The following is a 57671-nucleotide window of genomic DNA, read 5'->3' on the forward strand; positions in this document are numbered from 1 at the left end:
AGGTTGCTCTTCTTTTTTTGTGAATAGCTATCGTTTGGTACAAATGTGGTTGATTTATTTTGAAAAATTACGATCTTTTGTAACGGATTGTAGCCATTGCTTTATTTTCAAAAACGGAGCAAACCAATGAGTGCCTTGTTTGATCATATCCAATGCTGATTGATATTCAGACTCTCCTTCTACTGGTAACAGTTCCCCTACTTCTAATTTATCGTACCAGGACATGTCACAAAACCAGTCTATTCCCCCGGCATCCTTATGGCGAACGGGTAACCATACTTGTTGTAAACAAGGACTGTAGGCTGGGGAGGGCTCATCAGTGGCAAAGGCAGATGTACGTATCTTTTCTTTCGTAGAAGTAAATCGATGGGGCCAATAATCAGCCCTTGAGCCTGTATGCTTAACCTCTTCGCAAAAACGACAGATAGCTTTCAAACGTTTGGGATTAGCAAATAGATAATGATATAAGGTTTTGCCGATCAGAATACGGCTGGATAGCTTCTCAAAATGTGCCAGATTAAGCACCAGCATTTTATCGTAGGCATTGCTATGCGAGATTTGGTAAGGGAATAGGACTTGTTGCAAGGAAAGCATTTCGGGTAAGGTAAAATCTAATCGTTTTAATACATGTGTGACAAAGTGGGGATGAGTAATGACTCGCTGATGAATATAATTTTGCTCATTAATAATGAGGGCCCAGGTAAGTCGTCTACGTTCATCTTTTAGAGATGGAGCAAAAGGATTCCATGCTTTTCCTTTGAATTGAGACATTCTATGCCAAAATTGAGACCAGATCGGAATCATAAATGCAGAAACCCCAAGCTCAGGGAGCCATGCTGAAAAATCCTGCGAATGGTTCTGCATGGCTGCATATAGCAATAGCTGGGGATAGGCATCTTGGAATATAAGCCAGTTACATCGTTCCAAAAAGATAAAAAAATCCTCTATTTCTTGCTTAGGCAATATTTTGGGCAACCATTCCCCGCGTAAATCGGTCATTTGCCAACCGCCGTTACGTGAGACCAAATGAGCTAACAGGGCCCAATCTATCTCAGGATAAGCCTTATAAAAGGAGTGATAAGCATTCGTGCGGGTAATATTTGTGGCATTGGCTTCCTTTACCTGATGACGAATGCTTGCTAGGATTTCTATTTTCGAAAAAGCTGACATGGCAGTGTGAAAAATCCTTTCTTTTACAGATACCTATTAGCCTATCCTGTTTGCAGGAGAACATGCAGCATATGCAGTAACTAGAAAAACAGCCTCTCACCCGTATGGATGGAGGCTGTTTTTTATGCTTATTTTGTTAAAACCTGAAATAACATCGAAACGATACCAGCAGCGATTAATGGTCCCACAGGAACCCCTTTAAATAGTGATACCCCAATAATTGTTCCTACTAATAACCCTGTAACAATGACAGGATTCGCTGACATGAGGCCTGCACCTCGTCCTCCTAAGTAAGCAACAAAAATTCCTACCACTACAGCTAATAACGATTGCCAGTGGGTAAATGTACTCCAAATCATTTGCGGTGTAATTTTTCCACTAGCAAGCGGAGTCATGACGCCAATTGTTAAAATAATGATTCCGATATGCAAACCGTTTTGTTCTAAAAACGGAAAAACACGCTCTAATTGTAATAAACGCACAAACAGTAAAAAAGAAACAGCAATCGATACGGCATTATTACTACCTACAATTGCCAATCCTAGCAATAACAATAGAAGTAAACTGGTGATGTCCATGATGATAATCTCACTTTCCCCGTAAATTATTCTTCTAGCATGCCGACTGGAAAACCCACGGCTTCTGCCTCTCTGTCATGTTGAAAGGTTCCCCATGCAAAGACACCATTAAAATACTCGATGATAAAAGGCTCTTGTTGTCCGTGTACCTTATAGCATTTCCCAATACGGAATTCTTTGGTACCTAGATAATAAGATTTTGCCATGAAAAATTTTTGTTCAAGAATGCCAACGCTTACCTGATCGTTTTGTCTTTTTTTCTCATCAATTTGTTTACGAAGTGTTTCCATTTCCTCTTGTAGTTCTGCTAAGGTAAACTGGCTGTATAAACGCATATTCTGCCTCCCCTATACTTGACTCCTGCTTCCATTTATCTTTCTAATTCTTTATTGTAACAAGAAAAAAGAAAAAGCGTGAGCAAAATGGTAAAAAAAAAGCACTCATCCGTCATGGAATGTGTGCAGAGAATATGGGGGTTTTGAGAAGGAATACTTATAAATCGATTGAATTCGCTCTCACCCGAATAACCGTTGTGATAAGTACTCTGAAGAATAGTCTTCAGTATCCAACTCAAATTTGAAACGACTGATTAGGCCTTACTATATCAAACAAAAATAAATTGGAAATAAAGGTAAAATAAAAGAAAAATAAAATCATTTGAAATCACAAGTTGCTCCTATTTTCCTAAACAGCAAACACATGATTATCAATCACGACAGTTGTTGTCCGGCTAAAAATCCACCTAGAAGTAGAGATGTCTGGATTGTAAAAATACAGGGCTCCACGAGAAGGGTCATCTCCAAATAAAGCATCTCGAACAGCTAATTGAGTTTCTTTATTTTTAGCAGAGGACAATCGTCCATTTTGAATAACGCTAAACGCATTACGAGCAAAAATGACGCCTTTTATCGTATCAGGGAACTGCTCTGATTTCACTCGATTTAATACAACGGCTGCCACGGCAACCTTTCCTTCATAGGGCTCACCACGGCTTTCCGCATAAACTAGACGTTCTAGCATGTCAATTTCCGCGGAAATAGAATTACTTTTGTGTAACCGGGCGAAGGTTTCTTCATTAAGTAGTCCTGTTACCGGGAGACCTTTTAAGCGTTGAAAAGCGGCTACTGCTTGTCCTAATTGCTTACTTGACCGACCGTCAATCGGCCCCTGATATAGCCCTGCTTTTTGGAGCTTAGCTTGCGTTTTCTGAATGTTTTTCTGATTACTGTCTGTTTGCACCTCTTCTACAACTTCCATGTTTGCTGGACTTTGTTGAGGAGCAAAAGCCAAGGCAGCGGCTTGCTTTTCTGTCTTGTTTGCAGACACGGGTTGGATGGCCGGAGCAGCTACACCGGCTGGTGTAAAGAAAAATGCGATAGCACTAACGCTTGCTAAAAGGCTAATGTGTAAAGCCATACGTATTAAAGGTAATGTCCTTATTGATTGCAAGAGAATGCCTCCTTTAAAGTTCGAATGGGAGCTAGACTAGTTCACCACACGTCAAATTTGGCAATTTTTTCATGTAATAGAAAAGGACGTAGAGGTAAACGCCCTTTTTGTTTTTTGTCCTCAGTTTATGCCGATGAGTCTTTTGGTCTTCAATCATTCTAGTCGTAGGCAAAAGACTAGGACAATAGTAGGATATTGGAAACCAATTTGGGAGGAAACGCATGAAAAAACGCATAGGGATATAGAAATGGAAGAAGTTTTCTCTTGTGGGAGGAGCAGTAGGCAGTGAGAAAGGGAGTGCTTTTTAGTAGATACAGTCGAATAAAAGCCCAATGAGACAAGGAATGAAGGGAACAAAGGCTAGCGGGGAAGTATGAGTTAGCCATTTAGAAAACAGAATTGAACATGCTCAAAAAAAGCGGAAATAGACAGGGGCGGGAGGAAAACAACTGGTTCACTTTGCTAAGAATGAACCCGAAGATTGGCTATCATACCTCTAATTCCCATGGGAAACCTATGAAAAAAAGTGGAAGAATGGGGATGAATAGGACGCTGTATATGTAGGCAGCAAAAATAGATGAAAAAGGAAAAAGCCCTTGAGTCATGCCTAGAGGCATTCCAAGGGCTTGCCGTTTCCTTATGTTTATTTTTCTGTAACGGTGATCTTTTGAATGGTAATGGTTTCAGTTGGCGTACTATTCTCACCAAATGAATTTGCTTTGACAGGTGTAGCGGCAATTTTGTCGATGGTGTCCATACCTGCTGTTATTTTTCCGAATATTGTATAGTCTGGTCGAGCCTCCAAGTTCTTTACATCATCTCCAGAACCAATGAAAAACTGGCTTCCATTGGTATTTGGCCCCGCATTCGCCATTGCTACAACACCTTTATCATAAGAGTGCCCATTCTTTAATTCATCTTCAAAGGAATAACCAGGACCGCCTGTTCCATCTCCCTTTGGATCACCAGTTTGAATCATAAAGCTCTGGATGATGCGGTGAAATGTTACACCATCGTAAAAATGATCGTTTGCGAGGAAAACAAAGTTATTGACGGTTTTAGGAGCGTCTTTTGCAAACAATTGGATGGTAAATGACCCTTTGTTAGTCTCTACAACGGCTTCATAATTTTTACTTGGATCAATCTTCATCTCAGGAGCCTTATCATATTGTTTGCTAGGCTTTTTAACGGTTTCCTCCTTTTTGTCTGAAGGAGCGGGTTGCCCGGAAGCAGCGTTATTTTGTTGTTGATCAGGAGCAGGAGCTGTTTTTGTCCCACAGCCTGTTACGAGAAGAGCGAAGCCTAATAATAGTGCGATCGGTAGACGTTTCATACTGATCCTCCTTATTTTTTTCTTCATTGTACCAGACAACCGATGGAGAGGTGAAATGACATGGCTACATCTCAATATACACAGAGCGAGGTTAATCTTTGGTTTGAAAGCTATCGATGCAAGCTATTAAGTCCTTATGTAAATCAAAAAAATGAATTAGTATACTTATGCAAGTGTGGACAAGAAATGCATAATTCATTTGTACGTCTAAAAAAATTTTGTAAAGACCCATACGGCATCAATTGTCGCAGAGAGGAGAAACGGAAAAAGATTTACGAAGAAATCATTGAGGTTATTATGAAGTATAATCTACAAGGTAGTGGATTCCATATATACAAAAAAATCCCCTTCCAGCATATAGCCAGAAAGGGATAACTATTTTACTTCATTTGCTTCAGGATTATTTACAAACCCTCTATGACAATTCTTCCAGACAACAACTTCCTTATGTAACCACAGATCATTTTCAGTTAAGTTATAACGTTTCAATAACTGCACACAAAATTCTAAGAGAGAATGATATGTTTTAGAAGTCATCTTCCCACTCATATCTATATGGATGCATTCAATCCGAGTAATACACAGAGGATTAAACCAATCAGCATAATCAACTTATTAGTGGTTTCTTGATACCATTTCTTTTCATCATTCCCTTGAGAGATTTTTGTCTCAGAAGACTTAGATTCTCGAATTAACCTAAATTTCTCGCGTTGTTGACGCATCTCTTCACGTTGTTGGTCAGCAATTGTAGTTAGCTTGGTAATGTTTTCAGTCATGATCACAATAGCAACATTAAAGAGCTTATCGCTTTGTTTAATGCTTAAGTTAATTTCTCGGATATCTTACTTTGTTTCTTCTTTGAAAGAATTGAGTTCTCTGTGCAGATTCTCAACTTTTACTTCTAAAACTTGGTTACTGGACATAGTAATAGTCCCTTTCAACGTAGAGTTATATGTAGCAAGTGCATATTAATTAACTCCCTTTCCAGCGAATAGGAGTAGATTTATAAGGTTTTAAATTTAAAAATTAAAAAACCACCTTTCTTGTTGTAAAAAATATAAAAATTATTTAATCCAATAATTTTTATTGTTATTTACAAAAATATACAATATAGTTAGAGTCAAGTTAAGATTGATAAAGGAATCAATGTAATTATTTATAAATTATGGAAGGGGATTGACATGGTTGACAGTCTAACTTTCACAACATTGGGGGAACTGATAAGAGAAAAAAGAGCAAATATGGGCTTGAGTTTGTCGGAATTAGGGAGAATGACAGGAATTAGCAAAGGGGTCTTATCGAAGATTGAAAATGATGAAACAAAGCGTCCAGAATTAAGAACTTTAAAGCCAATCGCAGATGTTTTAGATATCCCATACGAACAAATCATTGAATGGTATATCAAAGTAGAACATCGGGCTGAAGTTTTTGATGATTTTTTATTATTATGCATTGAACTTTCGAATCCTACTTTGATGGCTAAGGTTGCTATAAAATTCCTTGAAAATTCAAAGGAGGATACATACGCATTATTAGAACATATATATAAACTTGCTAATAAAGCTGTAAACAATGAAGTTAGATTGTCGCTGTACAATACAATTATTAAATATGCAAGAGCACACGGCATTCCCATGTACATAGCTAAGCCGTCATTTCAAAAATACTTGATCGAAAGACAAGATTTTAAAAGTATGGAGGAGTCATTTAAAGTTGGTGAAGAAGCTATTCACTATCTAGATTTCTTATCTAAAGAAGAAAAGATAGTTTTATTTTTTAGAATGGCTCTTCAAGCATATGCAATGAAAAAATATGAGAAGTGTATTGAATTAGGGGAAAAGGGGATTACAGAAGACATTGGGAACAATGAGCTAAAGGAACGAGTAGCGTTAGCAATATGTAACTCTTATGTCTGTTTGAACGATTGTGAGTCGGCAGAAAATTATGTTAACCATTTTTGCAAGTTAGGATATAAGTTTGTTTTAGAATGTCATAAGACAATTAAAGCAAACATACACTTAAAAAAGGGGGAGTATGATTTAGCAGTCCCTCTATTGCAAGAGTGTTTACTTGAGTCTGTTGATGACAATTATATTCATAGATTAAATGACTTACTAGAAACATTGCTAATATTAAAAGATGATAATTCTATTGTAAGTGTTCTTGAATCTATTGAAGAAAGTAAAATGAACATTGATGTTAAAACTCCATATAAGTATCGAGAGTTAGGTAGATTCTACAAAATAAGAGGGGAGTTTTATTTAAAACAAGGGAATATTGAAATGGGCATTTCTAAGCTAATTGAAAGTGTCTTGAATTATGAAAAAGTGAGCGCTTATATAGAGATTAATCATTGCATGGGTATGATACTAAATTGTGTAAATAAAAATTACAAAAAACTTGAGAAGAGAATATTAAGAAAACTAGTGTATATTTATGATGAAATAAACCAAAAAAAACAGATAAGGGGTTGAGAATGGTGAAAAAAACAATATTGTTTTTGAGCCTACTTTCATTACTATTTTCTGCTTCATTATCACTTGAAGATACGTACGAGACAAAAAATCAACAAGCAATCTCTGCGTTTCTAGATGATCCGGGATATTAATGTTTTTGAAACTATTGAACGCTATTAATTTAGCGTTCTTTTTTCTGAAAATATATAATTTTTGTCGTAATTTGTAAAACGTTTCAAGCTAATGGTTTTTTAAGGAAAAATTAGAACGGAGCGGAAAATGATATTCAGGAGGAAGAAAGGAGGTGTCACTTTCAATCTAGGTGACTTAATAATTAAAAGGAGCGTTCCCGTTAGTTTCTAGACAATCGGAACGACCCCACCTTGAGCAACAATAAATGTTACTCAGGTTCATTTTACCACTCACTTACAGAATATGAAAACAGAAAATTCTCAACTAGAACATGGTTTACAAAAACGTATTGAACTCCTCCGTAAAGAGTTAGAGATGTTGTATTACCAAGAAGGCTCATTTTTACATCCAGAAGTATTGCAGATGAGTCAGCAGCTAGATGAGTACATTATTGAAATTCAAAAGCTTCGCTTAAAAAATCAAAGAAGTGGAAGTCAGATGAATATAGGTTGCACGAAAGCCCTTTAGAACAAACTACAAGAATCTTCTTCAACGTATAAAAACAAAAATATCAGGAGGAATTTATATGAAAAAATTAGCAGGTTTGGCTCTATCTACTATGTTAGCTATGAGTGCTTTTTCCATGGTTCCTGAAGCATATGCAAAAGAACTTAATAAGAAAGAAACAATTTCAGTTGTTAAAAACTACATGGATAAACACGTTCCTGAACTTATACATGATTTGGAAAATTTGAAATCGAAAGAGATAGAAAGCTCAGAAGAAATTGAAAAAGTTATTGAGGAACACTACAAAAAATTCCCAGCACCACTAGAGATGAATGATTCTTCTCTAAGTGTTGAAGATATTTTCCCAGAAAAGTCAAAAGCAATAAAGCTATATAACGCCAAGAATAAAAATAAATTTTCAGTAGGAAATTTTATGGAAAAACACAATAGTCCATCTGGTTATGGTCATTTTATTGATTATAACAAGAAAGATGGTGAATTAGTTGTATATGTAGGAGATGCAGGTGAGGTAATTGTTCAATCTCTTAGTACAATCGCTGAAACAGCGTTAGATACTAAAGAAGTCAGAGCAAGCGCTAAAGCTAAAAAAACAGAAAAGAAAGAGTCTAGATACGAATTTTATAATGGCTGGGGGTTAAAATCTTTAGAAGTGTGGGCAAAGGGTCAATTTGAATATGACGGGAAAAAAGTAAAAGCAACTTATAGTGATGGAGATTGGAAAAAGTATATTGGCGGTACGGTACTAACTGTTGATGAAAGAGCTTTAGGGAAAGTAAGAAACTTCTCTGAAGGAAACAATGACTACTGCGAAGTATACACAAGACTAAGAGCAGAGGGTATCATAGGGTGGAAGTACTTTGGGATTACCCTAAATACCGAAACGTTTGAGGTTTATGTAGGGTCTACAGTTAAGGGAAGTACTTACGGTGGGATAAATGAACTGTAGCATCAAAAAAAGGCTAGGTTATATTATCTAGCCTTTTTTCTCTTATGATAAAATAAATATGCTATTAGCATAAATAAAATTACAGTCATAATAATTTGAGTGATTATAGCCCCCTTTGGAAGTAACAAGCCGACAAGTATTATTACTGCAAAAAAGACTATAATGAAAATGGTTAGCTTTTGCATCAGTCGCAAATACACGTAAACCCCTCCCTTAACCATTTTACAACATAATAACATATTTTCCTTATTTTTTAAATAACAACCACACAGTTTGATTCTGAATGTGCCGAATATGCATATAAAGTCTGGAAAAAATGTGATTAAAAAATTGCTCCCTGACGTTTTGGTGGGGAGCTTTGAGAGGGTGAAACAATGAGGAGTAAATCTTTGCTAATAACCTTTATCTTAGTGGCATTAGCAGAATTGATTTGGTTATTTTATATCAAGCAAAATACAAGCATTACTTGGACTGTGAGTATTCATGTTCTAATTATTGTATTATCACTTGATTTCCTTTTTAACAGAAAAAAAAGCCACTATAGAAATTATAGGTATCGTTCAATTTTACAAGGTATTATCAAGGTTGCTCTAATTGCCATCCCTCTACTTTACTTAAGCTACATGTAACACCTATAACAATTTCTATAGTAAAGAACCAAAAAACGCTCTCTATAGATGTTGCTGATGTGGGAGACAGTGGTTCCCCAGTGTTTACGTTTGGGGCAAAGAAAAATGTAGCTATCTATGGCATTATCTCTGCAACTGATGGCAAGGTGACAGTTATGTCACATGTAAAAAACATTAATTCTGAATTAGAAATTACGCCAATACTCGGAAAAGAACAATAAGGTAATCGGATCTTACATTGAAAATGATGTAAGACCCGATTAATTAAGGAGCAGATTGGGATGAAATATCTATTAACTTTTATATATATCTTAATAGGAAAAGTCATCCTGTTTGCATACTACGATCCCAAATTTTTTGGTTATACAATTCAATACTATCTCAGCACTAGTATTTTCTATTTCATTCTATTGGGATTGATAGTCATTTCAATAAGAGGTATTTTGAATAGAAAAATAGATGATGATCGTAAAAATATTTTATTATCCCTAGCTATCTTTATTGGTTTTTGTATCTTAGCTTTTTATTTAGGCGAATATATTATTGAAAGTCATATGGCTCATCTACTGTGAATAACATTATTAGCGTTTGTACTTTGGTGGACAAATGAATTGAAAACAACTGTGAAACCTACACCAATTAATTTAGTTATTTGTTCTCAAAATTCAGTCTTATATTCTTTCCAGAGACCATGTCAATTTCCCCAGTGTTTGCTAATTGATCATTCACTTTCTTTTCTTCAGTCGCAATAGGGAGGACTCTTATTCAGCTCTATCCCAATCAATCACCTCTTTCTAGAATGAATATTGCCACACTTCAATATATATAAAATGAAGTACGTCTCTTATTAGTTACATATATTGAAGAATTTACTGTTGAATATCTTGAAGCTACAATTATTAAAGCCATTGTAAAACAGGAGAAAGCTGAAGGGATTTCAATACAACAAACAGAAGAATTAGACTATGAAAAATTAATGAATACTATTACTCAAATTGGGTTTGAATTCCAGCAACAAGGAAAACTTGAATATTTTATTGTGACGAAAAGCATTTGTGAATGATCACAGATCGTGAAGAGAAGGGATAATGCATGAGTAATTACTTTAATATTTAGTGAATAAAAAAATATTTGATAAAACTATAAAGTTTTTTGTGATATAACCGATATTAATAATAGTCACCTAAATCATGGATATTTTCTGGGCAAAATGATGCTAAGAAAGTGTGGTTATCCAAGATTTGGTTGACTAGCATCTTGAAACGATCCTATTTCAGAATAGTGCAACATTACATAATCTTGAGCAAATGGATGGTTCAAGAAGTAAAAACACGGAGGTAGGAATCATGAGAATCAATCACAACGTATCAGCACTAAACACGCACCGTCAGCTAGGTGTAAACACTGGAGCATCTGGTAAAAACCTGGAGAAATTGTCTTCTGGTCTTCGCATCAACCGTGCAGGTGATGACGCAGCAGGTCTAGCGATCTCTGAAAAAATGCGTGGTCAAATCCGCGGTCTAGAAATGGCTTCTAAAAATGCGCAAGACGGTATCTCCTTAATCCAAACAGCAGAGGGTGCCTTGACTGAAACACACAGCATTCTACAACGTATGCGTGAACTAGCCGTTCAAGCATCTTCTGACACCAACGAAGGCGTTGACCGTCAAAAGCTTCAAGCAGAGGTTGATGAGCTGTCCAAAGAAATTAAACGTATTTCAACAGACACTGAGTTCAACAACCAAAAAGTATTGGATGGTTCTTTCGAAGACAAAACGTTCCATATCGGTGCTAACCAAGGACAAAACATCAAATTGAGTATCAACAACATGAGTAACAAAGAGCTTGGCGTAAATGGTCTAGCTAAAGAAACAACGGCGGGTGACATCACGTTTACGAACAGAAGCGGTGATGAAGCTTTCAAAGTTGAATTTGCAATTGGAGCGAAAGGATCTGGTACATCTGCTAAAGTAGATAAGGATGGTAAAGTCACCGTAACCTTAGCATCTGCAGACGGTACCAATACAACAGCAAAATTTGATGATGTATTAGGAGCTCTGAAGGCCGTAGGAGTTGAATCGAAGCTTGGCGCTGGTAAAAAAGGAAGCGATACTGCCGCTAAATTAGCAGAAACAACTATTGCTAAAGCTGCTGCTACAGATGTTGATGACACAAGAGGTGTTAACATCTCCACACAAAAAGCTGCAGATAAAGCAATCACAACGATCAACAACGCTCTTAACAAAGTATCGGAAGAGCGCTCTAAACTAGGTGCAAACCAAAACCGTCTAGAGCACACTATCAATAACCTGGGAACAACTGCTGAGAACCTAACAGCCGCAGAATCCCGTATCCGTGATGTTGATATGGCGAAAGAAATGATGGACTTCACGAAAAACAACATCCTGACTCAAGCAGCTCAAGCTATGCTTGCCCAGGCTAACCAACAGCCTCAAAGCGTGCTTCAATTACTTCGTTAATTTATTTTATCGAAAAGACCTAGCGAATCAGTTAGGTCTTTTCTTTTTTCATTTAAAATGGAGAGCTTAATAGGTAATGTGTAGGCTATTAATAAAAGAGTGAAATTCTCGATCAAAAGGTAAAACTATACAAAAAATTTTGATTTAAAAAATATTATACATAACAATAAAGTTTTAAATCATATATCCGATATTAATAATAGTCGCTCAAATCATGGATTTTTTCTTTAGCATGGATGGATGTTGAGGATAGCGCTACTATTTGGGACGACGGAAGCAGTTGCCATTTTGAACAATTTGATTTCAAAATAAAGCAACACAACATCATCTTGAACAACATGGATGGTTCAAGAAGTAAAAAACACGGAGGTAAGAATCATGAGAATCAATCATAACGTATCAGCACTAAACACACATCGCCAACTAGGCGTAAACACTGGCGCATCTGGTAAAAACCTAGAGAAATTGTCTTCTGGTCTTCGCATCAACCGTGCTGGTGATGACGCAGCAGGTCTAGCAATCTCTGAAAAAATGCGTGGCCAAATCCGCGGTCTAGAAATGGCTTCTAAAAATGCGCAAGATGGTATCTCTTTGATCCAAACAGCTGAGGGTGCATTAACTGAAACACACAGCATCCTGCAACGTATGCGCGAACTAGCCGTTCAAGCATCTTCTGACACCAACGAAGGCGTAGACCGTCAAAAGCTTCAAGCAGAGGTTGATGAATTGTCCAAAGAAATCAACCGTATTTCTACAGACACAGAATTCAACAACCAAAAAGTATTGGATGGATCTTTTGAAAACAAAACATTCCATATCGGTGCTAACCAAGGACAAAATATTAAGCTGAGCATTAATGATATGAGCAATGAGAAGCTTGGTGTAAACGCTACTTACAAAGAAACTGATCTTAAAAGTATGGAGTTAACTGTAAAAAATAGAGAGGGCGCAGAAATTACAATTAAATTTAGTGATCCTACTACAACTGCTGCAACAGAAACTTCTGCTAAATTAACGAAAGCAAATGAATATACGGTTACATTAAAAAGCGATGGTAAAAAGGGTACAGGCACGAAACAAGACGTAATGGATGCTCTTAAAAAAGTAGGTCTTGATGTAGTTGCTAAAGACGAGTCTAAAATGAAAGATGCAGTAGCAGGCAAAATTGCTGCTGATGAGAAAGTAGCTGCTGGGGTGGAAGATAATACAAGAGGTGTTAACATCTCCACTCAAAAAGCAGCAGACAAAGCAATCACAACTATCAACAACGCTCTAAACAAAGTATCTGAAGAGCGCTCTAAACTAGGTGCAAACCAAAACCGTCTAGAACACACTATCAACAACTTGGGAGCAACTGCAGAGAACTTGACAGCTGCTGAATCCCGTATCCGTGACGTTGATATGGCAAAAGAAATGATGGACTTCACAAAAAATAATATTCTTACTCAAGCAGCTCAAGCCATGCTTGCACAAGCTAACCAACAGCCTCAAGGCGTACTTCAATTACTTCGTTAATCTAACGATGATAATGAAAAGACCTAACGAATCAGTTAGGTCTTTCCTTTTTGTATAAAAAAGCAGTTCTTAATTAAAGAGGGAAATAAGATATTAAATTATCTAATGGTATTTTTGGAAGAAGAGACAATACGAACTGAACTAGTTAGATGTGCTTTTTCTCCGGGAGATATCATAGCATTATCAAACATTTTGGATGCTGTATATTGTAGTGATTAATAAGTCCTGTAATTGATATTTCTATTTTTTGTTACGTTTTTGAATCAAGTATTAGTTGATGTTAAACCTGAATGAATTGCTGAGATTTCATCATAAAAGCTAACCTGCTTTCTACTAAAATAAAACCTCTCAACGTAACGTTGGAAAAATTTGAATAAAAAAACTTTTAATGAACTGTAAAATTTTATGATGAATATCCGATACTAATAATAGTCACCTAAATCTTGGTTTTTTATCTGAGCCATGCATGCCAAGGGTAGCGCTACTATTAGCCGATTAGGGGACTAAACAGTTGCCATTTTGAAACAATTCTATTTCAAAATAAAGCAACACAATATTATCTTGAACAATTGGATGGTTCAAGAAATGAAAAACACGGAGGTAACAAATCATGAGAATCAATCACAACGTATCAGCACTAAACACACATCGTCAACTAGGCGTAAACACTGGCGCATCTGGTAAAAACCTGGAGAAATTGTCCTCTGGTCTTCGCATCAACCGTGCAGGTGATGACGCAGCAGGTCTAGCGATCTCTGAAAAAATGCGTGGACAAATCCGCGGTCTAGAAATGGCTTCTAAAAATGCGCAAGATGGTATCTCCTTGATCCAAACAGCAGAGGGTGCATTAACTGAAACACACAGCATCCTGCAACGTATGCGCGAACTAGCCGTTCAAGCATCTTCTGACACCAACGAAGGCGTAGACCGTCAAAAGCTTCAGGCAGAGGTTAATGAATTGTCCAAAGAAATCAAACGTATTTCTACAGACACAGAATTCAACAACCAAAAAGTATTGGATGGATCTTTTGAAGACAAAACATTCCATATCGGTGCTAACCAAGGACAAAGTATCAAATTGAGCATTAACGACATGAGCAACACAGAGCTTGGTGTAAATGGTCTTCAGTCCAAAGAAACTGCGCTTGATGCAGATATTAAAGTAGGTAATATTTCTGAAGATACCTTTAAAGTAGAATTGAAAGCATCAAAAACAAACGGTAATGCTGAAGTAAAAGAAACAACAGCAAAAATTGATAAAGATGGTAATGTTGTCGTAACATTGAAACAAGAACAAGCTAAAGATGATAAGTCTGTAGGTGCTATTACTGCAACAAAACAAGAAGTAGTAGATGCTCTTAAAAAGATTGGCATCGAAGCTACTACTACTAATGGAACAACTAAAGCTGCCGCTGTTGCCGCAAAAGATATCGCTGCAGCTACAGACAAAGATGACCAAACAGGTGTTAACATCTCCACACAAAAAGCAGCAGATAAAGCAATCACAACAATCAACAACGCTCTTAACAAAGTATCCGAAGAGCGCTCTAAACTAGGTGCGAACCAAAACCGTCTAGAGCACACAATCAACAACTTGGGAGCAACTGCTGAGAACTTGACAGCTGCTGAATCTCGTATCCGTGACGTTGATATGGCGAAAGAAATGATGGACTTCACGAAAAACAACATTCTTACTCAAGCAGCTCAAGCCATGCTTGCACAAGCTAACCAACAGCCTCAAGGCGTACTTCAATTACTTCGTTAATCTAACGATGATAATGATAAGAGGAGACCTAACAATTCAGTTAGGTCTTTTCTTGTTGTAAAAATAGCTACCTTAAATGACTCCAAGTATAAACGATTCATTTGCTTAGCAAAGTAATTTCGACCGTGAATAAGATAATCTTGTAAGCAGTGCTTATTACCATCTAAAAGAGTATGGCGATGTTGTAACAGAGAATGACTATATAAAAAGAACAAAAGAACTAGGGAGCTGGAAGATTGCCATTGCTTTTCCTCACCTGTGCATTGCCGTGGGTAAAGACACAACTCCTGCTCTTTCCTTATGAAGAGCAAGCTATTGCTAAGGGCTGAAGAGATACTAGCACTGTGCGATTTGGAAATGGATTTAAGACCATTGTATGGGCTAATGTATGGACTAAAAGAAGAGGAGATTCCTATCCAAAAACTGTTTGTAACCGAAGCTGATAAGGCTTCCACTTAGTAAAATTTGATTGTGTAGTAATGCAGATATAACCAGATTCAGCAGCCACATTGTTGTTTTTCATATATTTTTAGTTTACTAGTTGACAACACACAAAAAATAGGATATGCTTCATATATCTCAAATTTAAGATATTAAAAAGTGAGACATGTTGAATTATTTTTTGTAAAAGGTAAGATAAAATAATCAAGGAAAGGAGAGAACAAAATGCAGGACAAACAGGGAAAGCAAACGGACATGATTACGGATGTTAATAAAGCTCAAGAGCAATCTCTCCATTTGTTCGTTGTCTTATCTCGCGCCTTTAATTGGACGTCTGCTCATGTTCAGAAGGATATTCGACAATATGGATTGAATCCGACTGAATTTGGCGTCCTAGAATTGTTATTTCACAAAGGCAGGCAGCCTCTACAGCAAATTGGAGATAAGATTTTAATCTCTAGCGGAAATATTACTTATGTGGTTGATAAGCTAGAAAAAAAAGGCTATTTGCTTCGTAAGCCCTGTCCGAATGATCGACGCGTGATCTATGCGGAATTAACACAAGCAGGAGAGCAATTTCTCCAAGAGATTTTTCCGAAGCATCGAGAAAAGCTAGCAGAAGCAATGAATGGACTGTCTCCTGAAGAAAAAGAGATTACCATCACCTTGTTAAAAAAGCTAGGGAAGTCAGCCCAAATGAATTTTGTAGATAAGTAGCTGAAAAAACAGATGCGATAATAAAAAGAAGCATATTATCCATCTATCTCATATATCTTTAATTGAAGATACTTAAAATAAAACATATTCCTGAGGAGGAAAAAGAAAATGAATGCAGGACTTTTACTTATTCGATTAGTTGTGGGACTTTTATTTATTGGTCATGGTACACAGAAATTATTTGGATGGTTCGGCGGGCATGGCTTAAAGGGAACAGCAGGTTGGTTAGAATCAATCGGTGTGAAGCCCGGCTTGTTAATGGCTTTCATGGCAGGAGCCAGTGAAATTGTTGGAGGATTGCTTTTTGCCTCTGGTGTGTTTACTTGGGTAGGAGGAGCACTAATCGCTGTTACTATGCTGATCGCTATTTTTACTGTACATGGAAAAAATGGATTATGGATTACTCAGAACGGTATGGAATACAATCTGGTATTGCTAGCGGTAGCTATCGGCGTTGCGTTGATTGGTCCAGGTGCATATGTTTTATTTGCATAAGTTTTGCCTAAGGACGGACCTGAAAAGAAAGGTATCCAGATTCACGTACTCTATTGTATGATAATAAGGTATAACGTGAACAATGCCGCGATATATAGGTCTAAAGAAGTAACATTTAGACAAGAATCAACAAAGTAAAAAGTAGAATTATATTCGATACAAAAAGCAGGGGGAGCGAGTAAGTGTAGAGAAAACGCGTCTTCCCCCCTGTAACAATTTCGATACATACATGAGATGAGGGAGTTTACATGAGTGAATTTACAAGCCTAGTGAAAAGTCGACGTTCCGCAAATAATTTCATTGAAGGGGTAGAAATTACCCGATCCGAGCTTGAAGAGATCTTTACCTTGGCTAAATATGCTCCTTCTGCTTTTAATCTTCAGCATACACATTATCTTGTCGTAACGGATCCAGTCTTGAAAGAAAAAATTTATGAATCCTGCAAGCAGTATAAGGTGCATTCAGCTTCAGCAGTCATTTTGGTGTTGGGCAATCGTTACGCTTATCAAGCGGTGGAAAAAATAAACGAGGGCATGCATCATCTCGGAATTTTGAGTAAACAAGAGCTGGATCGTACCGTTGAGACTGTTACAGGGATATATGAGGGTAAGGGTGAATCCTTTATGAAGGAAGAAGCCATTCGTAATGCAAGCCTTTCTGCGATGCTGTTCATGCTATCTGCGAAAGATAAAGGCTGGGATACGTGCCCGATGATTGGATTTGATCCAGGTGCTATAAAGGAAATATTAGAAATTCCTGATGGATATGAAACTGTCATGATGATTACTATCGGAAAAGAAAAGCTCTCAAGCCAACGTCCACGCGGCTATCGTAAGCCGAACGGAGAGTTTGTAAGCTACAACGGTATGTGATTTCTATGAAAACATTGCTAAAGCTGTTAATGGGACATGCTGTTGCAATGTTTTCTTACTGTAGAGGAATTGGAGCTTTTTATAGATGAACCTGATCCTAGCATCTTCTTAAACCTCTTTGGGCAAAAATGTTCGATCTCCTGAGCGGAATTATAGAAGGGCTTTAATTTCATATAGCGTAAACTTGGAATAACGAATATAATTTGTTCTAGGTAAACTTTTTGTCCTACTTTCAAAAAAAGGATATAAAGTGAATATTTCCATAAGGAAAAACTACATATGGTAGTGGAATAGGTGTATTTGTTTCATAAACGGATACTTAAAAGGGAAGCCGGTGTAAATCCGGCACGGTCCCGCCGCTGTAAGGGGGAGTCTTATGCAAACATGTCACTGGATCATATCTGGGAAGACGCATGGAGATGATGAACCCAAGTCAGAAGACCTGCCTATTCTAGAAATGCTGTTAGACCTACGGGGAGATAGGGAGGTGTTTTGAATGCTAAAAGACCGATGTGATGTGTTCATAAACGATAGGCATTTCTGACCTTTTTAATCTGGTTGGCAATGTTTTTTTGTGTTTTAACATTTTTAGAATAATTAAATTATATAAAAGGTGATAAAAATGTTTTTGAAACGGTCTAGATTTATTACTTCTTTTGTTGGACTAGTAGCGATGCTGACAATTATTGTCGCTGGCTGTGGTAACACAACAAAAGAAGGAGAAAATAGAGCAAATCAAGATAGTTCAAAAGTTCTTACGTTTTCCTGGTCCGGAGATATTGGGGACGTAAATCCTCATACCTATTTTCCGAATCAATGGTTCTCACAAGCTATGGTATATGAATCTCTCGTTTACTACGGTGAAGGCGGGGAGCTTAAACCGTGGCTGGCCCAAAGCTGGGATGTATCGAAGGATGGAAAAGAATACGTGTTTCATCTAAGAAAAGATGTTACATTTTCGGATGGATCGCCGTTTAATGCTACAATCGTGAAGAAAAACTTCGATACGGTTTTAGCTAATGCTCCCCAACATGAATGGATGGAATTAATAAATCAAATTAAAAGTACGGAGGTAGTGGACGATTTTACGTTTAAATTGATTTTGAACAAGCCATATTACCCAACTCTTCAGGAGCTTACGTACATCAGACCTTTACGATTTGTAGGAGAAGCCGCCTTTCCTGATAGCCAAAACACATTTAAAGACGGGCTCAAGTCACCGATTGGGACAGGTCCATGGGTACTAAGCGAATATAAGAAAAATGAAAGGGCTGTCTTTACAAGAAACGAGAAGTATTGGGGCGAGAAACCGAAAGTCGATAAGGTAATTGTTAAAGTCATACCTGACGGTGAATCGAGAGTGCTAGCTTTTGAGAAAAAGGACATCGATCTGATTTTTGGAAACGGAGTCATAAGTCAGGATTCGTTCCGGTTTCTGAAGGAATCGGGAAAATATGAAACCAAATTATCAGAACCTACGGCTACAAGGGCGTTACTCTTTAATACGAACAGAGAAGCTCTCAAAGAGCGTAAATTACGTCTAGCCATCCAGCATGCCTTTGATAAGCAGGCTGTCATCGATCATATCTTTTACGGCACAGAAAGAAAAGCTGATACGTTATTTGCACCTACCATTCCATATACGAAGATTGATGTAAAACCGTATGAACACGATGAAGAAAAAGCGAAACAGTTATTGGATGAAGCGGGCTGGAAACAAGTAAATGGCAAACCATTTCGAGAGAAGGCTGGAAAAACGCTACAATTGGAGCTGATGTTTATTAGCTCAGACAACATCCAGAAGGCGATCGCAGAATATACCCAAGGTGAGTTTAGAAAATTAGGGATAGATATTAAGCTGACTAGTAAGGAAGAAGAGGATTTTTGGGCTACAGCCAATGAAGGCAGCTTTGATTTATTATTTACGGCAAGCTGGGGTGTTCCATTTGATCCACATTCCTATTTATCTGCTATCACAACACCTTCGGAAGGCGGCAGTCCAGATTACAAAGCTCTATCAGGGCTACCAGGCAAGAAAGAATTAGATGGAAAAATCAAGGAAGTATTAGTAAGTACAGACGAAGCACACAGAAAGATGCTTTATACAGATATTTTAACTACATTGCACGAACAGGCTGCTTACTTACCAATATCTTATCAATCTAATATAGCGGTCTATCATAAAAATCTGAGCGGGGTTCATTTCTTGCCTCAAGAATACGAAGTGCCTTTCACTACCATTGATATGAAGTGAAGTGGGGTTATGTAAAAACGGCGAAGGAGTAGTAAATGGGTTGGTTTATTGTTAAACGTCTCACAAGTTTACTGCCAATATTATTGGGAATTTCTCTGATCACTTTTATTCTGCTCCACTTAACCCCCGGGGATCCGGCCGTAGCTTACTTGAGGGCGTCACATATTCCTCCAACAGATGAGGCAGTGGCTTCCCTTCGAGCAGAGCTAGGGCTGGACAAGCCCCTGTATATCCAGTATGTAAATTGGTTAGGAAAAGTGGTTCAATTGGATTTAGGGATTTCTTATGTGTCGAAGAAATCTATATGGGATGAAATTATTCTCCATTTCTTCCCGACAATGCAACTCGCATGTGCTTCATTGCTCCTGATTATTTTTATTAGTTTACCTTTAGGAATGATTTCTGCCCTTTACAAGGGGAAATTAATTGATCAGGTTAGCAGGATGCTGGCCTTTGTAAGCGTCTCGATGCCTGCTTTTTGGCTCGGATTTCTGTTCATCTATTTTTTATCGGTAAAGTTAGATTTATTTCCCGTATTGGGAAGAGGAACTTTTGCCCATCTAGTGCTTCCGGCCCTGACATTGGCTTTTCCTTATATAGGTACGTACATGCGCTTGCTTCGCACCAGTATGCTAGAAAACTTGAATGAGCCATTTGTCGTATATGCGAGAGCGAGAGGGCTGCGAGAAAGTCTAATCATCGGTAGACATGTGTTTAAAAAATCCTTATTACCTGTGTTAACTGGACTTGGCATGAGCATTGGAAACATGCTAAGCGGAGCCGTTATTGTTGAGACCGTCTTTGCATGGCCTGGTATGGGCTCCTTGTTTGTCACTTCTATTTTACACCGTGATTATCCGATGATTCAGAGCTGTTTATTGTTTATGGGTGTGATCTTTGTCGTCTGCAATCTCCTTGTGGATATTGCATATGCTTTCCTAGATCCCCGGATAAAATGGGAAGGAGAGCAATAAGCGTGTTGAAAAAAATGAAGCAAAAGCTACTGTCACAAAAGCTCATGATCATTTGCGGCATGATTATCATCCTCATGATACTATTGGCTCTGTTTGCTCCTTTTTTGTCTCCAAATGATCCGAATCTAGTTGATATCACGCAAAAGCTACAAGGCCCTTCCTCGAAGTTTCCGTTAGGGACAGATCATTTGGGCAGATGTATATGGTCTCGGCTGATCTATGGAACACAAACCTCACTGGGGACAGCCTTTTTTGTCATGGGATTTACCATGCTAATTAGTCTTCCGGTCGGTATTTTTGCAGGCTATCGAAGTGGTTGGGTTGATTATCTGTTCATGCGAATTTGTGATATATTCATGGCTTTTCCAAGCTTGCTTCTGTCATTAGCTTTGATTGGAATCCTCGGGCCCGGTCTGGGCAATATGATTTTTGCTATGGTCCTTGTCCAATGGGTGTTTTATGCCCGAATCATTCGAGGAATGGTTCTTAGTGTGAAGGAGCAACCCTTTATCTTAGCAGCAAAAGTGTGCGGAACACCAAAGCTGGTCATTGTTCTAAAGCATATCTTACCCACCATTATATCGCAGGTGGTCGTTTTAGCTTTTATGGACATCGGAGGAATTGTTTTAGCTATTTCTGGTCTCTCATTTCTAGGACTTGGCATACAGCCGCCAGGAGCGGAGTGGGGAATGATGATCAATGACAGTAAACCGTTTTTTAGAAATAACCCTTCCTTGATGCTGTATCCAGGGATGATGATCTTACTTGTCGTGATCGCTTTCAACCTGTTCGGAGAAGCATTGAGGGATGCCTTAGACCTAAAAAGAAAATAGAAGGGAGGATCAGAAGATGGCACAGCACCCCATTCTAACTGTTAACAATTTACATATAGTTGTATCAACACCGCATGGGGTGACTCAGACTGTCAATGAGGTAAGCTTTGAAATAGAGGCTGGAAAAGTGCTTGGGCTTGTTGGAGAAAGCGGATCAGGTAAAACGATGACATGCATGTCTTTATTACATCTTTTGCCTGAACAGGCAAAGGTGGTAGAAGGGAGCATCACGTTTCGCAATAAAGATTTGCTGACCTGTTCAGAAGAAGAGGTAAGAAAAATACGCGGTAGCGAGATCGCTTTTATCATGCAAAATCCGATGACTGCCTTTAATCCTGTGCGTACAATTGGCAGACATTTTATTGAAACACTTAGAACTCATCTGCCTATTACCAAGCGACAAGCACAGAAAATAGCTTTGGAGCATCTGGAAAAAATGGACTTGCCAAATCCAGCAAATGTATTGAAGCAATATCCATTTCAGTTAAGCGGCGGTATGCTCCAGCGTGTGATGATTGCAATCACGATGTCCATACAGCCCTCGATTCTTATCGCGGACGAGCCAACGACTGCACTCGATGCGACGAATCAACTTCAGATTTTGAGGCAGTTGGATCATATTAGAAAAGAATATAATACCGGTATTTTATTAGTTTCACACGATTTGGGAGTCATTGCTCAGATAGCTGATGAAGTAGCTGTCATGTATGCTGGCTATATTGTTGAAAAGGCACCGGCATCTACATTATTTAATCGCCCGATGCACCCCTATACCCGTGTCCTGTTACAAGCCAGACTTGGATTAACGAGCAGGAGGAAGGGGATTAACCGTGTTAGCATGTCACTCCCTAAACCGCTAAATAGAGAGGGTATCTGCCCGTTCTTAGACCGATGCGAGAATGCAGACCACATCTGTGCAACGAAAAAGCTTGAATGGAAAGAATATGAACAAGATCATCTGGTACGATGTGTAAAATTACGATAAAGGTGGCTGAATGAAGAGTGAGTCTGCTTACGCTTACAAACATAAAGAAAACATATTCACTAGGAAATTCTGTTTGGAGGAAGGGGAAAACGGTAGAAGCTGTTAAAGATGTCTCTTTCACTCTGGAGGAAGGGATATGTTTAGGACTTGTGGGAGAAAGCGGAGCAGGAAAGAGCACTCTTGGCAAAATTATTTTGGGACTTGAAAAACCTGATCAGGGAGAGGTCTGGTTTCAGGGAAAGAACCTTTATCGTCTAAAAGAAAAAGAATTAAGAGAGGTACGGCGAGATTTACAGGTTGTCTTTCAGGATTGTTATAGCGCTGTAAATCCACGACTAACGATCAGAGAGATTATCGCTGAACCCTTACGAAATTACGAACAACGTACAGCTACTCAAGAAAGACAGAAAGTACAGGAGCTTTTGGAGATCGTAGGCTTAGATCCGGAAGATATGCATAAATACCCACACCAGTTCAGCGGAGGGCAATTACAGAGAATCAATATCGCTAGAGCGATAGCACTAAGACCGAAGCTGATTATACTTGATGAGGCTGTAAGCGCTTTAGATGCTCTTACTCAAGTACAAATTTTACACCTTTTAGCAGAATTAAAAGAAGAGTTTCAGCTTTCCTATCTGTTCATCTCACATGACTTACAGGCGATCAATTACATCGCGGATTGTATAGGGGTCATGTATAAAGGTGAGATTGTTGAATGGTTAGATGATATGGAGCAGCTTGAACGATTAAAACATCCTGTTTCCCAAAAAATCATGTCTTCTGTGTTATATCCATATCCAGGATTCTTTAAGCTTAAAGCTTAGGTGTTTGAGAAGAAAGGAACAGAAGCTGTTGAACGATCCAGAAATCTAAGAGAGTTTCAGGGGAGGTAAAAGTCAAATGTATCCTCTTATTTTTCGAACGTACACTCTCTTTCATTCACCTACGGCACACCTGCTATCAGTGGGTTTTTGGGCCGTACTGCTTGCTGTTCCTTCAAATGCTTCTGTTCTTTTTATCCATAGATTTTTTAATTCTCCCGCTTTGTCGTAGTACGTGTTGTTTTTTGTAGAAGATGCTATAAAGAGAAAAATTCTATATTATATGTTTTAAATGTTTGAATATTACAACTCTTGGCTATTTCAGATTGTACAAGGCAAAGGAGCAAGGTCTTTCTAGCTAGAAGCATTGTAATCCCGCCATTTTGTAATCATTTACTAGTTTTTTACTAGTTTTGTGACACAAAAGTGTATGGGGCGAAAAGCTTTTCAAGAACGGAATGTTTCGATATACTGTCTTAGAGTTTGTAAGAAGGACGTGAACAAGATGAGTCAAGCAGATATACAATACCTTGCATTAGTGGAAGATATTTTAGAAAACGGATACTATGACAACAATCGCACAGGAATCCCTACAAAAAAGCTATTTGGCAAGCTGTTAAGCTATGATTTGCAAAAGGAATTTCCGATTTTAACAACTAAATTTGTTGCCTTTAAAACAGCAGTTAAGGAATTGCTATGGATTTATAAGCATCAAAGCAACGATGTGAGACTCTTACAAGAGATGGGCGTCCGTGTTTGGGATGAATGGGCCAAAGAGGACGGAACGATCGGGAAAGCATACGGTTATCAAGTTGCTAAACACAAACAGATAGACAAGCTGATTGATGGCCTAAAAAACGATCCTCAAGGGCGCCGACATATTATTAGTTTATGGGATATGAATGATTTAGAAGAAATGGCCTTGCAGCCATGCGCTTTTCAAACCATGTGGGATGTTGCGGACGGTTATTTAAACTGTACTCTTGTACAGCGTAGCGGTGATATGGGGTTAGGCATTCCGTTTAATACTACCCAGTATGCCGTGCTTATTCATATGATTGCGCAGGTCACAGGGCTGAAACCAGGGAAATTCCAGCATTATATTAACAATGCACATATCTACGAAAATCATTTTGAAGGCTTGCGTACCCAATTAACTAGAGAGGCTTATCCTGCTCCTACCTTCTGGATTAACCCGGAGATCACTGATTTTTATGATTTTACGCCGGATGATGTGAAATTAATCGATTATAAGCATCAGCCGAAAATTGCCATGGAGGTGGCTGTTTAGTGCTATCAAGCATTTTTGCGATGGGGCAGAATCGTGTTATTGGGAGAGATAACCAGCTCCCATGGCGATTGCCAGAGGATCTCAAGTATTTTCGACGCATTACCACTGGTCATGCTATCATCATGGGGCGTAAAACCTACGAATCAATTGGAAAGCCTTTGCCTAATCGGCGCAATATCGTGCTGACGACACAAGCAAACTATAAGGCGGATGGCTGTGAAATCGCTCATTCGATTGAAGAAGTTCTGTCCCTGATTGATAATAAAGAAGAAGCCTTTATTATTGGTGGGGCGGAAATTTATAAGCTGTTATTGCCCTACACTAGCAAAATGTACATTACGAAGATTGGGCAGGAATTCGAGGGAGATGCCTTTTTTCCACCCTTCGATGAATCTGAATGGACATTAGTTGAAGTGACACCCGGTGTACAAAACGAAGAGAATCCATATCAGTATGAGTTCCAAATATATGTTCGGAGTGTAACGAATTGTAAATAGTTTGAGGACTATCCCAAGCAATGTCAACTGCCAAAACATCTTTGCTCCCAGTATTTGATCGGGAACAAAGATGTTTTTTTCTGTGTGTTTGTTTTTTTTTGCTTATGTATAAGAAAAAATGCATATTTTACACTTTTTTTATTTATGCCTGTGACCTTTTTCAGATATGATGCGTCAATTGGAGTAGAAACAAACAGTGTGGAGGAAGAGGGATGGTAATGGCCGTAAAGCAGGACGGTAAGGAAAATCCGTCTGTTGCGATAGAGACTGATTACTATGAGGCGAGAGATTTCCCAGAATTATATGATGAATATTTTGATCGGGTCAATCGCTATTTACGATGTCGAGTACATAGTTCGTGGGATGCAGACGACTTGACAACCAGCGTATTTTTAAAGGCTCTGGAAAAATTTGATCAATATAGCCGTCGAAGCCCATTTGCATCTTGGATTTTTCGTATCGCTCATAATACGTTTATTGATTTTGTTCGCAAGGTGCGTGAATACCCGACTGAAGCAGAAGAATTATTGTTTATTGAGGCAGATGATGAGTATCAACCTGAATTGCGTGTTTTATCTAAAGAAGAAATGACTTTATTACGGACTAGGTTAAATATGTTATCGCAGGATCAGCGTGATGTTTTGACGCTACGTTTCTTTGCTGATCTAAAGATTTCCCAGGTTGCTGAAGTGCTAGGTAAAAGTGAATCGTCCGTTAAGATGATCTCTCACCGCGGAATAAAAGTCTTGCAGAGTTTGTATGAGGAAGGTGATCGCCATGAAGGATGATCTACGCAATGCATCAGATCAGACAAATGATCATGAACAGACCGTGGTTGAACTCTTGTCACATTTAAGTGATATGCGTAAGGCGGTTCCTGTTAACTATCGATTAAAAGAAGATTTGAAACGTAAATTAATGGAGCAAATGCAAGGGCAAAAACAACCGCAACTGACGGTCGTTCGCCAGGAAGAAATAAAGCACAATGATCAAAAGAGGATCAATCGAAAAAGAGGCTTGTATATGCTAGGCGGGATCGGAACAATTGCTTTGGCTGCTTTTTTATACGTAAATGTTGCTCAGGCAGATGTTGATCTTGCTATTTCAAAGTCATCCATCAATATTCCTAAGCTATCCACTGATTCGGCAGTGCTATCCTCAGATTTACAAGTTGCCTATTTGCAAGCCGATAATAAGCTGCACATCATAAGCGGATTTGACAGTGACATAGATACCCCTATTGAGCTTCCACAACAAATTGGAACATATGACTCCATAGCATGGAATTCTACAGGTACAAAGCTGGCGCTGACGGAAAACAGCCAGGAGAAAGGGAAATTGTGGATTTTACAGCTTAATAAGAGTAAACAAGAAAGCTATGCTCCGAGACTATTATTGGAGCAGGAGAATCGTCCAGTGATTGACCCTGCATTTGATCCTAAAGATGAATTTTTAGCTTATACAGCATATAAGCAAGATAAACCTGAGATTTGGGTAACCAATCTGCGTACCTTTGGTAAAGAGAAGGTAGCAGACGGTTCAAAGGCGTCTTGGTCTCACAATGGACGTTATCTCTCTTTTGAACAAAATGGAGAGGTTTGTATTTATGATCGCCAGACGGGAGAAATCAAGGAAAAAGTAAAAGGCAGCTCTCCCTCGTGGTTTTCAGCTAAGCAGCTTACGATTCTTTCTCCAGATGGCGTCATGCTAATGGGTACAATGGATGAATCTGTTAAAAGATGGAAAAAAGTAAAGCTTCCAGCAGGTATCGAGAAGCAATCGGTAAAAAGGGCTGAATGGACTAGTGATGGAAAGCATCTATTAATTGTCAACTCTGATCAACAAGGGTTTATGTTTACGCCGCTTGATTTACAATAATAGGAGGAAAACATATGTGGAAATGGCTGGTAGCGATTGCGCTCGCTTTCATGGGATTTCAACTTCCTGTTTCGTATGCGGCGGACAGAATTGAAATGAAAACGAAGATTCCGTTTGCTGATATAACAAGCCAGGATAATTTAATTCGCGTCCATGCAGATATTACGAATAACGGTGATGCAGTTTCGGGTGAACTGCGGTTTGCAATTGAAAAGCCTCATTCAAAGGAGGCTCTTCCTTATGTAAAAGAGATTACTGTTCAAAAAGGGGAAACGAAGCATGTTTTCTTCGACTTACCAAGTGAAGAGATCATAAATAATAGCGAGGCATTGCGACTGGAATTTTATCAAGGCAATCACTTGCTTGCAAAGGTAAAACCAAATTATCAGATTAGAGAAAAGCAATCGGATCAAGTAACGGTTGTTGTCCTCGATCAACACGAAAATAGTATGCAATTCTTAAACCAAGTAAGACAAGAGGGTGCTGAAGACAGTAATCAAGAAGCTGCTCCGAGAAATGAGGCTACCTGGAGCAGTATGCTGGTCAGCAATGTGAGACCAGAAGAGCTACCCACTGAAGCTCATGTACTAAGTAATATCAATATGCTAGTAATTGGAGATATTTCAGCAGGTAGCTTACCTTCAGAACAGATAAAAAAAATAAAAGAATGGGTATATGCTGGAGGGAACATTTTGCTGTCTGCTTCCACTCCTCCAGAAATACTGGATGCTTTTAAAGAGTGGATGCCAGCTTTAACCAAGCAGCCGGGAATCACTAAGGATTTGTCTACCTTTACCGAGATCAGTAAAAAATCAGCTTTGCCGATTCAACAGATAACGGTGTATAACAAGTCATTGCCACTGTTTTCGACTCAAAAGGTGGGCTTAGGAAAGTTGTTTTTTGCTAACTATGATGTCAATGCACAGCCATTGGCCTCATGGGAATTCAACCGTCAGCTTTGGAGTAAGCTAGTATCCCAATATGCACTAAATAGCCAAGTTCGTTTTCCTTATCTGAATCGAAATCCTAACTATTATAATATGGCACAGCACATTCCTGATGTTCATCTGCCGTCTGCTTCCGTGCTATTTTTCATTTGGATCGGTTATGTACTATTGATTGGACCTATTCTGTATGTGCTGTTAAAACGTAGAGACCGTAGAGACTGGGCGTGGGGAATTATCCCTGTTTCAGCCCTCGTGGTTAGTGTTGGAGCCCTTTCTTTTGGGAAGAGTTTAATAGCTCCAAATGATAAGCTTTATACAGTAAACCAAATTATCTCGATTCGACCAGATTTAGCGATTTTAAAATCGGATGCAACTGTGCTGAAACGTTCTGGTGGGGAAATTATCTTAGACACAAAAGATGGGATTATCGTTCCAGGAAATCTTTTGCAACACACAGAACGAAATAAAAACAAATCAGCCTATACCATTCGACAAAACGATCGTGGTCAATTTCAAACAACCATAACTCATATCCCGTATATGACGCAAAAGCCGATTAATGGGGGAGGTTTAGTTAAAGATGTTGGCCAATTACAAGCTGATTTGGTGTTCGAGCAGGAGCATATCAAAGGAACAATAACAAACAAGAGTGTTTTTGATTATCAAAAGCTGTATCTGACAATGGGAAATCGAAGAATGGAGCTAGGCTCTCTTGCTAAAGGGGAAACCAAGCAAATAAATGAAGAAGTGAAGCCGTTTTATACACAAGATTTCTCAATTGAAGACGCAACATATCCTACTCAAAACGAGCGGGAAAAGGCTATTTTGTACGAAAATTCACTGCAAGGGCTAAGTAATGCTAACGGATTGACTTTGATAGGTGTAAGCACTAGCCCATATCAGGTCTTTACTACATCTGAACAAGGAATCATGCAAGACTATCTAAGCTTTGTTCAACAACCAATTTTGTTAAAAGATGCACAAACCAGTCACATCACGTATCCATATGGAACACTAGAGGTTCAGGTTCTTAGTATGGAAGGCAAAGTAAACAGAGATGATCACGATGCGGTTACTATGTTTAATGGAAAAGTAACGTACGGATTGCAAGTACCAGCCAATGTGGAAATCACAAGAGTGACGGCCCCTCTAGACAATTTGGCTTATCGCTTTGTGAAGAAAGCAGTGTATCATGCAGCTTCTCGTGAGTGGAAAATCCTTGACAGTAATAGCGCATTCGAGTTAAAAGACAATCCGAAAGACTATATCAATTCGGAAGGTTTTGTTTTGATCAGATTTATTTATGAAGGAGATTCACCTGTCTCCATTCCACAGCCTGTCTTCCAGTTGGAAGGAAAGGAGAAACAATAATGATACAGACGCAGAATCTCTCCAAACGATATGGGAAGTTTGAAGCCCTAAAGAATGTGAACCTGTCCATTCAAAAGGGAAGCGTTTATGGGTTTATTGGGCCAAATGGTGCGGGCAAGAGTACAACGATGATGATTCTAGCTACCCTCCTACCAGCTACCAGTGGAAAAGCTTATGTTGGCGGATATGATGTAGAGAAGGAGCCTAGGGAGGTTAAACAGCTCCTAGGCTACATGCCTGACTTTTTTGGTGTTTATGATAATTTAAAAGCAACCGAGTACCTTGACTTTTATGCAAGGGCATATAATATTCCAGCCCGAAACCGTTCTAATTTGATTGCTGACCTGCTGGATTTAGTTAATCTCAGTAATAAAGCTGATGCTTATGTGGATCATTTGTCACGAGGAATGAAACAGCGTCTCGGATTAGCCCGTTGCTTGGTTCATAGTCCAGAAATTCTTATTTTGGATGAGCCAGCTTCAGGGTTGGACCCACGAGCACGTATCGAAATGCGAGAAATCTTAAAGAAATTACAAGGAATGGGCAAAACAATCCTGATTAGCTCACATATCCTGCCTGAGCTAGCAGAGCTTTGCGACGAGATCGGCGTCATTGAAAAAGGCCAGCTTATTGCAAATGGAGCGGTTAACGAGGTAAGCACGGAGACACGCGGCATCTCTATTATGCAGGTAAAGACATTGGGGAACGTGGAGCTTGCAGAACAAATCCTTCAAGCCTCTCCTTTTGTGAGACGCTTAGATAACAAAAACAGTCATTTTCGGTTTCATTTTACAGGTACACAAGAAGAGAAGGTTATTTTACTACAGCAGTTAATACAGGCAAACATCCCTGTAACACACTTCGCAGACTCACAGGAAAACCTAGAAGATGTGTTCTTAGCTATTACGGAAGGGGTGGGCAACTGATGGGTCATTTTTTTGGCAATCCGCTTATTTCGAAAGAATTGCGTGAGAGATTTCGTTCGAAAAGATCGATCTGGATTCTGTTTAGCTATCTAATGGTCTTTGGTGCTGTTCTGCTGGGATATTTAACTATAATGGAGAAAACGTCCACGTTTTTTTTAGGAGAGGGAGATGATCTATTTTTTGCTATGTCAGCTCTGCATTATGCCCTGATTTGTTTTATTGCGCCGGCATTAGCAGCAGGGACAATCAGCGGTGAAAGGGAAAGGCAAACGCTTAATATCCTATTAACCACTCAATTATCGCCACGACGGATTATTTTGAGCAAGCTGGTTACATCATTGTCCTTTATGTTTCTCTTAATTATGGCTTCTCTGCCTCTATACAGTTTTGTATTCTTATACGGTGGAGTATCACCATCCCAAATTTTTAGTATCATTCTCTTCTTTGCCATCAATATCCTGTTTTTTGGTTCGTTAGGAATCTTTTGTTCAACTTGGGTTAAACGAACTGGGGTTAGTACGATTATTGCATATGGTATTGCCTTTTTCTTTGTGGTAGGTACAGGATTTCTCTTGTACTTCTTGGCAGCGATTATGCATTACTGGTATCCCGACATGAATGGGATAGAAAACTTTTTCCTAATAAAGTGGCTTACCTATATTAATCCATGTATTGTCGGTTCACGTATTCTTGGCATGACCAAGTTTTCTTCCGTGTTAGGCAACGATGATTTTTATTGGGGATATTTCGCTATCTTTTATCTAGTGCTCAGCATAGGTTTATTATGCTGGTCTGCTTACTTGTTAAAGCCAGTGCGCCGTCCTTGGTCTCGAAAGCAAGAGGACATGAGTGAGGGCACTGGTGAATAGCCTAGCTTGGTGGATTCATGCTATACTACCCAAAGAATGGCTGAGAGAATGCAGGGGGTTATAACCATGGGACAGCAAAATAATCAACAAGATGTACAAGTGTTAGACTATGAAGAGATGCTGCAATTCGTAGAAAGAAAACTTGCTGAAGGCGGCATGAAAGTAGGACGTCAAGAAATTATTACCATTTTGGAAGCTGAGGAAGCCTTTTTGATTGAAAAGGGAGTCATTGAAGAGATCCCTTACGAGGCTGATTAGTTTATCTCGAAATCTCGAAACAGTAGATAAATGAAGGAGACCGTCTTCTTAGAAGGAGACGGTCTTTATGTTTTAGAACTTCTCATAGACTTTTCCTAAAAAGCAGGGTATGCTAAGAAAGGTGCAGGGGAATACTGGATATGGATGGGACTAGCTAATTAAGCTAATCTACCCTGTTATGTAATCCCATACCAAGCACATGAGTTGCTGTCTGAATGGACGACGATACATAACCTAAGCGAACAAAAGCAGGAGGCATATACACATGGAAAATGAAAAAGATTTGGCTTTAGGTGATATCATCACACTAGATGATGAAAATGGCGAAGAAATGGGCGATTTTGAAGTAATCGCGATGTTTGAATTAAATAACAAACAATTTGTTGCACTTACAGAAGCAACCGAGGAAGACGAGATTGATGAAGAAGGCGAAATCGATATTTATGTATTTGGTATTGAAGATGGAGAACTAGTACCATTGCTAGAAGAAGAGGAAGAGGCTGCTCATGCGAAATTGCATGAAACAATGGAAGGCATCGAGCTGATTGACCGTACGCACGAGTAAAAAAGATATGTAAAAAATGTGATAAATCAAACCCGGAGCTGCCTTTACTCCGGGTTTCTTGTTGCTTGTCAGCACCCTATTGATTATATTGAGTATTCATTTCAATAATATTATCTTTTAAATCATGCACAGCCAAAATGCAGGTTTTATCTGTCTCTTCCAGTTCTCTGACTAGGGCAGAGGCTTCGTCTTTGGTTAGTCCAATATGTTCGAGCTTTGAACGCAATTCCTTCCCACCGTTATCAAAAAAGTTAGCTTTGCTGTCGATATGGCCCTTTGCTTTTTCAAAATGTGTACTGTATTTGTAAAAATTGTCGCGTTGATTCGAATGATTCTTATCAGGATTCCATTTCAACACATAAATGTCATCTTTAGCATATCCAGATGAATTAAGTGCCTCAATGTCAGCAACCAGATGCTCGTCATACTTATGCAGCTTTATAAACGGTTTCGTTGCACTTAGCACAGGCTCATCCTCCTCGCAAATAGGTATGGGTTCACTATCTAGCTTACCCCGTAATTATGTCTTTACCCTTGCCATCTTTGTGGCAATCAGACGAGCCAGCCTTGTATGAATCGCTACTTTTTGCTACAATAAATTATTATTTCATACCCAAGCAGACATTTCTGGTGAGGAGAGTTTCAGATGCCAAAGTTTAAGTTATTTGCAGGAAAAAAAGGTGCAGCCGATCAAAAGAAAAACAATCAATATGTTAAGTTAGCTCGTCAAATTTATGTAGAAGCTAAAAACGGCGGACCTGACCCCACTGCAAACCTGAAACTAAAAGCAATTATTGCCAATGCAAGAGCGATTAATATGCCCAATGACAATATTGAGCGTGCGATTAAAAAAGCTACGGACAGTGGTCAAGGTGATAATTACGAAGAAATCCGTTATGAAGGCTATGCTCCAGGCGGAGTAGCTGTGATCGTAGAATGCTTGTCTGATAATCGTAATCGTACAGCCGCTGATGTACGTGCTATTTTTGGCAAACGCGGTGGAAATATGGGGGAAACAGGATCTGTAAGCTTCATGTTTGACCGTAAAGGTGTAATTGTTATTGACCGCGAAGAATTTGAGGTTGATGAAGATACAATGCTGATGCAAGCCCTAGAAGCGGGTGCAGAGGATTTAATCGTGACAGAGGAAGAATTCGAAGTCATTACGCATCCTCACGAGTTAGAGCAAGTAAAACATGCATTGGAAACAGAGGGATATAAATTTACCAATGCTGAGATACAGTGGATCCCGCAAAACACTGTGAAAATCTCAGGTGAAGATGCTGAAAAAATCCTGAAGATGATGGAAGCATTTGAAGAAAATGACGACGTACAAAATGTGTATGCGAATTACGACATTGATAAAGAAGAGCTGGAACGTATTCAAGGCTAAATCTTTCAGCCATCTTGTCCAAACGGCAGGGTGGCTGAATTTATCTACAAGAAACGAACGAATGTTCCTGTTGTTTTTAGGAAGTAGCCTGTTAAGTAAAAGTCTTACCTTTTATAAGAGTTAGGTTGCAAAAAAATACATATAAAAAAGCAGGAAGAACGTTACCTTTGTTAGAAAGGGATAAAGATGGTTATTTTTTTAGAAGAATAGGGAAAAGCAATAGGAAAGGTGAACTTTTCTTTGTATGTACGTTTGTTGCGGTGGAACAACAAGTAAAATACATGTATAGTAGCAACTATGTAAGAGCTTTCATGTAAAAGAGTTTTTTCTTTTTATGAAATGAGATAAAATAGCGATTAGGTGTTCGCTTGAAGGAACGTTGATTGCAAGTGTGTAAGAGGGGAGAACAGAATGGCTGATAATCGAGCACTATCATATACCGAAGACGATATTCAGGTCCTGGAAGGCTTGATCGCCGTACGTAAAAGGCCTGGTATGTACATAGGCTCCACTGGATCACGCGGTTTGCACCACCTAGTGTGGGAGATCGTGGATAATGCTAAGGATGAAGCTTTGGCTGGCGTGAACGATCGTATTATTGTCACTCTTTATCCAGATGGTAGCGTTAGCGTGGAGGATCACGGTCGCGGTATTCCAACAGGTATGCATAAATCTGGGCGACCAGTGCCAGAGGTTATTTTTACCACACTTCACGCAGGTGGTAAATTTGGCGGAGGCGGGTATAAAAAAAGCGGTGGCTTGCATGGAGTTGGCTCCAGTGTCGTCGTTGCCTTGTCTCGCTGGCTGGAAGTAGAAATTCACCGAGAAGGAAACATTTATAAGCAACGCTTTGAATATGTAGTAGATAAGAATGGACAGGAGTTTGTGGGTAAAGCTGTCACGGGTCTTGAGATTGTAGGAAAATCCAAACGTACGGGGACAACCGTAACGTTCCAACCAGACCCTGAGGTATTTACTGCTACTAAATTTGATTACGAGACCTTGCGTGATCGCTTCCGTGAAACGGCTTTTCTGTTGAAAGGCTTGCGCATGGTGTTAATTGATAAACGTACGCCAGAGGTACGTAAAGAAGAATTCTATTATGAAGATGGCATTAAATCGTATGTAGAGTATTTAAACGAGGGTAAAAATGGTCTCCATTCTGTAGTTTATTTCGATGGAGAGAAGGATAATGTGTATGTAGAGCTGGCCTTCCAATACAATGATGGATATACGGAGACATTAGCTTCTTATGTGAATTCAATCCCGACAAATGATGGTGGTACACATGTCACAGGCTTTAAAAATGCCACCACCAGGATTTTTAATGATTTTGCCCGCAAGAAAGGGTATATCAAGGAAAAAGATCCTAATTTGACCGGGAACGATTTGCGTGAAGGCTTTTTAGGCGTGTTATCTCTGCAAATGTCTGATGTTCAGTTTGAATCGCAAACAAAGGACAAATTGGGCAATGAAGAAGCGCGCACCATTGTTGAACAGATTATCTCGGAAAAATTGGGCTTTTTCTTAGAAGAGAATCCTGAGATCGCTAAGCTATTAATTGATAAAGCATTAAAATCGATGCAAATTCGTGAAGAGCTTCGAAAACAGCGAGAAGCATTGCGCGGGGACAAAAAAGGGAAGGGTGCGAAGAAACGTAAATCCATTTCGGAAAAATTTGCACCCCCTCAATATAAAAATCCGAAGATTAACGAGTTATTCCTAGTCGAGGGTGATTCAGCAGGAGGATCGGCTAAGCAAGCTCGCAACTCGGAATATCAAGCGATCTTCGGTCTGAAAGGAAAGCCGTTGAATACGGAGAAGGCTAAGCTTTCCGAGGTTTTATCAAATGAAGAGTTCAGAACGATCTTAGAAGTGCTTGAAACAGATATCGGCGAAGAATTTTCTATTGAGAATTGTGCGTTCGATAAGATTATCATCATGTCTGACGCAGACGTGGATGGTTCGCATATCCAGGCGCTCCTGTTAACCTTCTTCTTCCGTTATATGCAGCCGCTTATTGCTGCTAATAAGCTTTATATTGCTCAGCCGCCGCTTTATCAGGTATCTAAAGATGGTGGAAAGGGTAAGAAGGGTGCAGAATCCTATTACTGCTGGGATGATGAAGAATTGGAAATCGCTCTGAAAAAGTTAGGCAAAGGGGCAAAAATTACACGGTACAAGGGCTTAGGTGAGATGAATCCTGATCAATTATGGGAGACGACAATGGACCCTGAGAACCGGAAGCTGATTCAAGTGTCTCTTGCAGACAGGGCTCACTGTGAAAAATTAATTACGGTTTTAATGGGCGATAAAGTCCCTCCTCGCCGTGAATGGATCGAGACCCATGTCACTTTTGAAGTAGGAGAGGATGAGTAGCATGTTTTCTAATCGTTTAATTGAACAAAGCTTTGCAGAGATCATGGGAAAACGTTTTGGGGATTATGCTAATCTAGTTATCCTCTCACGTGCTATTCCAGATGCTCGCGATGGCTTAAAACCGGTACAACGCCGGATTTTATATTCGATGTACGAAGAGAATAACACCTTTGACAAGCCTTATCGGAAATCAGCAAAAACAGTTGGTTCCGTAATGGGTACGTACCATCCGCATGGGGATGCTTCCATTTATGAGACGATGGTACGGATGGCACAATGGTGGAAGATGCGCCATGTGTTAATTCAGGGTCAAGGTAACTTCGGCAGCCTCGATGCCGATCCTCCAGCTGCTATGCGATATACAGAGGCTCGCTTATCTGCGTTGGCTAATGAGTTATTGCGAGATATTGAAAAGGATACCGTACCTTTTATCCCGAACTATGATAATTCCACAGTTCAACCTGCTGTTTTACCAGCACGGTTCCCGAATTTGCTGGTAAATGGAGCGTCTGGTATCGCTGTAGGCTTTGCTACCGACATCCCTACACATAATCTCGGGGAAGTCATTGACGCTACAATTGCCATGATGCGTAAACCGTCTATTACGACTGATGAGCTCATGGAGTTTGTGAAGGGTCCAGATTTCTCTAACAGAGGGATTGTTCAAGGGGTATCTGGCATTAAAAAGGCATTTGAAACAGGTAGAGGCCAGTTTATCATTCGTGGACGAGCTGATATCGAAGAGGCAAAAGGGAACAAGCATAAGCGCATTGTGATTAGTGAAATCCCATATGATGTGGTGAAATCAAAGCTAGTCGCTCAAATCGATGAGTTGGTTATGGAGCGTAAGATTGAAGGTGCATTAGCTGTTCGAGACGAGACCGGGCGTAAGGAAGCGGAGCTCAAAAAAGTCCGTGTTGTAATCGATCTGAAAAAAGAAGCTGATGCCCAAGCGATACTCCATTATTTATATAAAAATACGGATTTACAGATTTTCTACAACTACAATATGAATGCCATCCATGAGGGCACTATCAAGCAGATGGGACTCAAGCAGTTACTGGATGCCTACATTTCACATCAAAAAGAGATGGTGACTCGTCGCTCTCAATTTGATCTGGACCGCAAAGAAAATCGAAAGCATATTGTTGAGGGCTTGATTCATGCTAAGTCCATTCTCAGACAGATCGTGGATACGATTATGGATTCTGAGGACCGTGCGGATGCCAAAGGGAATATAATTGCTAAGTTTGGTTTTACTGAGCTGCAAGCAGACGCTATTTTAAGTATTCAGCTTGCTTCTTTAACACGAATTGATATTGTGAAGCTTGAGAAAGAGCTACAGGTGCTTGCCAAGGAAATAGAGGAGCTTAAGGCTATTCTAGGTAGTGAGAAAAAGCTAATTTCGGTTCTGGTTGCTGAGCTAAGTGAAATCAAGAAAAAATATAGTGAGCCGCGTATGACTGAAATTCAGGGCGAAATTGAGGAAATTAAACTCGATTTATCCATGCAAATTCAGGTAGAGGACTGTATTGTGACGTTAACACATGAAGGCTATGTGAAGCGAGTTAGCCCACGTTCCTTTAAATCAATGGGTGGTTCGATTGAAACCTGCGGGGTAAAGGAAGGGGATAAGGTAAGGACCTTCTGTGAAACAAATACATCCCATACAGCACTATTCTTTACACAGGATGGCAAATATTTTGCTATGCTGGTAAATGATATTCCGGACGCGAAATGGAAGGATATCGGGACAGCAGTTGTAAATGTGCTTTCTCTTGAAAAGGGCCAAAGAATCGTTGCTGTACATATTGTCGATAGCTTTGACAAGCCATTATATGTCTGTCATTCAACCAAGAGCGGCTTACTTAAAAAGACAGCGCTAAAAGAGTATGAAACCAATCGATCAGGTGCGGTCGTTGCTATTAAATTAAAGAACAGTGAAGATGAAGTGAATCATGTTCATTTGATTGATGACGAGGGAGCATTTGTTGGTGTAACACAGGATGGAATGGTAATCCGCTTTTTGCAAACGGAGGTATCTCCGACAGGCCGAGCTTCCAGTGGTGTCAAAGCAATTAATTTGGCAAAAGACGACCAATTAATTGACCTGCTGGTTACGGATATAGAAGATAATCGAGTATTGCGAGCGTTAACTACAGAAGGAGTAGTGAAACGTACGTCCATTGCTCATATTCCTCTACAGGGTCGAGCTGGGAAAGGCTTACTTCTGATCCGTAAAAGAAAAACGAATCCGCATCAGATCAAAGCGATTTTGCTGGAGGAGCCTCATTCTCCTAAATGGATTGTGGTGACAAAGCGTGGAGAGTTGATAACGGTAGAAGCCGATCAAGTGCCAATAACGGAGCAAGGTGGAATTGGACGAGTAGTAGTTGATGAGACTTTTAACCAGGTTTTGTTAGAAGCCACGATTCCATCCCATGATGATAAAGAATCGGAAACCGATTTATAACTTCGAATCAACAATAACAACGAGAATTTTTCATCCAACTAAGAGTAAGCACCAAGAGAAATCCTTATACAGGGACATCATTGAAGGGATGACGGAGAAATGTTAAAACCATTTGAGCGGTTTACAAGTGAATTGAACTGGCAACAGTTATCATTGTTGCTTGATACAGTCATGTATTTTGAAGATGCTTTAAAATATCTATCCATTCCGAGTCAGTCAGGGGAATCCATTTCTGTACCTTTGCATCCTGAAACATTGCGGTTAATCCTGGAGGAATTTGAGGAAGAGCAGGCGTTTGAGAAAAAAAGTGTAACGTTTGATTTTACCTGGACGAATGAAGAAGAGAGTCAAGGTCTTCTGTACGTTGCTTTGCCATCAGGAAAAGAATTAACGCAACGAACCAATATAAAGGATTTTTCCATGGTATAAAACAGAGAGAGATAGGAAGCCAAGAAAGAGCCGTTGTCCAAACACGTGGACAGCGGCTTTTATCTTTTCCATGAGTGAAATGGCTTATTTCCGGGGGAATGAAGAATGGAACTCATTTCTTTAGATACCAGAGCAAAGATAAGGACAGACTCGTAATGCTTTTTTTAAAGCTGGACAAACTAAGGATGAGGTGATTATCGTGGAAAAAAATTTGAATGTAAACGGAAAAGAGTATCGATTTGCTACGACCTACGATGGAGATTCTCAATATAACGTACAGGTGTGTAGCGGAGAAAAAATCGTCAGCTCATTTAAGATATACGCTGAATCTGAACAGGACGTATTCCCGGCAGCGCTCGCCCATATGGAGTCTGATATCGAAATGGGTAATTTGCAACTATAATACGTAATGCGACATTTCGAGTAGGGACAGACAAGCAGGAGCTAAATAGCGATTGCTTGTTGCTTGCAGAGCAAGTTATGTCTTGTATAGCAACAAGACCCGGAATGAAGGATGAGCCGGGTTTTTTTGCTGTGAGGAAGGAAGCCATTTTTAAAATAGATGGAAGTAAAATCCATAGATATAATGAGCCGATCGGGTTATCCCCTTTCTTTTTAGTTAAAAAAGTGATACAACAAGGAAAGGGAGCAGATAACGGAGGACAAAATAACAATGAATAGAAGAGAAGAGCAAACATTACTAGATAAAATCAAAGAATGGCAAAAGCCAAATGAAAATTCGTTGCATGTAACAGAAGTAGAGGCTATTGTGGCCTTGCAATATATAGAAGAAAAACGCGAGCAACTCCTACATATTCTTACCCAGGATTCTGACGAACAGATAGAGCAAAAACAGATGGTCGGAGTAGAACAGGCCGAGCTTGATCAAGCTGAAGCAACAGTCCTTACTATCCTTGCACAGATACGTTGGAGGAAGACCCAGCAAATTTCGCTGGTGGAGGAATGGTTAAAAAAAGCGAGAAAATTGGACCCAGATAATCAGCAAGCCGCTTCTTTGCAAGCAGAAATGTATCTGCATTCTTTATTGCAATCCTTAAAAGAAACAGCTCAATTTCCTGCTATGCGTGAAACTGACAATGCAGCTACGCGCAAGAAAGTAACAGCTCAATTCGTTTCACAGATTCAAGAGCGTCTTGACGATTTGGTTAATTGGGAGGATATGCTACAGGCAGGTACACAAGCCGCTCAGCTTTCGGCTAATGCCCTCCTTCAGCAAAAATATAAGTCTCTGCGTGAGGGTACCTTGGAGCTAGAGGAAGGATTAATCTTGTTACATAAGGAGGCACAGAAGTATGCCGACTCGGTACAAGGATTATTTTACTCTTCCGAATTGTTGGCTCGACTTCAGCAAGCTAATAAAAATTTGCAGGAGATTGAGCAATCTATTCGCGAACAACTAACTCCTGGACAAGCAGAAGCAGACGTACAGGATCAAATTCCGGCAATAGAACAAATTGATCAATTAGTTGGTTTGGCCGACATGAAAAAAAGGGTAAAGCAACTCGCACAATTTTTACAGTACCAGCGTATTCGTACGGAAAAGGGCTGGGAGTTGGCCGATCCATTAGAATTGCACGCTGTATTAATGGGGAATCCCGGTACGGGGAAAACGACATTAGCTCGCCTGTTAGCCACACTATATCATGAATTAGGCTTATTAGAACGAGCGGAAGTGATAGAAGTCGATCGCTCTCAGCTAGTGGGAGCCTATGTAGGTCAATCAGAGCAAAGAACGATGGAAGTGATTAAGAAAGCGGTGGGCGGTGTTTTATTTATTGATGAAGCCTACAGCTTGAAACGGGCGGAGTCCAGCGATAGTGATTATGGGCAGGTTGTGATTGATACCCTTGTTTCTGCAATGACAAGCGGTGAATATAGCGGCAAGTTCGTATTAATATTAGCAGGCTATCCAGAAGAGATGCGAAACTTTCTGCGGGCAAACCCAGGTTTACGCAGTCGTTTCCCGGAAAGCAATCACTTTACACTGCCTGACTTTACGACAGATGAGTTATTACATGTAGCTGAGCAAGTGGCGGAGCGTAATGATTTCATTCTTCTTCCTGATACAAAGATCTCGATTCAGCAGCGCTTAGAGCGAGAGAGGGTTGATGAAACCTTTGGGAATGCTCGAACGGCCAAAAATATTATTTTAGATGCTATCTTTGCTAAAGGAAGCCATGTAGGCGATACAGAAGCAATGAAGATACCAGATTTTACAATCCTTACACCAGCAGATGTAGAAGCCAATTTATCTGGTAAAGAGGTACAAATCAACACTCTTTCGGCAAAGAAACGTTTGGAGCAAATGATAGGGCTTGCAGAAATGAAAGCTGAATTAACCAAGGTCGCTGCGTTTGTGTCCATTCAGCGTTCACGTCAAAAAAATGGGTTGCCGGCTGTTCCTGTTGAATTGCATGCAGTGTTTACGGGTAACCCAGGAACAGGAAAAACGACGGTAGCACAATTATATGCACAAATATTACAAGAAGTAGGCTATCTCAAGCGAGGGCATCTCGTAACAGTTGGTCGAGCCGATCTTGTGGCAAACTACGTAGGGCAGACAGCAAGTAAGACGAAGCGAAAAATTAAAGAGGCCTTAGGCGGTGTCTTATTTATTGATGAAGCCTATGCGTTGATGTCTACTAGTGAAAATGACTATGGACATGAGGCTATCAATACGTTGGTTGAAGAGATAAGCAAGCATGGGGAAAATTTAGTAGTTGTCCTAGCAGGTTATCCCTACGATATGCAAAAGTTTATTGATAGCAATCCAGGTCTTTCCTCACGTTTTAAAAAATATTTCCGATTCCCGGATTATACAGCCTCCGAGCTTTTATCAATTATTACGCAATTTATTCAGGACAATAGCTATGAGGTAACGGATAATACACAAGAGCGTTTAGCAGAGCAGCTAGGGACGTGGAGTGAACAGGGAAGAATTAAAGGGAACGGGCGATTTGCTAAAAATTTGGTTCAAGAAGCAATGCAGGAGCAGGCCCTACGGTTAGCAGCAGAAGAAAAATCAGATTGGACGAAAGAGGATTTAAGCTTACTCACATGGGAAGATTTTAGTAAGGCTATTGAGCGTGTCATGCCGGCAAAATAATAGAAAAAGACAGGGGGCTGTGAGCCTATCCCTGTCTTTTTTTACTTAGTATATGAGAAGCGAAGACGGATTGGTTCCATCACGATCGCGACAATACGAATTGGAAGAAACAAATTAGATTAATCGGTTTGAGTGGAGGGATTCACGCGATCTTGAGATTTCAATGAACCTACTACAAAACCGATAATCGCACCAATGATGGCGGGAATAACCCAGCCGATACCAACTGAATATAAAGGAAGAATTTGTAGCCATGCGGTAATCTTACCTAAAGCAAAGCCAAAGGCATGCAAACAATCCACTAGACTAATGATTCCAGCAAACACGACACTATATATATATACTTCTTTAAAGCCTTTTATTTGTTTATGAATCAAAGATAAAAGGATCAGTACGATTGCAATTGGATATAGTCCGGCCAATACAGGTACAGAGAAGGAAATGATTTGATTTAAACCCAAGTTAGCAACAATTAAGCTAAATACACACAAAATGCTGATTGAAACCTTATAACTTAGGGCAGGAATAAGGTTGGAGAAGAATTGACCGCACGCTGTAATAAGTCCAATTGAAGTTGTTAAGCAGGCTAAGGTAATAGCTGTACCGAGTAATATAACGCCTCCTTGACCAAACAAATAGGATACAACCGCAGTTAAAATTTGGCCGCCATTTGTTGAGGTGCCTACTATAGAAGAGCTGCCAGCTCCCAAATAGGCTAAAGACATATATACAAGGGCTAGAGCAACTCCAGCAATGGAACCTGCTTTCACTGTAGCCATGGTAATGCTCTTTTTATCCGTAATTCCTCGACTTTGTATAGAAGAAATCACGACAATTCCGAAAACTAAAGCACCCAACGTATCCATAGTTAGATATCCCTCGAGGAATCCTTTAAAAAATGCATTGTTCATGTAAGCTTCTGAAGGTACTGTAAAATCCCCTAATGGCTTAAAAATGCTCCGAACAAACAATATTGCGATAATTAGCAATAATGTGGGTGTTAAGACTTTTCCGATGCGATCGACCAACTTTGTAGGATTCAGACATAACCAGAACGTAATCGACATATAGACAATCGAATAGACAAGCAAAGGTAGATTGCTTCCTTTTATAGAGTCTGACAACAAAGGACTAAGACCAATCTCATAGGCAACGCTAGCTGTTCGTGGAATCCCGAAAAATGGACCAATAGCTAGATAAATGAGAGTGGGGAAAATAATGCCGAATAGCGGATGTACTCGACCTGCAATAACCTTTAAATCACCTGATGTTGTTGCAGTGGCAGCAACTGCTAGGATCGGAAGACCTACTCCGGTTAAAACAAATCCTAAAATGGCTATCCATACGCTTGTCCCAGCGGTTTGTCCTAATAAAGGAGGAAATATCATATTGCCTGCTCCAAAAAATAGAGCAAACAGCATTAATCCAATTGTGACTGTTTCTTTCATTGATAATTGCTTTTGTTTCATAAGGTAGGTAGACTCCTTGCGATAGATTTTCTTATTCAATTAATTTATCACACATTGAAAAAAGCATACGTGTTAAATTTTTTAATAATGTTACCGTTTTGTGAATAAAATCTGTTTTTATTGATAATTCTAACTTTTTTGTTCGAAGGTTTAAACTATTATGAATTGTTTAGACCCGTTTTTCCTGATGTTACCACTTTATTTACATAAGGGAAAGTCTTTGGGAAAGAATAAAAGGAAAACAACGGAAAGTAGGAGAAATGATGCCGCGAATTGTCTCAATCGGCACAGCAAATCCACATTATACTATTACGAAGCAAGAAAGCAAAGAATTCTCGCGCCGGTTCTTTCAAGAGCATTTTTCTGATATCGAACGTCTGTTACAAGTATTTGAATCAGCAGAAATTGAAAATAGAAGCTTCTCAACTCCGCTAGAATGGTTCGAAAAGCCACATGACTGGGCAGAAAAAAATCAATTATACGTGCAGCAGGCACTAGAATTAAGCGTACGTGCAATTGAGCAGTGTTTGGAAAGGGCAGGTGTTACAGCAGATGCGATTGATCATGTGATTATGGTCAGCTCCACTGGGATCGCTGCCCCGAGCTTAGATGCTCTTCTATTCAATCGCTTACCGTTTCGCTCAAATTTGAAAAGAACCCCAGTATGGGGACTGGGATGTGCAGGAGGAGCAGCCGGATTAGCCAGAGGTTTTGCGTTTGCGAAGGCCCATCCATCGGAACGTGTACTTGTCTGTTGCGTTGAGCTGTGCGGCTTAACCTTTGTACATGGAGATCGAAGTAAAAGTAATCTAATCGCTACCAGCTTGTTTGCTGATGGGGCTGCTGCTGTATTGCTGTATGGAGATGAACAAGCAGTATCTGATCATGTACCTGCTATTTTGTCAACACATTCAACTATCTGGCGTGATACGGTTGATGTTATGGGATGGGATGTAAGGGAAGAAGGCTTGCGGGTAGTCTTCTCTAAAGACATTCCGACACTCATAAAAGATAAAATGAAGCCAGAGATGGAGAGCTTCCTGAGAAGAGAAGGAAAGGATTATTGTCGCGTTGATCGAATAATCGCTCATCCAGGGGGAAGTAAGGTTCTGCAAGCCTACGAGCAGGCTTTGCAAGTGCCATCAGATAGATTGCGCCATGCCAAAGAGGTACTACGAGATCATGGGAACATGTCTTCTTGTACCGTCCTCTTTGTGCTAGAAAGAGAGCTGAGAGAAGAACATCAGCCAGGGGAAATAGGATTGCTTTTAGCCCTTGGGCCGGGGTTTTCTTGTGAGCAGGTGTTGCTGGAATGGTAGCAATTTTTTTGCTGGTGATTATGATCGTGATTTACCAACGCTGTATTGAGCTGGTAATAGCAAGAAGAAATGCGCGGTATATAAAGGAAGCAGGGGGTTATGAGGTAGCTGCCGGGCATTACAAGTGGATCGTGAGCTTACATGTTGTTTTTTTTGTCAGTTTGATTGGCGAGGTACTGCTTCATGTATCCGCTGTTTCAATCCCGTTTTATTTTTGGCCGTTTTGCGTATTTTGTCTCGCACAGCTACTAAGAATCTGGAGCATGCGAAGCTTGGGTTATTTTTGGAATACGAGGATCTTTGTATTAGAAGGTAAAAAGCCAGTGGTACATGGCCCGTATCGCTACATCCGGCATCCAAACTATCTGGTCGTATTAATCGAGGGAGGAATGCTTCCCCTTACATTTGGTGCTTGGAAAACAGCAGTAATCTTTACAGTTGCTCAGGCCATCGTATTAAGCGTGCGGATTACAGCAGAGGAGGAAGCATTGCAAAAGGCATATAAATATGAAGCGTGGATGAAGGAAAAAGGAAGATTCATTCCGGTGAGAAAACAAAAAGACTAATGAGGCCTGTCAAAAAATAAAACTCGGCTTATCGCAAATGTGCGTTCATATAGCCGAGTTTTGTTTTGACGCTAATTATGTCTATGAATGACGTAACATCGATAAGATTTGTTCCTTCACAAGGAGAAATTCTGAAGATAGCAGCATTTTTTCCTGACGGGGTCGTTCAAATGGTACAGAAATTATGGCAGCAATTTGAGCTGGTTTTGCTGTGAGCACATAGATTCTATCGGATAAAAAGATAGCTTCATCAATGCTATGTGTTATTAAAAGAACGGAGCGTTTATGCTTTTCCCAAATGGATAACAACCAATTCTGCATGTCAGTACGGCTGAGTGCATCCAAGGCCCCAAAGGGCTCATCCAAGCAGATGAGCTCTTGCCTGCTTAACAAGGCGCGTAAGAAAGCGACTCTTTGCTGCATTCCACCTGAGAGCATGTGGGGATGCGCTTTTTCATATCCGCCTAATCCAACCCGCGGGAGCCATTCACGAGCCAGCTTTAGCGTTTCTTTACGAGGTACACCCTCTATTTCTAAGGCTAATCCCACATTTTCCTCTATTGTGCGCCAGGGAAGTAAGCTAGAGGATTGCGGCATATAGCTAATATGGCCTGTTTTGCCCGTGACCTGCTTGCTCTCAATCGTAATGCTACCGTGTATTGGTGATATAAGACCGCCAATGATATGAAATAGGGTGCTTTTTCCGCTTCCAGACGGCCCGATTAAGGAAACAAACTCTCCTTTTTTTACTTCTAAAGATATCTGCTGAAGTACATCTATAGTGACCCCCGACTCTGTAAAGGAGTGGGAGACTTGTTCAACGACAAGTGCAGAGGGGGGAGAAGACGCAGATGTTGTTGCTGATGTAGACGCTAGATTACGTTCTGTAGTCAAATTCATACGATTAGATGTGTGAATGCCATTACTCACTCTTGCTCACTCCCTTTTTTATTGACCTTATATTGTAGCTACTTGCTAGTCTCGCTCATTCGATTGCCATCGGAGCGCCCAGCGTTCTAAAAAACGAATCAAGCCAAATAGCAAGCAACTGACAATTACAATGAGAAACATGGTGACAAAAACCCGATCAGCACGAAAGGAAGCCTTTGCCATAAGCATATAGACGCCTATCCCTTTTTGCGACCCTAACCATTCAGAAATGACGGCTCCCATAACACTGTAGGTTGCCGAGATTTTTAGTCCAGAAAACATGGAGGCAAGCGAATGAGGCAACTCTAGCTTCCAGAAAATTTGTTGGCGAGTTGCTCCAATCATTAGCATATATCGTTTGATTTGAGGATCGGTTTGCGCCAGTCCTGTCATTGTAGATAAAGTGACGGGAAAAAAGCAGACCAGCGTAATCAAAATCATTTTTGGCAATAACCCAAAGCCAAACCAGATCATCAAGAGAGGAGCTAAAATAATGGTCGGTATGTTTTGGCTTAGGATGAGTAATGGGTACAAGGCAGCCTTCATAGGCGGAGTCACATGCAATAAAAAAGCAAGAATAAGACCAGTTGTACTCCCAATTGCAAAGCCTAATAGGGTGATTTGTAAAGTAGCCCATAGGTGTTGTGTAAGCTGAGGCGCTTGATTCCAGCCTTCTTGGAAAATAACAAGGGGACTTGGTAAAAACCATGCTTCGGGTTTCCAGATAAAAGTCGCAAGCTGCCATATAAAGAGAAACAGGAAGACCGCGAGAACGGGCGGCCATCCTGTTTTATATAGACGACGATTGTTATTCATGGACGGTATTTCTCCGTCAATGCATCCATAGAAGCTAACCCATCAGCGCGGTGATAAATTTTGATTTGGGAGATTACGGACGGGCAACCAGCCTCAACCATGACATCATTCATCTTTTTTACGATAGCAAGCAGTTCTTCCAACTCGCCTTCCATCGTGGTCTCTAACGGGCTAACGAAATATTTTACTCCTGATTGCGAAATGACTTCAATTGCTTTGTCTACAAAGGGAATGACTCCCTCACCTTGAGGGGTGGTAGGGATAATTTGAATGCTAACTAAGGCGTTTGCCATCTGTAATCGCTCCTCTATGTGATATGCCGCGTTTATGATTTTGGTAAAAAGTCATTGGTAAATGCTTTATCTACATCCAGTGGTTTTTCTAATAAGTGATGTTCCACCATCCAGTCGGAGTAGCCTTGCCATACATCGCGTTTCTGTTCTCCCCAACGCGGCGCATCATCCTGATAACGTGGACTTAACCATTTTTGGCTCGCTTTTACCAATTTTTCATCCAAATCGGGAACATGCTTAAGGAGGATGCTAGCCGCTTCTTCCGGATGCTTGCCAGCATATTGATATCCCTTGGAGGTTGCTGCCATGAAGGATTTAACTATCTCTGGCTTTTCTTGAATCATTTTTTCATTCGTAATGAGAACAGGGGTATAATAATCTAGTTTATCCGAATATTTATTAACGTATATCATGTTAATTGGCTCGTTTCGCAGCTCTGCCTCAATGCCCGTCCACGCGTAAAAAATCCAAGCGAAGTCAATATCGCGTTTTACAGCAGTAAAGTAATCTGCTTCGCCTACATTAATCATGTTTAGCTTATTGATATCAGCTTTTTCTAAGCTCATCAGAGATTGTAAAACCGCTTTTTCACTTGGAGCCCCATAGCCTCCGTAGGTTTTACCTTCAAAATCTTTGGGAGACAAAATTTTCTTGCTTACTGGTGAAGCAAAACCAGAAGTATTATGCTGAATGACAGCGGCAAGCGATACGATAGGGACGTTTTGAGTTCGTGCTTGCGTGACGCCCTCCTGATAGCTTACTCCAAATGGAATTTCACCGGTGGCCACCATGGTATCAGCTCCGTTCATGCCAGGCTGAACGATCTCTACATCCAACCCTTGCTCGGCGTAGTAGCCCTTTTCAAGAGCGACATACAATCCGGTGTGATTGGTATTGGGTGTCCAGTCAAGGACGACCTTGCTTTGGGTTTTGGCAGGGGCTGATTCAGGTGTCTTTTTGTCGCTTGGTGTATCCGGTGTAGCAGATTGTCCGCAAGCTGTTAAAGCGAACACGAGCAATCCAGAAAGTAAAGTAGCAGGTAATCGTTTACTAGTTCTCATAAATCCCGAAACCTCCATGTTGTTTGGTAGACAACAAAAAAACGCAACCTGTCTTGGAAGCGTTCATGTAAGAAGATATCAGAAGCTTACTTCCCTACGCTGGCATTATCCAGATCAGGTTATGGGTCAGTATTAAAGGAATACACTCTCAGCCGGCCAATTCCAGCTCCCCGAAGCGTTTTGCAGTTGTTATCGTTACTGCCATCATATACTCAATTGGAACGTTTGTCTATAAAGAATACAATTCAATGATTGATCCTGTTCGTTTTGATCATTGTGAAAAAATTCGGCGTTTTACTTAGGCCGCCTTGAATGATTTTGAGAAGGAGATGCGCTCTATTTCGAGCTACAAAAGCGCTTGTCACAAACACTTTACTGTGTTATAACTTTAGTTAGCTAATATACTAAAGCGCAGGTGAACGTTATGCTATTATTTAATGGAGTTATACTTTCGGTGATCGTAATTGTTATACTGTCGCTGTTGCGATTAAATGTCATTTTTGGCTTGATCGCCGCTTCCATAACCGCAGGGCTGGTTGCCGGTGGTTCAATAACTGACACGATCCAGATGATGGTGCAGGGGATGAGCGGACAGTTAGAAACAGCGCTCAGTTATATTTTGCTTGGGATGTTTGCTGTGATGATCGCTAAGTCTGATATTACAGCCTTATTAGTAAAAAAACTATTGGTGGTATTGCGTGGAAAACGTGGTATTTTACTGATGTCCATTGCTACAGCAGCCTGTTTGTCGCAAAATGCAGTACCTGTGCATATTGCCTTTATACCCATTCTAATCCCACCCTTGTTGACTTTGTTTACTAAAATGCAAATTGATCGGCGTGCTGTAGCTTGTGCCTTAACATTTGGCTTGCAAGCACCCTATATTATGCTTCCAGCGGGCTTTGGCCTGATCTATCATCAGATTGTTGTATCTGAAATGGGGAAGGCTGGTATGTCAATTGCAGTAACCGATTTTCCAAAAGCGATGCTTATTCCAGGGATTGGTATGATTGTAGGGTTATTGGTGGCACTATTCATTAGCTATCGTAAACCTAGAACGTACCAAATTATCGCTACGGATACTGACCAGGATAACGAGAAGAAAGAATTACGTTTTACAAAACAACATGCGTTCACCCTCGTAGCCATTCTCTTAGCATTAACCGTGCAATTATTGACGAAATCACTCATTATTGGTTCGCTTACAGGAATTGTTTGTTTATTTATTTTCCGAGTGGTACCGTGGAATTTGGGGGACGAGGTGGTGCAGCGCGGTGTTGCTATGATGGGATTTATCGCCTTTGTTATCCTCCTTGCCTCTGGCTATGCTACTGTGTTGAAAGAGACAGGAGCTGTTCAGCAGCTAGTAGCTTCTGGAGTGGAATATTTCGGTCAAAATCGTTTTTTAGCTAGTGTGATTATGCTATTGATCGGTTTAGTGATCACCATAGGAATAGGTTCTTCATTTGGTACGGTCCCAATTATTGCTGCTATTTTTGTGCCGCTTTGTGCTGGACTTGGCTTCTCTGTACTTGCGACAGCGGCGTTAATTGGTACAGCGGGAGCTTTGGGGGATGCAGGATCACCAGCTTCCGATAGCACGCTAGGGCCTACCTCAGGATTGAATGCAGATGGGCAACATCATCATATCTGGGATACATGCGTACCTACATTTCTTCATTATAATATACCCTTGTTTATATTTGGACTGCTAGCTTCCTTTACTCTGTAATTCTCATCATGGTAGTAGCCACGTTACGTGGAAAGATAAAAACAACCATGCTACAATTACAAGCTCTTGACGTATTTATAAATCATGTCGAGAATAGAAAAAAATGATAGTGAGTCTTTTTCAGTGAAAAAGACTTTTTTTGTATCTATCTACCTATACGTAACGAAAAAAACAGGACCAATTACTCTAGTATGAAGTTCCTGGTTCTGTAAATCTAAAAAGATAGGGAAACTCCCTGAATTTGTTCCAAAAATCTTGTTTAAGTAAGCATCATGATTCATTTCCAAGGTCACGAGTAATGAAATTTCGTACTACCTGTTAGAACGAGTATGAGTAAATCAGAGGGGATAAGAGATGTCGCGAATACTGGTACATCCGCATCTGTTGCAAGAATTGGGTCACGAATACAAACGAGCTGCACAGGAGTGGAATGAAATAGAAGGACGTTTGCATCATGCAATGGAAGGTCTTAGCTGGGAAATTAGGCATCACACACAGCTAGAGGATAATTGGCGTGCTGTCCGTGCCTTAATGGAGCAACTGCAAGCACACTCCAACGATTTAGCTAAGCGTCTCGTCGAATCTGCGGAACGCTTTCAACAAGTTGATAGAGAAAGTGCAGAGCGATTAACGATGACAATAGAGCAGGTTCGACATCAATTGAGAGAGCAGGGAGCTGTACTGGGATTAACAAGCTCTTCACGCTTTTTTCCTCAGCAGGATATGCAACGTCATTTAGCTACATTGGGTACCACGGAAAAGCTGCCAATGGCACGTTTTCAATTTGTCCGTGAAAATATACAATTTCTTGATACTTCTATACATGATGGATATAGCGAGGATACAAATGAAGATGATCAGGTTCAGCCTTCTGTATCTGGATTGGTTAAAGTAAGTGAAAAAATTCCGAGGTCCTAAAGCGATTGTTCTGCTAGGGAGGAAGGTGAGTTTTTTGACCTTTACACCAGTAAGGTTACGCAGGCATTTTAGCTGAGGGAATGCTTATCTGTCCTGTAGTAGCAATCAGAGCCGTTAGGAAAGTAGTGTAAGTAATGATCAAAAGGGGGGATTCTCCTCGGGAATCGTTGAAAGAAGGGAACAGATGAAACCTTTCACCTTCAAATTCCAAATGATACCACGGTGGCTTAAAATCAAGCTGCTTCTACCGTGGTTCTCTGCAACAGGAGCATAAGGAGAGTCGATTATGAGCTATGAGTTGCCAGCGACCCATCGAACCCCTGCGCTTATCATTTACCTGATTGATGTGAGTGGTTCCATGTGTCTGCCTATGGGAGATAAACGCAGGATTGATGTGGTGATGGAAGCATTATCCGCTGCCATTCGACAGATGATTTTTCGTTCTACAAAGGGAACTCGGATGTCCCCACGCTATCGCATCGCAATTTTAGCATACAGCGATGAAGTATATGATTTATTGGATGGAATTCGAGGAATAGATGAGGTAGCCCGTTTGGGGAAGCTGCCCGAAATAAGTCCGCGTAGATTGACAGATATGGCGAAAGCATTTAAACAAGTTGAAAAATTATTGCTAGAAGAGCTCCCGTTTCTGCAAGATTCTCCGGCCCCTTTGATCTGTCACATGACAGATGGTGCTGCGACTGGTGAAGATCCGGAGCCCATTGTCAAACGAATTATGCAAATGGCTGTTCCTGATGGACATGTGCTTGTTGAAAACATTTTTATTTCCGAAGAGCTGCACGATCAAGAGCTTGTCGATGTGAAGCGCTGGGACGGAATCATGGCAGATACAATTTTAAGAGATGAACATGCCAATAGGCTGCGTTCCATGTCCTCTGTCTTACCGGAGAGCTATCGTGAGATGATGAGTGAGTCCATGTATCAATTAAAAAAGGGTGCCTTGCTTATGTTTCCGGCTACCAGTCCAGAATTGGTGTCTTTAGGGTTTCAAATGTCGGCAGCAACCCCGGTCCGTTAAAGACAGGTGATGCAATGTGAAACAAGCCTATCGTTATAAAAACATACATCAACACACAGAGCAGTCTGTAACAAGAGAAGAGGAACAATTTGTCTGGAGATATGCGTACGCCCGGGCTTTGGAAACGCAACATTCTCAGGAGAAGGGGCAGGATTATCTTACGTTTGCCAGAAACGAGCAATCTTTTTTATTTGCATTGTGTGATGGCGTATCTCTCTCTTACTGTGGGGAGCTTGCGGCCAAAATGCTAGGGGACGGGCTACTAGATTGGCTTGCTTCCGATCTCTTTGAGAAAGAGGAGCGGGAGGAGTTCCTCCTACAACAGTTGGATATACATCTACAATCGTTAACCACTGTAACTAGTAGAATCATAGTTAATCATCCGATACCTTCAAGTATTACAGGCTTGCTACGTGATGTACTAGAATCGAAGCGGACACATGGAAGTGAAGCCATGTACATTTGCGGACGCATTGATCTACCCTCGCATTCCTTTCCTAATGGAAGAATCCTGTTCGCTTGGCAGGGGGATTTACGGTTACGATTATTTAGCCAAGAGCATGAAATAACGGAATGCATACAAGGAACATTTAATACACAAGAGCGCTGGTCAACGTTACATGGACCTGTGGGAGGAAAGCCTCATTTATTTCAATCCAGTTTAGCTGGACAACATCGCTTTACACGAATGATAGCCTATACAGATGGCTTAGCCACATTAGATAAATGCTATCCGCTCCCGACAGACAACGAGCTACAGTCCATGATTCTTCAAGCGGGTGACAGTCCGCTTAGTGATGATATAGCGTTAATGGATGTTAGCTGGAATCAGACAGACTCGTTTATCCCATACGATAAGGCGGGACACAAAAGAGAGTGGTTCGCTTGGCTTACGCGATAAAATCAATAGCATTGTAAGGAGGCTAGTATGAAAAATCCGATTGAAACTATTTCAATCACGGATAAACAGCTATACTTTTTAGCATGCCTAACTGGTGCTGATCAAGTACTAGGTATAGCAGAGCCTTATGCTGGGTATCTAACAGAAGACTTGCAAGAGGAATGGGACCTAATAAAGACAGAGCTATTACACAAAGGGTATATTTTTGAGGATGAGACAGGCTTGTACATAGATGAGATGGTAAATTCCCTTGTAGCTCCGTGCGGACATGCCACAACGTGCTGTTATTTTCGTTACACTGATAAACATAGAGAAGCGTATGAGGGGTATTTTCATTTTGACCGGGAAGTTGTAGTTGAGAAAATAGCAGCATTAGGCGGTAAAAATGTATATGAGCTACGAGCCTTAGGTGAACCCTTAGAAGCCAGTAAAACAATGTGTAACAGAATCAGAAAAAACGCTGAGGAAAAAGTAGTAGTTCCCTCTATTGAACTACCAAATGCCATTTTTCAACAGATTAGAGGAATGGTAGAAACCGCCTCTATTGATGAGATTTGTGCCACCTTAATGGATTATCAGTGCCATCAGAATGCAGCAGAGGCTTTTGCTCAGTCCTTAAAAGCTCAATGGTGCGAGGGACAACTAATTACAATGTCATGGCATCAAAATGAATGGAGCTTAAATGGCATGACGTTTCTGACCTCTAGTATTGCCAATTGGCTGATTCGTTTATTTGTGAAGGAACGAGAGGATTGGGTATGCATTTCTCCCAGCTCTCATATGGAAATGGATGAGGTTTTGCAGGAAATCATTTTAGAAAAGCTGGTCGCTCAGACGATCTAAAAAATGGTGAAGAAATGGACAAAATCATTGTGACAATTGTAACAAATGCTGATAAAAGTAAGTGGCCGGACTTTGAATTACCGACTCATTTCCCTTGTCAAATGATTGCCGAAAGGGTCTCTCGCATGATAAAGGCCAGTGTTCCTCATAGGGGGACTGATGCAAGATATCTGCTAGAAATGAAAGTGGGAGAACATGAATGGAAAATCCTTTCGTCGCAATCCACACTGTTTGAGTTAGGTGTCAAGTCCGGGGCATATTTGAGAGTACAGCGTAGCTTTTCTACTGGTGGGGAAATCCAAACAATTGAAGGTTGGCGCTCTTTATATCAACAACAATTATCTGAAGCTGGGCATGTACATACTGCGAATGAGAAAAAAGACAAAAACAAGAGCGAGCTAAAAGGGTATGTGTGGAAAACCTTATAAACGAATACAGGGGAGGGGGAGCAGGAATGGCCTATGATTATTTTCAGCGATCACCGCGCTTAAAGCGTACATTACCCAAGCAAACAGTAGAAATCCATCGACCTCCTCTTGTTCCCCAACCACCCGCTTTCTCCATCATTTCTATCTTAATCCCCATTATTATCACGGGGATTTCGCTTTTTGCTTATTTATATATGGGATCGAGAATGAATACGGGAAACAAGAATTTTTTCGTGTTTCAAATGATTTTTATGAGCACCATGATTATTTCATATACGGTTCCGGTGTTTACCTATCTGTATAACAAGAGAAATTATCGTAGACAGGCAGAAACACGAACCATTCAGTACCAAGAGCAATTAGAGAAACACAGAAGAGAATTAAAAGAGCTACAAACGGAACAGCAAGCCATTATGCACGAATTGAATCCGTCTGTTTGGGAGTGCATACAGCGGATAGAGAAGAGAAGCAGTTCACTATGGGAGCGTTCTGCACGTGATGAGGATTTTTTACAGTTGCGTTTGGGACTAGGAACGCTGCCAGCTACCTATCAGATTATAGCGCCCAAACAGGAAGGCTATGAGACAGAGCCTTTGATTGAGGAAGCCCAGACGTTGGCTCAAGCCTTTGAAAGAGTTGAGTCGGTTCCTATTCAACTACCCCTGTATCAATCGAAAGTCATAGGCGTGGTAGGTGAGCAGGAGGCTATTCTAAATGCTATCAGGGTGATGGTATTGCAGATGGCGACACATCACTCACCAGATGAGGTGAAAATCGCTGCCTTTTATCCAGAGTGGGAAGAAGAGCAATGGAAATGGCTACGCTGGCTACCGCATACTTGGGATGATGAACAGACCATGCGATTCGTTGCTCAGGAAAAAGGAAGCGCTCACCAACTACTCGACGTTTTGTACAGTCAGCTAAACAGGCGGAAAATGACGAGGGCTACTGATTTTCGTAAAGAGGTAGAGCTACCTTGCTGGGTGTTTATTCTGTCAGCGCCCCATCTAATTGAGGACGAGCCTATTTTGCCCTTACTTTTAAAAGAGGCTGAAGCAATTGGGGCATGTACGATTTTACTGGCGGATAGGAAAGATTCGTTGCCTATGCAGTGTCAATTGATTGTGGAAATACAGGGCAATCGCGGTGTTTGTAAAGAAACTGTCACAGGGGATGTGACTGGTCTAGAAGAGGGCGAGATTGCATGTACTGTAGACGACCTTCCATTAGATAAAGTGGAGCATGCTGCGCGAATGATGGCAGGTGTAAAGGTCAAGCGCTCTACATCAGCAGAAATTCCTCAGCGACTATCGTTATTTGAGCTTTTGGGGATTGAAAAAATAGAAGATTTGGATGTAGCTGCCCTTTGGCGGGCGAATCGGTTTCCTCAATCCTTGCCAGTTCCAGTGGGAGTGCGAACAGGTGGGAAAAAAGTCCTGTTGAATGTACATGACAAAATAGAACGGCGTGGGCATGGTCCGCATGGATTAATGGCTGGCACGACAGGTTCAGGAAAAAGCGAGGCTATTCAATCCATTGTTGCCTCATTAGCCGTTCATTATCATCCTCATGAGATGACTTTTCTATTGATTGACTATAAAGGCGGGGGGATGTCTAATACGTTCAGAGATTTACCGCATTTGGTCGGCTCCATTACCAATCTGGATGATCAGCTCGTAGAAAGAGCGATGGTTTCGTTACGCGCTGAGTTAATCCGTCGGCAAAAAATTTTAAATGAAGCAGGAGACCTTCAGCACATTGATGAGTATTATGAAACGACATGGCGGATGACTCATCCTCTACCTCATTTGGTTATTATTATTGATGAGTTTGCCCAACTAAAAAAAGAGCAGCCGGAGTTTATGAATGAACTAATATCAATTGCAACCATTGGTAGAACGTTAGGCATGCATGTAATCCTAGCTACGCAAAAGCCTGGCGGTGTCGTAGATGATAAGATTTGGAGTAATGCCCGTTTTCGCATATGTCTTAGAGTTCAGGACGATGCGGATAGCCGGGAAATGCTAAAGATACCGGATGCAGCGTGGATTACAACGCCTGGGCGTGGCTACTTACAGGTGGGGAGCAATGAGGAATTTGATTTGGTCCAGTTTGCCTGGAGTGGTGCCCCATATCTAGCAGATCAGAAGCGAAACCAAAACGAGCCGGAGATTTATGAGGTTTCATTAAGTGGAAAACGTACGAAATGTGAGATAAAGGAAGATCTAAACACAGATCAAATGAGAAAGCAAAAGAAGCAGCTTCAGGTTCTAATGGAATATCTGGCAAGCATAGCAGAGAAAGAAGGGGTCAGCCGATTGCCTGGTCCGTGGCTTCCTCCTTTGCCCAAACAGCTTGCTTTAGAGGATATTTCAGAGTGTACATACGGTTGGAATGGTAAGGAATGGGGAGCCAATGCCCCGGGTCTTTCTGCCATTGTAGGCTTAGTAGACGATGTGGCACAGCAGCGACAGGAGCCGTTACTACTATCACTAGAGGAAGGGCATTTACCTATTTATGGAATGCCGGGAACAGGAAAGACTACATTTTTGCAGACCTTACTATTATCCTTGGCTACTCGTTATTCTCCAGAACACCTTCATTTTTATTTGTTGGATTTTGGGCGAACGCTACGCGACTTTTCGTACTTGCCTCATGTTGGCTCCGTCATTTTGGATGATGAAACAGATAAAATCAAGCGTTTATTTCGTTATCTGCTTGAGGAGGTAGGCAGACGCCGAGAGCTACTTGCAAATAGCGGTGTGAAAACACTTCGAGCGTACCAAATGGCTACGGGGAAGACCGTCCCTAGAATCGTCGTATCCATAGATGGCTATCTAAACTTCCGAAATCAGTACTCCTATGAGAATGATCAGCTAGAGCAGCTATTAAGAGAAGGGGGAAGCGTAGGACTTTCCTTTGTAGTGACTGCTAACCGTATTACAGATATTGTGGAGAGAATACGAGGTAACTTTTCTCTGGGAATTGCCTTTGAGCTATCTGATCCAAGCGACTATTATTTTGCGGTGGGGCGTCCTGCAAAACCACCCGTCCAGTTACCAGAAGGAAGAGGGCTAGTGAAAGGACAAGTGCCTCCACTTGAGTTTCAGACTGCCCTACCCATAGCGGGCGCCGACGACATGCAGCGCTCGGTTCGACTGCGCAATGTAATGGAGCAGATGAGCATTGCTTGGAATGGGGAACGTCCAAAAGAAATATTGCCATTACCAGAGGTTGTTTTCTTGGAGGAGCTATTAGCTATCAAGTCTGTTATTCCTAATAAATCCTCTCTCTCTACTAGATCGGATATTTCCATATCCTCACCTTCTGATTCATTTAGAGCTCCTGTAGGTATATATGTAGATGATTTAACTTTGTTTGAGGTAGATTTAAAAGAAGGCCCGTATTTTGTGGTAGGGAGTCCGATGGAAGGGGGAAAAACCTCCTTTTTAATGACATGGGTACTATCTCTATGCGATCGAGTGTCTCCACAAGAGCTGGAAATTTACTGTATCGATTTCCGACCTAGTTCCGCATCCTTACTAGCTCTAGAACACGTAACACACGTCAAGGGGACGGC

General features: G+C 40.4%; 50 protein-coding genes, 1 pseudogene and 2 riboswitches (1 of these 53 running past the window's edge). Of the genes and pseudogenes, 39 read left to right on the plus strand and 12 right to left on the minus strand.

Annotation, left to right across the window (positions count from 1 at the left end; translation table 11 throughout):
- Positions 1 to 54: 54 nt before the first annotated feature.
- The 5 genes from AYJ08_RS20690 to AYJ08_RS20710 all read right to left on the minus strand — a co-directional run bounded on the left by AYJ08_RS20690 (position 55) and on the right by AYJ08_RS20710 (position 4530).
- Entirely contained in the window at positions 55 to 1170 is a 1116-nt protein-coding gene (locus AYJ08_RS20690) for a DUF2515 family protein (RefSeq protein ID WP_064019280.1), read from the minus strand.
- Between the two features lie 128 nt (positions 1171 to 1298).
- The gene (locus tag AYJ08_RS20695) at positions 1299 to 1748 is read right to left on the minus strand and encodes a DUF441 domain-containing protein (RefSeq protein ID WP_064019281.1); all 450 of its coding nucleotides are present in this window, start codon (positions 1746 to 1748) and stop codon (positions 1299 to 1301) included.
- Between the two features lie 26 nt (positions 1749 to 1774).
- On the minus strand, positions 1775 to 2083 hold the full coding sequence (locus AYJ08_RS20700) for a DUF1811 family protein (protein ID WP_064019282.1): 309 nt from the start codon (positions 2081 to 2083) through the stop codon (positions 1775 to 1777).
- Between the two features lie 349 nt (positions 2084 to 2432).
- Positions 2433 to 3197 (minus strand): cell wall hydrolase, encoded by a 765-nt coding sequence (locus AYJ08_RS20705; protein WP_064019283.1) that lies wholly within the window; start codon positions 3195 to 3197, stop codon positions 2433 to 2435.
- Positions 3198 to 3840: 643 nt separating this feature from the next.
- Positions 3841 to 4530 carry a peptidylprolyl isomerase gene (locus AYJ08_RS20710; RefSeq protein ID WP_064019284.1) on the minus strand — a complete coding sequence of 230 codons (690 nt, stop codon included), beginning with the start codon at positions 4528 to 4530 and terminating at the stop codon, positions 3841 to 3843.
- Between the two features lie 1181 nt (positions 4531 to 5711).
- Here AYJ08_RS20710 and AYJ08_RS20725 point away from each other — a divergent pair.
- The 4 genes from AYJ08_RS20725 to AYJ08_RS23685 all read left to right on the plus strand — a co-directional run bounded on the left by AYJ08_RS20725 (position 5712) and on the right by AYJ08_RS23685 (position 9442).
- Positions 5712 to 7004, plus strand: coding sequence for a helix-turn-helix domain-containing protein (locus AYJ08_RS20725; RefSeq protein ID WP_064019286.1), 1293 nt, complete (start codon positions 5712 to 5714; stop codon positions 7002 to 7004).
- 417 nt (positions 7005 to 7421) lie between these two features.
- Positions 7422 to 7646 carry an aspartyl-phosphate phosphatase Spo0E family protein gene (locus AYJ08_RS20730; protein ID WP_064019287.1) on the plus strand — a complete coding sequence of 75 codons (225 nt, stop codon included), beginning with the start codon at positions 7422 to 7424 and terminating at the stop codon, positions 7644 to 7646.
- Between the two features lie 58 nt (positions 7647 to 7704).
- On the plus strand, positions 7705 to 8592 hold the full coding sequence (locus tag AYJ08_RS20735) for a hypothetical protein (protein ID WP_064019288.1): 888 nt from the start codon (positions 7705 to 7707) through the stop codon (positions 8590 to 8592).
- Positions 8593 to 9301: 709 nt separating this feature from the next.
- Positions 9302 to 9442 (plus strand): hypothetical protein, encoded by a 141-nt coding sequence (locus tag AYJ08_RS23685; protein ID WP_157452907.1) that lies wholly within the window; start codon positions 9302 to 9304, stop codon positions 9440 to 9442.
- A gap of 392 nt (positions 9443 to 9834) precedes the next feature.
- Here the strand turns inward: AYJ08_RS23685 and AYJ08_RS25000 are convergent.
- A pseudogene (locus AYJ08_RS25000) lies at positions 9835 to 9912 on the minus strand (hypothetical protein); the annotation flags it as partial.
- 655 nt (positions 9913 to 10567) lie between these two features.
- Here AYJ08_RS25000 and AYJ08_RS20750 point away from each other — a divergent pair.
- The 20 genes from AYJ08_RS20750 to AYJ08_RS20845 all read left to right on the plus strand — a co-directional run bounded on the left by AYJ08_RS20750 (position 10568) and on the right by AYJ08_RS20845 (position 31975).
- Positions 10568 to 11701, plus strand: a complete 1134-nt coding sequence (locus AYJ08_RS20750; protein ID WP_064019291.1) for a flagellin N-terminal helical domain-containing protein — start codon at positions 10568 to 10570, stop codon at positions 11699 to 11701.
- Positions 11702 to 12079: 378 nt separating this feature from the next.
- A complete protein-coding gene (locus tag AYJ08_RS20755) occupies positions 12080 to 13216 on the plus strand; it encodes a flagellin N-terminal helical domain-containing protein (protein ID WP_064019292.1) in 1137 nt (378 codons plus the stop codon).
- A gap of 610 nt (positions 13217 to 13826) precedes the next feature.
- Positions 13827 to 14981 (plus strand): flagellin N-terminal helical domain-containing protein, encoded by a 1155-nt coding sequence (locus AYJ08_RS20760; protein WP_064019293.1) that lies wholly within the window; start codon positions 13827 to 13829, stop codon positions 14979 to 14981.
- Positions 14982 to 15647: 666 nt separating this feature from the next.
- On the plus strand, positions 15648 to 16139 hold the full coding sequence (locus AYJ08_RS20765) for a MarR family winged helix-turn-helix transcriptional regulator (RefSeq protein WP_082891047.1): 492 nt from the start codon (positions 15648 to 15650) through the stop codon (positions 16137 to 16139).
- A 108-nt stretch (positions 16140 to 16247) separates the two neighbouring features.
- Positions 16248 to 16634, plus strand: coding sequence for a DoxX family protein (locus AYJ08_RS20770; protein ID WP_003335960.1), 387 nt, complete (start codon positions 16248 to 16250; stop codon positions 16632 to 16634).
- A 248-nt stretch (positions 16635 to 16882) separates the two neighbouring features.
- Positions 16883 to 17506, plus strand: coding sequence for a nitroreductase family protein (locus AYJ08_RS20775; RefSeq protein ID WP_064019294.1), 624 nt, complete (start codon positions 16883 to 16885; stop codon positions 17504 to 17506).
- Between the two features lie 275 nt (positions 17507 to 17781).
- A riboswitch (cobalamin riboswitch) is annotated at positions 17782 to 17970 on the plus strand.
- Between the two features lie 158 nt (positions 17971 to 18128).
- A complete protein-coding gene (nikA, locus tag AYJ08_RS20780) occupies positions 18129 to 19760 on the plus strand; it encodes a nickel ABC transporter substrate-binding protein (protein ID WP_064019295.1) in 1632 nt (543 codons plus the stop codon).
- A 35-nt stretch (positions 19761 to 19795) separates the two neighbouring features.
- Positions 19796 to 20734: a nickel ABC transporter permease gene (gene nikB, locus AYJ08_RS20785; RefSeq protein ID WP_031415609.1), complete on the plus strand. Its 939-nt coding sequence runs from the start codon at positions 19796 to 19798 to the stop codon at positions 20732 to 20734.
- A gap of 2 nt (positions 20735 to 20736) precedes the next feature.
- Positions 20737 to 21567, plus strand: a complete 831-nt coding sequence (nikC, locus tag AYJ08_RS20790; protein ID WP_064019296.1) for a nickel transporter permease — start codon at positions 20737 to 20739, stop codon at positions 21565 to 21567.
- A 16-nt stretch (positions 21568 to 21583) separates the two neighbouring features.
- A complete protein-coding gene (locus AYJ08_RS20795; protein WP_064019297.1) occupies positions 21584 to 22552 on the plus strand; it encodes an ABC transporter ATP-binding protein in 969 nt (322 codons plus the stop codon).
- A 17-nt stretch (positions 22553 to 22569) separates the two neighbouring features.
- The gene (gene nikE / locus AYJ08_RS20800; RefSeq protein ID WP_064019298.1) at positions 22570 to 23376 is read left to right on the plus strand and encodes a nickel import ATP-binding protein NikE; all 807 of its coding nucleotides are present in this window, start codon (positions 22570 to 22572) and stop codon (positions 23374 to 23376) included.
- 502 nt (positions 23377 to 23878) lie between these two features.
- Positions 23879 to 24664, plus strand: a complete 786-nt coding sequence (locus AYJ08_RS20805) for a thymidylate synthase (RefSeq protein ID WP_003335970.1) — start codon at positions 23879 to 23881, stop codon at positions 24662 to 24664.
- Entirely contained in the window at positions 24664 to 25161 is a 498-nt protein-coding gene (locus tag AYJ08_RS20810) for a dihydrofolate reductase (RefSeq protein ID WP_082891048.1), read from the plus strand. Before AYJ08_RS20805 ends, AYJ08_RS20810 begins: the two co-directional genes overlap by 1 nt.
- A 212-nt stretch (positions 25162 to 25373) precedes the next feature.
- On the plus strand, positions 25374 to 25949 hold the full coding sequence (locus tag AYJ08_RS20815; protein WP_022586750.1) for an RNA polymerase sigma factor: 576 nt from the start codon (positions 25374 to 25376) through the stop codon (positions 25947 to 25949).
- A complete protein-coding gene (locus AYJ08_RS20820; RefSeq protein WP_064019299.1) occupies positions 25939 to 27039 on the plus strand; it encodes a TolB family protein in 1101 nt (366 codons plus the stop codon). The genes AYJ08_RS20815 and AYJ08_RS20820 overlap by 11 nt, the downstream gene beginning before the upstream one ends.
- 14 nt (positions 27040 to 27053) lie before the next feature.
- Entirely contained in the window at positions 27054 to 29357 is a 2304-nt protein-coding gene (locus AYJ08_RS20825) for a hypothetical protein (RefSeq protein ID WP_064019300.1), read from the plus strand.
- Positions 29357 to 30283: an ABC transporter ATP-binding protein gene (locus tag AYJ08_RS20830; protein ID WP_064019301.1), complete on the plus strand. Its 927-nt coding sequence runs from the start codon at positions 29357 to 29359 to the stop codon at positions 30281 to 30283. Before AYJ08_RS20825 ends, AYJ08_RS20830 begins: the two co-directional genes overlap by 1 nt.
- Complete coding sequence (locus AYJ08_RS20835; RefSeq protein WP_064019302.1) at positions 30283 to 31152, plus strand: ABC transporter permease; 870 nt, start codon at positions 30283 to 30285, stop codon at positions 31150 to 31152. The genes AYJ08_RS20830 and AYJ08_RS20835 overlap by 1 nt, the downstream gene beginning before the upstream one ends.
- A 66-nt stretch (positions 31153 to 31218) precedes the next feature.
- Positions 31219 to 31410 carry a hypothetical protein gene (locus AYJ08_RS20840; protein WP_003335978.1) on the plus strand — a complete coding sequence of 64 codons (192 nt, stop codon included), beginning with the start codon at positions 31219 to 31221 and terminating at the stop codon, positions 31408 to 31410.
- A gap of 265 nt (positions 31411 to 31675) precedes the next feature.
- Complete coding sequence (locus AYJ08_RS20845; RefSeq protein WP_031415596.1) at positions 31676 to 31975, plus strand: DUF1292 domain-containing protein; 300 nt, start codon at positions 31676 to 31678, stop codon at positions 31973 to 31975.
- Between the two features lie 76 nt (positions 31976 to 32051).
- Here AYJ08_RS20845 and AYJ08_RS20850 read toward each other — a convergent pair whose 3' ends face one another.
- A complete protein-coding gene (locus AYJ08_RS20850) occupies positions 32052 to 32441 on the minus strand; it encodes a YflT domain-containing protein (RefSeq protein ID WP_031415595.1) in 390 nt (129 codons plus the stop codon).
- 180 nt (positions 32442 to 32621) lie between these two features.
- Here AYJ08_RS20850 and AYJ08_RS20855 point away from each other — a divergent pair, with 180 nt between their 5' ends.
- The 6 genes from AYJ08_RS20855 (at position 32622) to AYJ08_RS20885 (ending at position 41776) form a co-directional block, all read left to right on the plus strand.
- Positions 32622 to 33368, plus strand: coding sequence for a YebC/PmpR family DNA-binding transcriptional regulator (locus AYJ08_RS20855; RefSeq protein ID WP_064019303.1), 747 nt, complete (start codon positions 32622 to 32624; stop codon positions 33366 to 33368).
- A 411-nt stretch (positions 33369 to 33779) separates the two neighbouring features.
- Positions 33780 to 35747 carry a DNA gyrase/topoisomerase IV subunit B gene (locus AYJ08_RS20860; protein WP_064019304.1) on the plus strand — a complete coding sequence of 656 codons (1968 nt, stop codon included), beginning with the start codon at positions 33780 to 33782 and terminating at the stop codon, positions 35745 to 35747.
- Position 35748: 1 nt separating this feature from the next.
- On the plus strand, positions 35749 to 38220 hold the full coding sequence (parC, locus tag AYJ08_RS20865; protein WP_064019305.1) for a DNA topoisomerase IV subunit A: 2472 nt from the start codon (positions 35749 to 35751) through the stop codon (positions 38218 to 38220).
- 99 nt (positions 38221 to 38319) lie between these two features.
- Positions 38320 to 38649 (plus strand): hypothetical protein, encoded by a 330-nt coding sequence (locus AYJ08_RS20870; RefSeq protein ID WP_064019306.1) that lies wholly within the window; start codon positions 38320 to 38322, stop codon positions 38647 to 38649.
- Positions 38650 to 38848: 199 nt separating this feature from the next.
- Positions 38849 to 39052, plus strand: coding sequence for a hypothetical protein (locus AYJ08_RS20875; protein WP_064019307.1), 204 nt, complete (start codon positions 38849 to 38851; stop codon positions 39050 to 39052).
- Positions 39053 to 39322: 270 nt separating this feature from the next.
- Positions 39323 to 41776 carry an AAA family ATPase gene (locus tag AYJ08_RS20885; protein WP_064019309.1) on the plus strand — a complete coding sequence of 818 codons (2454 nt, stop codon included), beginning with the start codon at positions 39323 to 39325 and terminating at the stop codon, positions 41774 to 41776.
- A gap of 119 nt (positions 41777 to 41895) precedes the next feature.
- Here the strand turns inward: AYJ08_RS20885 and brnQ are convergent, their stop codons facing one another.
- Positions 41896 to 43245, minus strand: coding sequence for a branched-chain amino acid transport system II carrier protein (gene brnQ, locus AYJ08_RS20890; protein WP_064019310.1), 1350 nt, complete (start codon positions 43243 to 43245; stop codon positions 41896 to 41898).
- Positions 43246 to 43508: 263 nt separating this feature from the next.
- Here brnQ and AYJ08_RS20895 point away from each other — a divergent pair, with 263 nt between their 5' ends.
- On the plus strand, positions 43509 to 44564 hold the full coding sequence (locus AYJ08_RS20895) for a type III polyketide synthase (protein ID WP_064019311.1): 1056 nt from the start codon (positions 43509 to 43511) through the stop codon (positions 44562 to 44564).
- On the plus strand, positions 44558 to 45130 hold the full coding sequence (locus tag AYJ08_RS20900) for an isoprenylcysteine carboxyl methyltransferase family protein (RefSeq protein WP_064019312.1): 573 nt from the start codon (positions 44558 to 44560) through the stop codon (positions 45128 to 45130). Before AYJ08_RS20895 ends, AYJ08_RS20900 begins: the two co-directional genes overlap by 7 nt.
- Before the next feature lie 81 nt (positions 45131 to 45211).
- Here the strand turns inward: AYJ08_RS20900 and AYJ08_RS20905 are convergent, their stop codons facing one another.
- Genes AYJ08_RS20905 through AYJ08_RS20920 form a run of 4 tightly spaced genes read right to left on the minus strand, consistent with a single transcriptional unit; the run spans position 45212 to position 48230 of the window.
- Positions 45212 to 46060, minus strand: coding sequence for an ABC transporter ATP-binding protein (locus tag AYJ08_RS20905; RefSeq protein WP_231929221.1), 849 nt, complete (start codon positions 46058 to 46060; stop codon positions 45212 to 45214).
- A gap of 45 nt (positions 46061 to 46105) precedes the next feature.
- A complete protein-coding gene (locus tag AYJ08_RS20910) occupies positions 46106 to 46876 on the minus strand; it encodes an ABC transporter permease (protein ID WP_064019313.1) in 771 nt (256 codons plus the stop codon).
- The gene (locus tag AYJ08_RS20915) at positions 46873 to 47169 is read right to left on the minus strand and encodes an MTH1187 family thiamine-binding protein (RefSeq protein WP_031415582.1); all 297 of its coding nucleotides are present in this window, start codon (positions 47167 to 47169) and stop codon (positions 46873 to 46875) included. The genes AYJ08_RS20910 and AYJ08_RS20915 overlap by 4 nt, the downstream gene beginning before the upstream one ends.
- A 32-nt stretch (positions 47170 to 47201) precedes the next feature.
- A complete protein-coding gene (locus AYJ08_RS20920) occupies positions 47202 to 48230 on the minus strand; it encodes an ABC transporter substrate-binding protein (RefSeq protein WP_064019314.1) in 1029 nt (342 codons plus the stop codon).
- Between the two features lie 72 nt (positions 48231 to 48302).
- A riboswitch (TPP riboswitch) is annotated at positions 48303 to 48412 on the minus strand.
- A gap of 242 nt (positions 48413 to 48654) precedes the next feature.
- On the opposite strand from AYJ08_RS20920, the gene AYJ08_RS20925 reads away from it, so the two are divergent.
- The 7 genes from AYJ08_RS20925 to essC form a co-directional block, all read left to right on the plus strand.
- Positions 48655 to 49962 (plus strand): Na+/H+ antiporter family protein, encoded by a 1308-nt coding sequence (locus AYJ08_RS20925; RefSeq protein WP_064019315.1) that lies wholly within the window; start codon positions 48655 to 48657, stop codon positions 49960 to 49962.
- A gap of 354 nt (positions 49963 to 50316) precedes the next feature.
- Positions 50317 to 50880 carry a type VII secretion target gene (locus tag AYJ08_RS20930; RefSeq protein ID WP_064019316.1) on the plus strand — a complete coding sequence of 188 codons (564 nt, stop codon included), beginning with the start codon at positions 50317 to 50319 and terminating at the stop codon, positions 50878 to 50880.
- A 286-nt stretch (positions 50881 to 51166) separates the two neighbouring features.
- Entirely contained in the window at positions 51167 to 51919 is a 753-nt protein-coding gene (locus tag AYJ08_RS20935) for a vWA domain-containing protein (protein WP_064019317.1), read from the plus strand.
- A 16-nt stretch (positions 51920 to 51935) separates the two neighbouring features.
- On the plus strand, positions 51936 to 52820 hold the full coding sequence (locus tag AYJ08_RS20940) for a hypothetical protein (protein WP_064019318.1): 885 nt from the start codon (positions 51936 to 51938) through the stop codon (positions 52818 to 52820).
- 27 nt (positions 52821 to 52847) lie between these two features.
- Entirely contained in the window at positions 52848 to 53663 is an 816-nt protein-coding gene (locus AYJ08_RS20945) for a hypothetical protein (protein WP_064019319.1), read from the plus strand.
- Positions 53664 to 53677: 14 nt separating this feature from the next.
- Positions 53678 to 54091, plus strand: a complete 414-nt coding sequence (locus AYJ08_RS20950) for a hypothetical protein (protein WP_064019320.1) — start codon at positions 53678 to 53680, stop codon at positions 54089 to 54091.
- A 26-nt stretch (positions 54092 to 54117) separates the two neighbouring features.
- On the plus strand, positions 54118 to 57671 hold the 5' portion of the coding sequence (essC, locus tag AYJ08_RS20955) for a type VII secretion protein EssC (RefSeq protein WP_064019321.1). It continues 661 nt past the right edge of the window; 3554 of the gene's 4215 nt are visible here — the first part of the coding sequence; its start codon is at positions 54118 to 54120; its stop codon lies off the right edge, out of view.

It is taken from the genome of Brevibacillus sp. SKDU10 (assembly GCF_001645205.1).
GTDB lineage: Bacteria > Bacillota > Bacilli > Brevibacillales > Brevibacillaceae > Brevibacillus_B > Brevibacillus_B halotolerans.

Bases quoted from the DNA above. Each gene is read 5' to 3' on its own strand.
- AYJ08_RS20825 (WP_064019300.1), top strand. From the start codon at position 27,054: ATGTGGAAATGGCTGGTAGCGATTGCGCTCGCTTTCATGGGATTTCAA.
- AYJ08_RS20925 (WP_064019315.1), top strand. From the start codon at position 48,655: ATGCTATTATTTAATGGAGTTATACTTTCGGTGATCGTAATTGTTATA.
- AYJ08_RS20855 (WP_064019303.1), top strand. From the start codon at position 32,622: ATGCCAAAGTTTAAGTTATTTGCAGGAAAAAAAGGTGCAGCCGATCAA.
- AYJ08_RS20920 (WP_064019314.1), bottom strand. From the start codon at position 48,230: ATGAGAACTAGTAAACGATTACCTGCTACTTTACTTTCTGGATTGCTC.
- AYJ08_RS20750 (WP_064019291.1), top strand. From the start codon at position 10,568: ATGAGAATCAATCACAACGTATCAGCACTAAACACGCACCGTCAGCTA.
- AYJ08_RS20795 (WP_064019297.1), top strand. From the start codon at position 21,584: ATGGCACAGCACCCCATTCTAACTGTTAACAATTTACATATAGTTGTA.
- AYJ08_RS20700 (WP_064019282.1), bottom strand. From the start codon at position 2,083: ATGCGTTTATACAGCCAGTTTACCTTAGCAGAACTACAAGAGGAAATG.
- AYJ08_RS20775 (WP_064019294.1), top strand. From the start codon at position 16,883: ATGAGTGAATTTACAAGCCTAGTGAAAAGTCGACGTTCCGCAAATAAT.
- AYJ08_RS20695 (WP_064019281.1), bottom strand. From the start codon at position 1,748: ATGGACATCACCAGTTTACTTCTATTGTTATTGCTAGGATTGGCAATT.
- AYJ08_RS20755 (WP_064019292.1), top strand. From the start codon at position 12,080: ATGAGAATCAATCATAACGTATCAGCACTAAACACACATCGCCAACTA.
- AYJ08_RS20835 (WP_064019302.1), top strand. From the start codon at position 30,283: ATGGGTCATTTTTTTGGCAATCCGCTTATTTCGAAAGAATTGCGTGAG.
- AYJ08_RS20915 (WP_031415582.1), bottom strand. From the start codon at position 47,169: ATGGCAAACGCCTTAGTTAGCATTCAAATTATCCCTACCACCCCTCAA.
- AYJ08_RS20830 (WP_064019301.1), top strand. From the start codon at position 29,357: ATGATACAGACGCAGAATCTCTCCAAACGATATGGGAAGTTTGAAGCC.
- brnQ (WP_064019310.1), bottom strand. From the start codon at position 43,245: ATGAAACAAAAGCAATTATCAATGAAAGAAACAGTCACAATTGGATTA.
- nikB (WP_031415609.1), top strand. From the start codon at position 19,796: ATGGGTTGGTTTATTGTTAAACGTCTCACAAGTTTACTGCCAATATTA.
- AYJ08_RS20690 (WP_064019280.1), bottom strand. From the start codon at position 1,170: ATGTCAGCTTTTTCGAAAATAGAAATCCTAGCAAGCATTCGTCATCAG.
- AYJ08_RS20885 (WP_064019309.1), top strand. From the start codon at position 39,323: ATGAATAGAAGAGAAGAGCAAACATTACTAGATAAAATCAAAGAATGG.
- AYJ08_RS20930 (WP_064019316.1), top strand. From the start codon at position 50,317: ATGTCGCGAATACTGGTACATCCGCATCTGTTGCAAGAATTGGGTCAC.
- AYJ08_RS20870 (WP_064019306.1), top strand. From the start codon at position 38,320: ATGTTAAAACCATTTGAGCGGTTTACAAGTGAATTGAACTGGCAACAG.
- parC (WP_064019305.1), top strand. From the start codon at position 35,749: ATGTTTTCTAATCGTTTAATTGAACAAAGCTTTGCAGAGATCATGGGA.
- AYJ08_RS20805 (WP_003335970.1), top strand. From the start codon at position 23,879: ATGAGTCAAGCAGATATACAATACCTTGCATTAGTGGAAGATATTTTA.
- AYJ08_RS20725 (WP_064019286.1), top strand. From the start codon at position 5,712: ATGGTTGACAGTCTAACTTTCACAACATTGGGGGAACTGATAAGAGAA.
- AYJ08_RS20950 (WP_064019320.1), top strand. From the start codon at position 53,678: ATGGACAAAATCATTGTGACAATTGTAACAAATGCTGATAAAAGTAAG.
- nikA (WP_064019295.1), top strand. From the start codon at position 18,129: ATGTTTTTGAAACGGTCTAGATTTATTACTTCTTTTGTTGGACTAGTA.
- AYJ08_RS20735 (WP_064019288.1), top strand. From the start codon at position 7,705: ATGAAAAAATTAGCAGGTTTGGCTCTATCTACTATGTTAGCTATGAGT.
- AYJ08_RS20845 (WP_031415596.1), top strand. From the start codon at position 31,676: ATGGAAAATGAAAAAGATTTGGCTTTAGGTGATATCATCACACTAGAT.
- AYJ08_RS20820 (WP_064019299.1), top strand. From the start codon at position 25,939: ATGAAGGATGATCTACGCAATGCATCAGATCAGACAAATGATCATGAA.
- AYJ08_RS20945 (WP_064019319.1), top strand. From the start codon at position 52,848: ATGAAAAATCCGATTGAAACTATTTCAATCACGGATAAACAGCTATAC.
- AYJ08_RS20770 (WP_003335960.1), top strand. From the start codon at position 16,248: ATGAATGCAGGACTTTTACTTATTCGATTAGTTGTGGGACTTTTATTT.
- AYJ08_RS20860 (WP_064019304.1), top strand. From the start codon at position 33,780: ATGGCTGATAATCGAGCACTATCATATACCGAAGACGATATTCAGGTC.
- AYJ08_RS20710 (WP_064019284.1), bottom strand. From the start codon at position 4,530: ATGAAACGTCTACCGATCGCACTATTATTAGGCTTCGCTCTTCTCGTA.
- AYJ08_RS20760 (WP_064019293.1), top strand. From the start codon at position 13,827: ATGAGAATCAATCACAACGTATCAGCACTAAACACACATCGTCAACTA.
- AYJ08_RS20910 (WP_064019313.1), bottom strand. From the start codon at position 46,876: ATGAATAACAATCGTCGTCTATATAAAACAGGATGGCCGCCCGTTCTC.
- AYJ08_RS20765 (WP_082891047.1), top strand. From the start codon at position 15,648: ATGCAGGACAAACAGGGAAAGCAAACGGACATGATTACGGATGTTAAT.
- AYJ08_RS20730 (WP_064019287.1), top strand. From the start codon at position 7,422: ATGAAAACAGAAAATTCTCAACTAGAACATGGTTTACAAAAACGTATT.
- AYJ08_RS20840 (WP_003335978.1), top strand. From the start codon at position 31,219: ATGGGACAGCAAAATAATCAACAAGATGTACAAGTGTTAGACTATGAA.
- AYJ08_RS20815 (WP_022586750.1), top strand. From the start codon at position 25,374: ATGGTAATGGCCGTAAAGCAGGACGGTAAGGAAAATCCGTCTGTTGCG.
- AYJ08_RS20895 (WP_064019311.1), top strand. From the start codon at position 43,509: ATGCCGCGAATTGTCTCAATCGGCACAGCAAATCCACATTATACTATT.
- AYJ08_RS20935 (WP_064019317.1), top strand. From the start codon at position 51,167: ATGAGCTATGAGTTGCCAGCGACCCATCGAACCCCTGCGCTTATCATT.
- AYJ08_RS20900 (WP_064019312.1), top strand. From the start codon at position 44,558: ATGGTAGCAATTTTTTTGCTGGTGATTATGATCGTGATTTACCAACGC.